A 48,438-nucleotide genomic window follows, 5' to 3' on the forward strand; every position below is an offset into this window, starting at 1 on the left:
ACCCGTAGAAGATTCACAATATGGAACCCTGGCGGAAGCCCACATAGGAGTTAATCTCCAATACTTTGTTCTCCAAGTCTAAATTATTAGCAGCAATACCACAAATGCGATATCAAGAATTAGCGTGACAATTGAGTTCAGCAGCACTATTTTCACACCAAACTGACCGAACAGGGAGAGGTGCATCGGAAGTGAGTGTTTGACTGACCTTGTTGAGAAGCTGATGACGTTACCAAGAATTAGACCTGTAACCACCCATTTCCACTCCAAACCCGAATCCATAAAACCAGCAGCAGTCACTACAGCAGACCTGACATTGAAAAACTCGACTATTGCAATAGTTATAGCTTCAGCCTTAAAGGGCAGAAATTTCAATGCTTCGCTCATAAAATCGAATACGCCAAGCAAGGAGAGAAGAGAGACGATGAAATACGTTATTCCCATAATTGCTGCAATTCTGAGAACATTTTGAGAAACTGATACAGGTTTAAGTTCCTGATAGCTCGGTGCACTGTGATTCCATCTCCTTGATAAAAAGAAGCCAATAAGCGACTTGATGATTGCCACAGCAAATCTTATTCCTGTGTAAACCAGTCCAGCAAATCCCAGAACCGGTATGACGAACGGGATAAAGAAGGCGTAGAGGTGGCTGAAAACACTCGGAAAGGAATTGAGAAAGGATACAGCAATAACCTCTCTGTCGTCAATCTTTTTCTCCCTCCAGACCTGGGATAGCATCGAGTAGCTGGCTGTAGGGCTGATGAAGCAGGTTGCAAAGCTTATTACAGCAAACTCGCTCACACCGAATTTTCGCAATGCAGGCTGGAGAGAAAAGGCAAATTTCTCAAGATAGCCCTTCTTTATAGAGTAGCTGACTGCATAAATGGCAACAATGACGACAGGAAGAGTTTTGATTAGGAAAATAGCAGTGAGAGTTGCTGCGTGAGTGATTAAGCTGATTCCATAAGCTTCATTCATAGGTAATCAAAGAGGGTCGGTTGCTTCTTTTTGCATAACTCGCCTATCTTCTGGAAATCTTTCTCATACTCCTCCCTCAATTGAGGCCTGTAGAGAACCGCTGCTGGGTGGTAGATTGCGATGATTCTGACCTTCTTTCCCCACCTTTCAACCTCGTAAACCTTCCCCTTAACTCTGGAAATGGTTGTGAATTCAAGACTGAACAAGTTGAAAATGAACTGTGCGGCAAATCTTCCAAGGCAGACGATTACGTTCGGCCTGATCACATCAAGCTGCCTTACAAGGTAATCTCCACATTTCTCGACCTCTTCTGGAGTGGGGTCACGGTTATTAGGGGGGCGACATTTCAGAACGTTGGTTATGTAAACATCCCCTCTCCTCAGACCGATTGACGCCAACATCTCCGTAAGAAGCTTTCCAGCAGCCCCTACAAATGGCTCTCCCTGCAAATCCTCATCCCTTCCCGGTGCTTCACCGACAAAAACAACTTCTGCCTTTTCATTCCCCACCCCGGGAACGTAGTTTGTTTTGGTTTTATGGAGGTCGCATTTTTTGCAGCTCATAATCTCTTTGATTATGTCCTGCAGAGATTCCATCAGGAAACCTTTCGGAGTTAAATTAAAATAGTTTGCTGATGTGTTGCGTTGTCCAGCTTTACTGAGGACAGTTGATAGAGTATGGTTGATTCAGCACTACTCCAGCAAATAAAATTTATTTCCTGAAGACGAAAACCGAACGTGAACCCCTTCAAGGTTATGATCGGCTTTGCCGTGGTGATGCTCGGCCTTACATTGCTGGCTTTAAGCAGTGCGGAGAACGTGGAGTATGGAGGAGTTGTGATCATAGGGCCTATTCCAATAGTCTTCGGATCATCTCCGGACATTGCGGTTTTCATGGTTTTCATAGCTTTGATTTTAATTCTCCTACCTTTGCTGATGAGGTGGTAGCATGCTCGCTCTGCTTTCAATTATTATAATCCTCCTCGGAATTTATTTGGTTATCTCAGGACTGAGAGAAGAATGGCCAGAATTTGAGGAAGAATTTGAAGAAAGGAGAGAAGTAACAGAAGAACACGAAAGAAACGAGAGAAAGCCAAAGAGAGAAGTAAAAGGGGGAGGGGTAATTCTCATAGGACCGATTCCCATCGTCTTTGGTGACAGTAAGTACGCCTTTCTCTCCTTAGTTCTTGCCATAATTCTTATGCTTCTCTCCATTGCTTTAATTCTCCTATTGTAGCGATAAGCATGGCCGAGCATATCGGAAATTATTTATTTTGACAAATCAAATAGTAATGGTGATTTTATGGCAGGAGGATATATGGGCAAAATTTTGAAAGTGAATTTGAGCGATGGCAGCATAAAAGAGCTTCCGATTGACGAGGAAATTGCAAAAAAGTACATCGGTGGGAAGGGATACGCGGTAAGAATCCTCTACGATTATCTCACTGAGTATGAGAAACTTGGAATTGCACCTACAGACATAGACCCGCTTGGAGAGGAGAACGTTCTGATTTTTGCAACAGGGCCGGCAACAGGAGTTGCAGGCTTCCCAGAACCGGGAAGATACCACGTAATGACTCTCAGAAGCCCGCTGACAGGCGGAATCGGTTCTTCCAACAGCGGAGGCAAATTTGGCCCGTATCTGAAGTTTGCGGGTTACGACATGGTCATCATTGAGGGCAAGAGTGAGGAACCGGTGTATCTTGAAATCGTTGATGGCTCGGCAGAGATTAAATGTGCCAAGGACCTGTGGGGCAAAAACACCTTCGACACAACCAGAGTTCTCACAGAGAGAGTGGGTGGGAACTGCAGTGTCGCCTGCATTGGCCCTGCAGGAGAGAATCTTGTGCATATCGCGTGCATAATCAACGAAGAGCACAGAGCAGCAGGAAGGACTGGTGTGGGAGCGGTAATGGGTTCAAAGAAACTTAAGGCGATCGTCGCAAAGGGATCAAGCAGGCCCGAAATAGCGAGACCTGAAGAGTTCAAGGCAGTCTCCAAAGAAATGCTCGACAAGATCAAGCAAAACCCCGTAACAGGTGAGGGGTTGCCCAAGTACGGAACCGCTGTTCTGGTTAACGTGATAAACAACGCAGGTGCTTTGCCCTACAAGAACTGGCAGGAAGCATACAACGAGAAAGCTGACGAAATAAGCGGAGAGACAATGGAAGCTAAGTACTTGAGGAAGAGAGTTGCATGCTGGGGCTGCAGCATAGGGTGTGGAAGGGCAACAGAGGTTAAAACCGGTCCGTTCAAGGTTCTAAACACTGAGGGGCCGGAATACGAGTCGATCTGGGCACTCGGCAACGACACGGCAGTTATCAACCTTGAGGCAATCATAAAGGCCAATCACTTCTGCGATGAACTCGGCATAGACACGATCTCCATGGGATCAACGATAGCGTGTGCGATGGAGCTTTACGAGAAGGGTTACATAAAGGATGAAGACCTGCAGGGCCTCGACTTATCATTTGGCAGCGATGCCGCGATGGTTGAGGCTGTGTGGAGAACCGCATACAAGACCGGCATTGGGAAATACTTGGCTCTCGGAAGCAAGAGGTTGGCTGAGGTATTCGGTGCACCTGAGCTTTCGATGAGCGTTAAGGGACTTGAGATGCCCGCCTACGACCCCAGAGGGATCAAGGGTATAGGCCTGAACTACGCAACCGCAAACAGAGGAGGTTGCCACGTTTCTGGCTACACAGTCTCGCCCGAAATCGTTGGATTGCCTGAGAAGATTGATCCACTCACATATGAGGGGAAGGCAGCATGGGTTAAGGCATTCCAGGACTTCACATGCGTCGTTAACTCAGCCGTAAACTGCCTCTTCACAACCTTCGCCCTGGGAGCAGAGGATTACGCTGTGATGCTCTCACATGTTACTGGCTGGGATCTGAATGCTGACGAAATAATGAAGATTGGAGAGAGAATCTACAACCTTGAGAGGGTTATAATCAACAAGTACGGCTTTGACGGCAAGGACGACATGCTTCCAAAGCGCCTGCTTACCGAGCCGCTCAAGGAGGGGCCAGCAAAGGGACAGGTTGTTGAACTGGACAGGATGAAGGAGGAGTACTACCAGCTCAGAGGCTGGGAAAACGGAGTTCCAACAAAAGAAAAGCTAAAAGAGCTGGATATTCCCTAATTTTTTACTGTATTTCCTCTATTATTTTGTTCATTTCCTCAGCTTTGCTTTTGAGAATTTCAAGAGCCTTTCTCATAACTTCTCTGACTGGTAAGGCTCCAGTTCCCTCAACTGTGAACAGAAAGTTGTTCGTTTCTTTAACGTTAATGGCGTTCATCTCACAGACTTCAACGCACTCTTCACACATCGAGCAAGCCATCAAGTCTCTAACCTTAACTCTGTCCCCATCTTTCTCGAAAACATTCCTCGGACAAACTTTAATGCAGTCTCCACATCCGTTGCAGTTCTCGTTTATTTCAATTTCTGGAATAATCTTGTAAACACAGACTGAAACCGGCTGGAACTTCGCGTGCTCCCTTCCCGTTCCGAGCCTTGCCACAGCTTCCAGCATTAGCTGCTGCCCCTCGAAAAGCTCCAGAACCGGGATGTTGTCTATTGCAAAGACCACCTCAGGGTCGTCGCTGATGAAGTCTCCTGAGTAAACTACCTTTGGTCCCTCCACGTTCAGTCTGAGGGAAATCTGACAGTTGGGACAACCCTCTCCACCACAAGCGCATTCGTGCTGCATGTTGAACCTGTCTAAGTAGGTCTTTATTGGAACCATGGCCAGCCTGTGAGCAATCACCTCGTCATAGAAATAGCTGGAATTCAGGTAGATGTCGACGTAGTCTACAGCCATAGCAGGAACTTCAGCTTTCATTGCCCTCCTGAATGAATTGGCTAAAGCTGGTGATGCGTTTTTCAAAATAAATTTGATTTTGAATTCTGATTCTTCCAGTATTTCAATTTCCGGCATCATCAGACTCTCCTACCCCTCTTCCCTCCTGGAGGTCTTGTTCCATCGTGCGGAATCGGTGTAACGTCCTCAATTCTTCCTATCTTGAGTCCAGCTCTTGCAAGAGCTCTGATCGCTGCCTGTGCTCCGGGGCCAGGGGTTGTGTGCTTGTTTCCTCCAGGTGCTCTAACCTTTATGTGAACGCCCTCAATTCCCTTTTCCTTTGCAATAGCTGCAGCCCTCAATGCTGCTTGCATCGCGGTGTAGGGGTTGCCTTCATCTCTATCAGCTTTGACTATCATTCCACCGCTTACCCTTGTAATAATTTCGGCTCCGGTTATGTCTGTAATCGTGATTATCGTGTTGTTGTATGAGGAGTATATGTGGGCAATTCCCCACCTTCCACCCTTCTTCTTCTCGGCCATCAGACCACCTCAGTTTTTGCTAACGGGGAATTCTTATAGAAGGATATCTTGCTCTCTAGCTCTTTGGTTATGATAAAGCTTGGAGAAGTAACTCTCCTCCCGTCAACCGCAATATGACCGTGAGTTATGAACTGTCTTGCCTGCTTTATCGTCTTTGCCAGCCCCTGCCTGTAGACCATCGTCTGAAGCCTTCTTTCAAGAAAGTCCTCAACGCTCAGGTTTAGAATGTCATCGAGAGTTGCGTTTTCGGGGAGTATCCCCATCTTGTTTAGCTTCTTAATAACCGTCTGTGCCTTGGCTTTTGCAATTTCACCTTCCTTGCCAGGAAGACCGATTTCAGCGAGAAGGTCTCTCGCTACTCTCCTGTATTTTCTCAGAATGTTCTGGAATCTCCAGAGCTCCTTCTTGTTCCTGAGGCCGTACTTTATCACGAGCTCCATCTCCTTCTCAAGTCTGGCCTTATCCCACGGATGAGTTGGAGTTGTGTACTTCTTTCTGTGGCGCTTTGGGTCACCCATCTAAAATCACCTCTTCCTCCTCACAACACCAACTGTCCTTCCCGTCCTGCCAGTTGACCTAGTTCTCTGACCTCTGACTTTCTTTCCTCTTGCGTGCCTGACGCCGCGGTAGGCTTTCATCTTAATCAGTCTCTCGATGTCCAGCATTCTTGCGAAGTCAACGTCCTTCGACAGCAGATGGAGGTTCTGGCCTGAATATGGATCCTTTCTCCTGTTTAGAAGCCATGATGGAAGGGATTCGATTTCCTCCTCAATGAACTTCTTGACTTTCTCTATCGTCTCATCATCAAGCTCTCCAAGTTTGGCTCTCCCATCCACTCCCAGCTCGTTGACTATGCATCTCGCAGCCCTGAGTCCAATTCCCTTTATCCCCGTAAGAGCGAACATGAGACTCTTGTTCCCATCCAGGTCTGTATCGGCAATTCTCACGATATGCTTGAACGTCATAATACCACCGTCTAAGAGGAAGCAAGCTTGGAAGGATATTTAAAGATTATGTGCCCATAAGGAACTGAAAAATCCTTTCAGTTCTGGCATTAAAATTCAGTGTTTATGCTTTTCTCGTGACGAGGAAGTCCGTGAGTTCCAGCAATATCTCTTTTGCTTTGCTTTCCGGCAAAACGTCGAGTCTTTTTTTAGCCTCCTCAGCCATTTCTCTGGCCTTTTTTGCAGCATAGTCAATAGCTCCGCATTCTTTGAGTTTCTCTATGTCATCTCTGATTTCCGAAGCGTCAGCCTTGCCCTTTCCAAACGTTTTAAGATTTATACCCTTCTCAAAGGCCTTTATGACAATCAGAGTCTTCTTGCCTTTAAGAATGTCGCTCCCCCAGTCTTTGCCAGTCTCCTCTGTCAGATCCAGAAGGTCATCCTGAATCTGAAATCCCACACCGCTGAGAAGTCCGTAGTCCCACAGCGCCTTAACAACTTTCTCATCCTCTCCAAAAAGGATTGCCGGCATGGCTGCAGAAGCCGCAATAAGAACTCCCGTTTTCAGTTCGACCATCTTTAGATACTCCTCTTCAGAAACCGTCTCTCTCTCTTCAAAGCTCATGTCGTAGTACTGCCCCTCGCAGATTTTTATGCAAACCTCTGAAAGCATTTCTGTAGCCTTTCTGATTCCCTCGCTCTCGACATCGCAGGCAGTAAGAAGCTTGAAAGCCTCTGCGAAAAGCGTATCGCCGGCGAGAATTGCTGTTGCCTCCCCATAAACCCTGTGGACAGTAGGAACGCCTCTCCTCATCTCATCCCTGTCCATTATGTCGTCGTGCACAAGTGTGAAGTTGTGAATCGTCTCAATGCTCAGTGCTGCAGGGATAATCTTTCTGTAATCCTTTCCAAGAGCTTCTGCAGTTAAAAGGCTGATCACCGGCCTCAACCTCTTTCCTCCAGCTTTTATCAGGTGCCTTGCAGCCTTGTAAAGGCCAAGTGGTTCTTTTTCAGGCAAAAGCTCCTCGATAGCCTTGTTGATTATTTCAGCCCTTTTTGCTATCTCTTCCTTCAGCATGGCAATCAACCTCTGAATTCCACCCACTCTTTCAGCATTCCTGTTACAAACACTTCAAGACCTTTCAGCTCTCTCAAGTTCCTGCATCCTGTTAAAAACATTGCCGTTTTTAGCCCCCTTCTGAAGTACTCGATTTCTTCCCTGACTTTCTCCACTCCCTCAACAGCGGCTCTTAGGAACGGCAGTGCAGCGCTGCCCACTTCCGCCCCAATCGCTATGCTCTTCGCAATATCAAGCCCACTCCTCAGCCCACCTGTTGCGATTAAGGGCAGTATCCCTCTGCAATCAACAATACTGAAGGCTGTCGGCAAACCCCAGTCCCAGAAGTCAACTCCAACTGACTTGGAAATTTCGTCAGAGACCCTGTATACCTCAACACCACTGAACGTCGTCCCACCTTTCCCTCCAACGTCTATTGCCGAAACACCTGCCTCTTTGAGCATTACTGCAATCTCCCTGCTGATTCCTGCTCCGGTTTCCTTGGCTATAACCGGAACCTTCACGGATTTGCAGACTTCTTCCAGCATCTCCAATCCTTTTTCAGCGTTCAAATCGCCTTCTGGCTGAATAGCCTCCTGAAGGTAGTTGAGATGAATCGCAACAGCATCCGCATCAATCATCTCCACGGCCTTATCAACGATTTCAGCACCCTTCTCTATAACCTGCGGGATGCCAATGTTGGCGTAGATGAAAGCCTTTGGAGCTTTCTCCCTAACAACTGTAAAGCTGTCTGCAAGCTTTTCATCTTCAATAGCCGCCCTCTGGCTCCCCACACCCATACCTATTCCTACCTCTTCAACAGCCTCAGCCAAACACGCGTTTATCTCCTTAGTTTTAGGATGCCCTCCGGTCATAGAGGCGATGAGAAGTGGAAATGACAGCTTCTTCCCTAAGAACTCAACTTCAGTATCGATTTTCCGGTAATCTACTTCGGGAAGAGCTTTGTGAATGAGCATAACGTCTTCAAGTCCCGTGTAGCCCGACTCCACTTCCTCTTCGAGGCAGATTCTAATGTGGTCGATTTTTCTCTTCGAAGTGCTCAGATTATCACCTCCGTTCCAACCTTCTCTCCCTGAAGGAACTTCTTCAAGTTTTCGTAACTTCCTCTGAAAACATAGGCACTGCATTTGTGCCCCATTTCGTAAAGCCTTTGAAGTTTTCTCAACATACCACCAGTCACATCCTCCTTTCCCTTATTTTCCCCGATTTCAGCAAGCATCTTCTCAAGCAAGGTCCTATCAAGCTTTTCTACCACATTGCCGTTTAGATCATAAACACCGTCAACATCGGTCGCGAAGCCAATCCTTCCTGCCTTAAAAGCTTCTGCAAGATGGACAACAATGTCATCTCCGGAAAGAACTTCAATTCTCTCATTCATAACAACATCGCCATGAAGAACGGGAAGGAAGCCGTTTCTTAGGGCCTTTTCCACAATCTTTGCAGTATAAGCAAGGAAGGGGTGGATGGGGTATGCTGGTACGTCAAACTCTGTTAGTGCTGAGCAGAATCTCTCACTTAGCCTCAAACAGCCCAGATGCACCTTTGAGGCTCCAAGAGAGCTTAAGCCAAACTTTCTAACGTGTGGATGGCCAAACGAACCAGCTCCGTGCACCAAAATCAAATTTTTCCAGTTTTCAGATATTGCCCTGCAAACCTCCTTTAGCTCAGCTTCCTTCAGCTTTTCATACGCCCCTTCGCTCTTGTCGGTTATCACCGAACCCCCTATTTTGAGAATTGTCAGTTCATTCCTCAACTCTAACCCCCTCCTTCTCCGGCTCAACAACGAAGCTTCCCTCCGGTTTTTCACCTTTGTAGAGCCCAAAAATGCACCCTCCACCACCTGCACCGGTTATCTTTGCCTTAAGCCCTTTTCTTTCAAGTTCTGCAATAGTTTCATCTATTTCAGGATTGCTCACCCCTATTGCCCTTAACAGCGACTGATTTATCGCAATGAGTTCCTCAAGCCTGTCTTCGCTTTTGATTTCAGCAGCTTCAAGCGAAACGGCATCTATTGAGTCAAAAATCTTCTCCATGACTTCTGGATGCCTCTCTCTCAGCTCAGCAACTTTTTTCACCATTTCTGCCGTTGACCTGCTGCCAAAGTTGATTACGAAGAACTTAAAAGGCATCGACACTTTTTTCCGCTCCGGAAAAAGCCATGAACCGCCAAAGGTGGATATGAATGGGTCTATTCCGCTCGCTCTGCCCTGAACATCAATCTCAACCTGCTTTGCCATCTGGAAAATGTCCTCTTTGTCCATCCCACCTTTAAACTCTGCGTTAAGAGCTGCTAGTGTTGCAACTATAACAGCTCCAGAGCTTCCAAGACCTGAGCCGATTGGAATTTCACTTTCTATTTCAATTTCAGCACCCGGTATGTTCTTTACTTCCAAAAATCTCCTCACAGCCTGAACAACGTATGGATGCCTGTCAAAATCCAGGTTGCTCTCTCCCAGCACGGACTTAATTTTGAAACTGCTGGATTTTCTCACCTTAACCCTGCATCTGAGGTTGATTGCAGACACCACCGCGTGCCTGCCGTAAACCACTGAATGCTCACCGAACAGAATTATCTTTCCGGGTGCTGATGCAATCATTGTGTTGAATACGGGAAAAACTTAAAGAATTTTGTGCAAACGTTATCTCATGAAGATTGTTTTTCATCCGAAATTCTATACTGTCTACACCTCAGACCCGGCAGCAGAGGCCGGAAGAATGGAGGCAATAATGGAAGAGCTAAGAGATTACGAGGTTGTTGAACCTGAACCGGCGAGAATGGAGGACATACTCCTGATTCACACGAGAGAGCATTACATGTATGTTAAGAGCGAGCCTGAGATTTACGAAGTTGCAATTCTTGCTGCTGGAGGGGCAATTCTTGCTTCCGAAATAGCCTTTAACGAGCCTGCCTTTGCGGCAATACGCCCTCCGGGTCATCATGCAAGTCCGGACAGCAGCTGGGGATTCTGCTACTTTAACAACATAGCCATTGCCGTCAAAAAGCTGCTGGTTGAGGGGAAGATTAAAAGAGCAGTAATCGTGGACTTCGATTTGCATTACGGGGATGGAACGGCTAACGCCTTTGCAGGAGTTGAGGAGGTCAAGTATCACCACATGAAGGGTGCAGACATAGCGGGCATAGAGCAGTTTCTCAAAGAAAACGATTACGACATAATTGCGGTTTCAGCAGGCTTCGACCGGCATAAGGACGACTGGGGAGGGATACTCGAAACTGAAGACTACAGGGAAATTGGAAGAATTATTAAGGAGTACGCCGAGGAAAAGTGCGAGGGGAGGAGATTTGCAGTTCTTGAGGGTGGCTACAATCACTCCGTGCTTGGTAAAAACGTTCGTGCATTTGTCAAAGGCCTAGAATAAAGCGTAGCCTCTCTGAACTCCTCCTCATCATCGCATTCATCCCAGATTCCCTTTAAGAACAGTTCCTCGTATCTTTTTCTTTCCACTCCGAAGTAGTCTCTCTCGCTGGTTCCTCTGAAGTAAAGCCTGTTTACGGGATTCGTCGGGTCTTTGAGCACATCCGGAGCGCAGAAGGGAGCACCGTAGTAATACTGCAGAAAGCTCTCGTTGCTTGGTTTTTTCTCGAACCTGGTAACGTCAAGCAGAACTATTCTGCCGTCACAGTACATGGCCTCATAATCCTCCCACGGAGTATAGGAGTATCCTTCTTTCCATAACTTGTAGAGGATTCTTGTGGTCAGGTAAATCGACTCTTCAATTATTTTCCTGCTTTTCTCATCGTTTTTCATAATGTCTCCGTCCCTCAACTCGGAGAGGGGAATGCCGTCAAGCCACTCCTGCAACATGAATTCATCAGTGTAGGCTATTGGTACTGCAATGTCGTCTTTGAACTTCTCAAATAGACCTTTTAAAGGGTCCAGTATATCTTTAAAGCTTCTTACCGGAGAGTTCGGTGAGAGTACATTGAGAACGAAGGTCTTTTCAGCAGCATCGATTCTGAAAACATAGTATCTGACCCATGCTGAAAGCATCGAAACGCTGAACTCATCTGCCATCTCTTTTAGACCAAATTCTTCAATAGCCTGCGAGATCTTCTCCTCAATCCTTCTTCTTCGCTCCTCTGGAGTGGAGCCGAAAAGAGACTTTTTAAGAAGCGCTACCGAAATCCCCCAGCAGACAACGTGGTCAGAAGTGACGCTTTCGTCAATCTTCAAACGGAAACTCATAGCTCTCCATGTTTATCTGCGCTACCCTTCTTACTATCCCCTTGGTTCCGCAATCCTGACAGATAACGATGTAAACCTCAGCATCAAACTCGGCATTTCTCCTTCTGAACTTTCCCTTTCTCTCCTCAAGAATTTCAACTCTGTGAAGCTTTCCGTCATCGCATATAGGGCACTCTATCTCCATGTAGGCCATAAAGCAAGTCCTCTACACAACTTAAAATGTTTTTGAAATCTTAGCTAGTTTACGGTCGTTTGGAAGCAGTAATGTGAGGATGAAGGCCACAGTAATTGGGACTGTTAGATAGGTGAAGTAAAGCTCAGCGCTGCTGATGAAGTACATCGCCCCTAGTGTTAGGGCCACAGAGATGGCTCTGCTCGTCAATCCAACAAAGCCTGTAGCGCTGCCGTGAACTTCTTTGTCGCAGAACTTTCCTATCCAGTCCATTATTATCGCATATGCAGGGAGCATAAGCAAGCCGCTAATGCCAAGGAATGCGAATAGCAGAGTGGCGTTCAGGGCAAAGGCCAAGATGACGAAGAAGGCACCAATCAAAGGAGTTATAGACCTCATGTACACAGTCCTCAAGTTCATCCTGGCTACTCTGTCAGGAATAATTGCCACACCAATCAGTCCGAGAACTATGGCGAGAGCTACGGCATCTCCTGCAACCTTTTCAAGGCCGGCACTCCTCAAAGCGGGCTGCAACCAGGTTGCCAGGTTGTCGAAGGTCGCAACACCGAAACCGAGAATCGCTCCGACAATCCACAGATCCTTTCTTCTCAAAACTGCCCCGAATTGCCTTACAGCAAAGCTTTCTGCCTTGGTGAACTTCACGGCCCTCACCGCTACCAGCACGAGCACTATTCCAGCAGTTGCCACTGCTGCTGCCGGCAAGACAAGCATCGTTAATCCACCAGCATTGTAGAGTTTCATGCCAGCAGCGAGAGCAAACACTGTGCCAAGGTACATGGAGAGGCTGAGTATTGAGATGACCAGCGTCCTCCTCTCCTCGTAAAGCTGTGATGCGTAGGGAACGAAGGCGTTGAGCAGAAATGGCTGTCCCAAGGCACCTGAAAGCTGGCAAACAAGGAGCCAGTAGTAATTAAAGCTCAGAAGTCTTCCTGTTGCGGCAAAGAAGGTCATCACGCTGCCAAACAAAAACCACTTCTTGAAGTCTCTGTCGAGAAGCAGACCGCTCGGTATGGTCAGGATTAAGAAAAAGATTGGGTAAGTTACTGCCAGCAGTCCGAGTAGCTCCACGGAGACGTTTATTTCCTCCGAAACAAGTGTAAGGACTGGGGAGAACGTGACCCAGACGGCCTGCGAGGCAAAAACTATGAGTATAAAGCCTGCTGTAAGCAGCGCTCTCATCTGAACCACTCTATGACCACGTTCTTTATCAGCTCTACAGCAACATCTTCAGGAACGGATTCGAGCAGCATGGGTATAACGCTGGAGTCCAACCTGCCCTCCTCTATCCCTTTTATAATTTCCGCAAAGTCTCCCCTCTCAGCCATTGCATAGATTTGCTTCGTGTCCACTTCTGGCTCCATCTCCACCGCTTTTGCGGCATCCTCCACAAACTCTTCCGCAACTTCATCGTGAATTGGACTGAGAGTGAGGTGTATGTTGTCGGGAATGCCGTAATTTTTCAGGCCCTTCTGGAGGTGAAGCTGCCAGCCAAGCTTTTTCATGTTGTTCACAAAGCCCATCAGGTCAATTTCCGGATTTGACATTGCCAGAACGCTGCTCTCAACCTTACCAACACTCTCAAAACCAAGCTCCTTCAGCCCTTTGTATATCTTGTTCCTCGCTGAGAGGATTTTTGAGGCAAGGTTCTTGTACCCCTCCACGCTCAAGTATTTAATCACGGCAAAAGCAGCGGCAAGCGGTCCTTCTGGGCGGGATGAAAGCACTGCCTGATTCACAAACACGTAACCAGGTGAGGAAACATCCACGAACATCGAACACTTCTTGAGTTCAGCATTTCTGAAAAGAACTACTGAAGCTCCTTTCGGTGCGTAGCCATATTTATGGGCATCTAGAGAAGTGGATGTGACACCTTCAACTCTGAAATCGAATTTTGGCACGTTCTCGCCGAGCATCTCGAAGAAGGGCAGAATGAAGCCGCCAAGACATGCATCAACGTGAAGCGGGATGTTTTTCTCTACTGCAATTTCTGCTATCTCCTCTACGGGGTCTATCGTGCCGAAGGGCCAGTTTGGGGCAGAGAGGGCGATTAGGGCTGTTCTATTACTGACAGCTTCAGCAAAAGCATCAGTGTCGCCCTTAGCCTCTTTTACTGGCAACCTCACAACCTTCAGGCCGAGGTAATCGGCTGCTTTCAAAAAAGCCGGGTGGATCGAAATAGGGGCGAGTATTTCAGGAACTTCTGCTTTTCCCTCTCTCTTCCTGTAAAAGTCTCTGGCTGCCTTTACAGCGAGCATTATGCTCTCCGTCCCTCCGAAGGTGAAGGAGCCCAGAGCATCAGCACCATGCATCAAGCTTTTTGCAAATCCAACTACTTCCTTCTCGAAGAACACCGCACTCCTGAAAACCGTGAAGTCGAGCAGGTTTTTCTCGGCAAAGCGGACCAATGCCTTTTCCGCAACCTTCCTTATGTTCTCATCTCCCGTCTCGTAAACGTAGGCGAACAGCCTGCCACTTTTGGGGTCGAGGTCTTCTGATTCTACTCTCTCAAGAACAGAAAGCACCTCATCAATCGTCATCTTTTAAATTGATTTTAATTAAAAAATAAAGGTTTCGGTTTGCTGTAGCTGGTTGAGTAACCAGCCTCATTTTTTCGAGACAAACTCTACTCTCTATCCCACCAGTGTACCTCGGAAGCATAGATATTGAGTAAAACAGGATTTCAGGAAGATTTTGAGCAGAACTCAAAAGGCGCCGGGGCTGGGATTTGAACCCAGGAGCCCTTACGGGCACCAGCTCTCAAGGCTGGCGCAGTACCTCTCTGCAACCCCGGCTCTCTATAAACTTCCCAGAACGTGTTTAAGAATCTTGTGATTACGTAAAAGTAAAAAAAGAGTTTTAACTCTTGCCCTTCTTCATTTTCAGTTTCTTCAACCTTATGATGTTCTCCCTATCCATCTCTTCGAGCTTGAACGAGATGAACTTTGCCAGTTCCTCCATTGTTGGAATGACGCGGTATTCGAGGGCGTTAACTCTTCTCTTGGTTCTCTCAATCTCTTCAATGAGCTTTCTAAGTGTTGTCTCAATTTCAGCAACCTCAAGTACTGCATCAACAAGCTCCTCGTAAGCCTCAACAGCCTCATCAACTCTTGTGGAAGTGCTCAAAATGCCGTATCCCCTCTCAGTGGGCTTCTTCCTAACTGGTTCTCTCTTGATGACCGGAACGACAACGCCCATGATGTTCTTCCTCTTCATACTGAACTCTGGGGGCATCTGACAGCAAGACAGTGCAATTGACCTCACAGCCACAATCCCGTCAACAGCTATTGCCAGAGCAAGTTTGCTCTGAGCCTTCTCATACTTCTGTACCATACCACCTATGACTTCTTTCGCCTCCTCAAGGAGCTGTCTGAATTCCATGATGAGACCATCTCTCTTCATTTTCAGCAGTGCATGACCTCTGGTAGCCATCTTTATTCTTCTCCTGAGCTTTATGAGTTCCATTCGTGTCGGTTGAACCTCTGCCATCCCCTGTCACCTCTAAAAATTATTTTCAGGAGGCCTCCTCAGCGGCCTCCTCGGTCTTTGTTTCTCCCTTTCTATACTTGGGGTGATACTTCTCGATGAACTTCCTCTCAACCTTGGTCAGCTCTCTCTCAGGAAGCATTGAAAGCAATTCCCATCCAAGGTCGAGCGTGTACTCGATATCTCTGTCCTCGTATCTTCCCTGCTGGACAAATCTCCTCTCAAATTCGTCTGCAAACTTCAGGAAGAGTCTATCCCTCTCAGACAATGCCTCTTCACCGACGATTGCCACAAGACCTCTGAGGTCAACACCTTCAGCGTAGGCAGCATACATCTGGTCGTTCCACTGCGGGTGGTCATCTCTGGTATAGCCCTCACCGATTCCCTCCTTCATCAGCCTGCTGAGGGATGGCAGAACGTTGATTGGCGGATAGATACCTTTGGCATGCAGCTCTCTGCTGAGAACTATCTGTCCCTCTGTGATGTAGCCTGTGAGGTCGGGAATTGGATGAGTGATATCGTCACCGGGCATTGTAAGGATTGGCATCTGAGTAATCGTTCCCTTCCTTCCCCTAATTCTCCCGGCTCTCTCATATATTGTGGCGAGGTCAGTGTACATGTAACCCGGATAACCTCTTCTTCCCGGAACCTCTTCTCTTGCCGCAGAGATTTCTCTTAAAGCCTCACAGTAGTTTGTCATGTCTGTCAGGATGACCAAGATGTGCAGGTCGTATTCGTAGGCAAGGAACTCTGCCGCTGTCAACGCCATTCTGGGTGTCAGCAATCTCTCGATAGCCGGGTCGTTGGCAAGGTTGAGGAACACAACTGCTCTTTCCAGTGCACCGGTCCTCTCGAACTCCTTCATGAACTGGTAGGCCTCTTCGTATGTGATACCCATAGCTGCGAATATAACCGCGAACTCCTCTCCCTCACCCCTGACCTTTGCCTGTCTTGCAATCTGCAGGGCGATGTCGTTGTGTGGTAAACCTGAACCGCTGAAGATGGGTAGCTTCTGTCCTCTGACGAGTGTGTTCATTCCATCTATGGCTGAGATGCCGGTCTGGATGAACTCTCTCGGATACTGTCTTGCATAGGGGTTGATAGCTGCACCAACAATTGGCCTTCTTTCTTCAGGTACTATCTTCGGCCCACCATCAATTGGCTCACCCGAACCGCTTAGAATCCTACCGAGCATGTCTTGTGCGCAGTTCAGCTTGACGATGTCTCCCGTGAATCTAACGGTGCTTGAAGTGTCAACTCCTCTGGTACCTTCGAAAACCTGAACGATGACAACATCCTTGGATGTATCCAGAACCTGCCCTCTCCTCGTTGACCCATCGGGAAGCGTTATGGTGACAAGCTCTCCGTACGCTACCGGCTCAGTCTTCTCAACAAAAACAAGCGGACCTGCAACCTGAGTTATGGTCTTATACTCCTTCATTTTCATCACTCTCCGAGCAGATTCTTTCTAATCTTCTCCAGCGCAGCCTCCAAAGCTGGCTTGTAGTTCTCCTCGAACTTTGCTCTGGCAAACTCTTCCATTCCCTCGACTCCTGCAATCTCATCAATCGTCTTTCCTGCTTCAAGTGCCTGGTAGAACCAGTCGTTGATCTGCTTTATGGCCTTCAGCATGTCATACTGCTTTTCAACACTGCAGTATGTATCGACTGGGTGGTAAGCGTACTGGATGAGGTAAACCTCTCTGATAATTCTGGCAACCTCAAGCAGGACTCTCTGAGATTCGGGCAATGCATCACTACCGACGAGCTGCACGATTTCCTGCAGGCTTGCTTCTTCCTGCAGCACCTCCATTGCCCATCTCCTGAGCTCATTCCACTCCTCGTTGACGTTCTCGGCAAACCAGTCTTTCAAAGTGTCAACATAGAGGCTGTAGCTCTGCAGCCAGTTTATAGCCGGGAAGTGTCTCCTTGCAGCAAGCTTGGCATCCAGAGCCCAGAACACCTTCACAATTCTGAGGGTGTTCTGCGTTACTGGCTCACTGAAGTCACCACCCGGCGGTGAAACTGCACCGACGACTGTAACACTCCCAACATTTCCGGCCAGCGTCTTCACCCTGCCAGCTCTCTCGTAGAACTCTGCAAGTCTCGATGCCAGATAAGCGGGATATCCCTCTTCACCGGGCATCTCCTCAAGTCTTCCGGATATCTCTCTCATTGCCTCTGCCCATCTGCTTGTCGAGTCTGCCTGAATTGCCACATCATAACCCATGTCTCTGAAGTACTCTGCGATTGTGATTCCGGTATAAACCGAAGCCTCTCTCGCAGCAACAGGCATGTTGGACGTGTTGGCAACAAGGACGGTTCTCTCCATCAATGGCTTCCCGGTTCTCGGATCCTCAAGCTCCGGGAACTCCTCAAGGACCTCTGTCATCTCGTTGCCACGCTCACCGCAACCGATGTAAACCACAATCTGCGCATCACTCCACTTCGCCAGCTGATGCTGAGTCACAGTCTTTCCACTTCCGAAGGGGCCGGGAATTGCAGCAGTACCTCCTTTCGCAACCGGGAAGAACGTGTCAAGAATTCTCTGACCGGTTATGAGCGGCACAACTGGTGGAAGCTTCTCAACGTATGGTCTCGGAATTCTCACAGGCCACTTGTGGTAGAGTTTCAGTTCGGTGCCATCATCGAGCACTGCAATGGTGTCCTCCACAGTAAAGCTGCCCTCGTAAATCTCGGTAATCACACCCTCCTTCACGTTTGGTGGAATGAGGATTTTCTGCTCCACAACCTCGGTTTCCTGAACTGTTCCGATGATTTCACCAGGTTTCACCTTCTCTCCCTTCTTCACCAGGGGCTTGAACTCCCACTTTGCCTTTCTGTCCAAGCCCGGAGCCTCAATACCTCTGCCGATGAAGTCACCACTAACCTCCTTGAGCACGGGCAGAGGCCTCTGCACACCGTCGTAGATGTTTCTAATCAGGCCCGGTCCAAGTTCAACGCTGAGCGGCATTCCGGTGTTCTCTACTTTGTCACCCGGCTTTACGCCCTCTGTATCCTCGTAAACCTGAATGAGAACCTTCTGTCCTACTAAACCTACGACCTCTCCCATCAGCCCCTCTTCACCGACCTTACAGAGGTCGTACATTCTGGCCTTAAGGCCCTCTGCAACGACGAGGGGTCCGGAAATTCTATAAATTTCTCCTACATATCCAGCTTCTTTCACTTCCATAGGTCAACACCTATCGCCTTTCTTATTTTCTCCCTAAGCTCCTCCACACCTCCGGTTCCTCCTACCGAAACAAAGGTGGGTTCAACTTTCTCATCAATCTCCCTCCTCAAAACCGGAGGGAGCTTTTTCAGATACTCCTGCCTAATAATCACGACACCAACATCATCTCTTCTTAAAACATCCTCAACAGCCTTAACGATTTCGTCATCACTTGTTACTTCGTATATGTCTGAGATTCCTGCAAGCATGAAACCGATTGTGAAATCCGGGTCTCCCACTACCGCCAACTTCTTCATAATATCACCATTTGCCTCTCAATCTCCTCATTCGGCAAGCCGTAGTATTTACCCCAGCCAAGGACTCTCAGGTTGTCCACCTCGACCTTCTTCAGCACCGCATACTGCAGCACTGGCAGGATGCTGAGCGGGTAGTTGCTTGCTCTCTTTGAAATTGTGTTTATCCAAACCTTGTCGAACTCTATCTCTGCAGTAGCAACGCTCTTTCCTTTAATCTGTACATCATCCCAGAACCAGTAGCCTTCAAGAGACTTAATCATTTCATCTATCGGCATCGCTGCAAGTTTCCTGATTTCCTCCTCGGTAAGCTCGTAACCGCCAGGAATCGTGCAGCTTATTATTTCCTCAACAGTCGCATCTTCTGCCTTCAGTCTCAGCAACGTCTTGACGTTTCTTATGTCAATCTCCATTTTTATGAAGTCGAGGAAAAGCTTCATTGCAAAATCGGTTGGATTAAGTTTGAGCAATTCTCTGTAATACACCTTGTAAAGTTCGTCTTCGATTTTGCTTATGTCCTCACTGCCCACCTTTGAAAGGGGCTCATAATATGGAGTCCCCTCGAAGGACTTGACAATCTCCTCTATATCCCTAACGATTAGGCTCTTCCAGAATTCAAGGTCTCTTTCTCCCGCAGGAACCAGCACATCCTCTATTACTTCAGGCTGCACGTTCGCCATCTTGCCCCTGATGATGTTTATTATGTTCCAGACATCCCACTTCTCCAAATACCTCGTTATCAAGAACTTTGACGCTCCGAATGAGACCTCAATTAGCTTTCTGTAAGTCCTTGCAAGGTTGGCATAGAGGGCATGGTCGAGTAGTCTCGGCCCTGTGAACTTGTACCCAAGCTCATCAATTTCTTTCTTATATTCTGTTTCTCCAATATACCTCACAATCTCATCGAACTCCATGTTCAGCAGTTTTCTGAAGTCCTCTGCCTTCATTAGCCTGCTCTTCATCACCTTCGTTCTCGCAACAATGTAGGCCCAAGCCGCTCGATTTCCCCTGTATATCATTTGTCACCACCTCTTGTTTACTTGAAAAGCAATTTCGAGACTTCACTCAGCTTCTGTTCATAAACCTGGTTCACAAGTTCATCGAATGTAAGATTCAGTCTGATATCTCCAGCAGGGTCTTCAAGAATTATTCCGCCTATGCACTCTATGTTACCGCCGTAGGTAACCTCAAGATTGAGCTCCTTTATCAGATCCTTCACGATTTCTTCGTCCTCCTTTCTTGAGTAAACGACCATGCCAGGTGAAGCGTTCTTTTCCAGAAGCGTTTTGAGAATCTTCTTCCTCGTTTCCTCATCCATGTCTCTTATCTTCTGTTTCAGGAGATTGGAAACCTCTTCAAGGATTTCTTTCTGCACGTTCAACAGTTCTCTTTTCATTTCAAGTTTAACGCTTGAAAGTTCCTGTCTTCTGATTGCTTCTGCCTCCTTTTCTGCTTCCTCCCTTGCCTTCTTGAGAATCTCTTCTGCCTGAGCTTTCGCCTCAGCAATGATTTTCTCCACTTCCTTCTCGGTCCCCTCCCTGATTCTCTTGACCTCCTCTTCACCCTTCTGCTGAATCTCCTGCAATACTTTATCCAGTGGCATTTACTTCACCTTAGAACGCGAACATCAGTATGAACGCTATGACCAGTCCGAAGATGACTATGGTCTCCGGTATAACTGTGAACAGAATACCGAGACCAAAGAAGCCTCTGTCTTCAGCTGTAGCTCCTACGGCAGCTGCACCGATACCGCTTTCACCAAGTCCAGCACCAATACCTGCCAGTCCAACTGCCAGTCCAGCACCAACTGCAATCAAACCCTTAGCCAACGCATCTTCCACCATTTATTCTCACCTCCAAGGTATAAGCTGGCCAAACTTAAGCCCGCCTATTAATATTAAAATGAGGATGGTCACTCCAAGAACCATCCTCGCGGTTGACACCAACCAGTAATACTTCACGAACCTCTCTATGTTTTTCTCTGTCAGCACCCTCCTTTCCAGGAACCTTCTGACCAGCTCCTCGCCCGGCATGTTAGAACGCGAACATCAGTATGAACGCTATGACCAGTCCGAAGATGACTATGGTCTCCGGTATAACTGTGAACAGAATACCGAGACCAAAGAAGCCTCTGTCTTCAGCTGTAGCTCCTACGGCAGCTGCACCGATACCGCTTTCACCAAGTCCAGCACCAATACCTGCCAGTCCAACTGCCAGTCCAGCACCAACTGCAATCAAACCCTTAGCCAACGCATCTTCCACCATTTATTCTCACCTCCTCAAACACACCTCACTCCTCAATAAACCTCTTTATCCTGCCGAAAGGCTCGTAGAGCCTTCCACCACCCTCAAAGAACTTCGTGAAGAACTCTACGTAGTGCAAACGTAATGACTGTAAACCTGGATCGAGAATGCCGAGGATCAGATTGCCCACATGTCCTATGATAAGGATTATTGCTCCCAGTATAGGTATGCTGATTCCGACTGGGTCGATTATTTTCATTCCTATGAAGTTGATGACGAAGGCGATGTAGACTGATGACAGACCAATGGCCAGAAGTCTTGCGTAGCTCATGATCTGGCCAAACCATGTGAGAAGCTCTACTGCAAGTATGACACCCATAGCACCCATCTTCGGAACTTCGCCCATTACGAACAGTATGAACCAGATGACCAGCAATGGAAGAGCAGCGATGTAGTACATGTTAAGTCCTGCCTGCCATCCTTCCATCAGACCTGGCAACGGAAGTGGAGGCACGTTGCCTGGGTCAGGCCCTACTCCGAGTTGGTAGAACACACCCACGTTGTAAGCGAATCCGAAGATGATCATGGCGAGGCCGAGAACACCTAGGATCCAAGACAGCTTCTCAAGAACAGCCTCCTTGAAACCGTGTTCGACATAGACGTTGTAGAAGCCGAGAGCAAACCCGAACAGGATTTTCGCAATACCGATGAGAATCGTAGCGAACAGAAGAATCTTGACGCCCATCTCCTCAACTCTGTCAAATATCGGGTGGCCGTGGTGGAACTCGTAGAGGTGCTCAAGCTGTGAACCTATGAAGTGGATCTGATACGGTTCATACTCACCAGGAACGATGAATGGACCAAAGCACTCTCCGTAGATGAAGCCAAAGACTATCGACATTACTCCTGCATAGACACCGATGTTAAGCATCCTCTGCCAGCCTTCGGTCTTAAACACCCTCTTGAGGTATAAAGATAAGACTGTGACGAGCAAACCGTAGCCGATGTCTCCAAGCATCATACCGAAGAAGATCGGGAAGAAGATTGCTATGAAAACAGTTGGGTCGATTTCCTTGTACCTTGGAATTCCGAAGGTCGTGGTGAGCAGTTCGAAGTTTCTCACACCAACAGGGTTGCTTAGCTTCGTTGGTGGCTCGCCCTCCTCATCGAGAACCTCAACGGCAACACCATTGGAATCCATCTTCGCCTTGAACTCGTTAAATGACTTTGCAGGAATGTACCCAACGAGAACGAAGGAATACTTCGAAACGAGAGTTCTCAAAGGCAGTTCGTACTTGTCCATCTGGGAGCTGAGGTACTCCTCAATAGCAAGCAGAGTTTCGGCTTCTTTTACCTTGACTTCCTCTATCTCCTTCTCAACCTGCTCCTTTCTTGCCTTCAGCGACTCAATTTCCTTCTGTATCTCCGAAATTTTCGCTTCGAAGTCCTCAACGTCGGGAACCTGTATCTCTCTGTAACCGCATTCCTGCAAAATTCTCAGGAATTCGTCCCCATACTCAGCTTTAACGAAAACTGCCACAACAAGCTCTTTCTCGTATTCGGTGGAGAAAACCTCAAAATCGCTGGTCACCTGTGCAAACTTCTCTGTCGGGTCCTCTTTAACGAACCCGACAAAAACACTAAGCGTCTTGTAACCTTTGAGAAGTTTCGCGGGTATTCCGAGCCTCTTCAGAGGCTCTATCTGGTTTAGCTGCTCCTCCAAGGATGCAATCTTCTCATCAACGCTTCGCAGATACTCAATTCTCTCCCCTATGAGCTGCTGATACTCATCCAGCTTCTCTTTAAGCTGTGCTTCTATCTCAGACTCTCTGAACTTTCTCCTCGGCACAATTTTTGTTGGGTCAAGCTTCAGATGGGAGATGAAGCTCCTCATCTGAACGAGTGCCCTTGAAACAACAGAAGCCTCCGGATGCGGCTCGCCGATTCTGAAGTATTCAGACTCTTCAGGTTCTTCGATGTGGACGAGGTTGAGTCTGTGGAGAAGGTCCGCTGTTTCCGCCAGTTTCTCCTTGGGACCTACTACAGAAATTTTAACCATTCTTTCTGGCTTAAGCATGTCCCATCATCCCTACGAACTCATTATATAGCATCTCCACAGCCTTCATAATGTTATCCTTGCCCTTCTTTGCATAATCCTCGATTTTCTTGGTTTCACTTTTCCGGATTTCCTCCTTTTCAGCTTCAATCTGCTGTCTTGCAGAATTGAGGATATCCTCTTTAACTTTTGCCGCTTCGGCCTCAGCACTCTCAATAATTTCTCGCGCTTTCATCTTAGCTTCAAGAATTTTGTTCTTCCTTTCCTCCTCTGCAGCCCTGATAGCCTCTTCAACTTTAATCTCTGCCTGCTTAATTTTTTCAAGAATTTCTGTCCTATCCATGGTAACCACCTTGATCAAACTCTTTACTTTAAAGACATTCGAAAGCCTAAGCAAATCGTATTTAAGCTTTGTTATTTTTACACAGGTAGAATTTGTAATTAAAAAAGAAGACTAATTATTTGCATGCTTTTATTGACCGAAAACGGAATATAATCGAAGAGATAAAAAACGGTATGAAGGTTCTCGTGGTCGATGCAGGAGGCAGGGGAAATGCTATAGCTCACGCTTTCTCAAGAAGTGAGCAGGTTAAAGAAGTTTATGTAGCACCCGGAAACGGGGGTAGCGAATTTTTCGAAAAGTGCAAAATTGCAAAACTCAATGGTAAGAACATTCCATCAATCAGGGCGATAGACGAAATAGTGGAGTTTGCAAAGAAATCCGAGGTCGATCTCGCCTACATAGGCCCTGAAGAGCCGCTGAGCCTCGGTTTGGCTGACAGGCTTGAAGAAGAGGGGATTCCGGCGGTTGGTCCGAAAAAGGAGGAGACGATTTTAGAGGCAAGCAAATGCTGGGCGAAAGATTTTTTGAAGAAAATTGGAGTCCCAATTCCTGAATACGCCAACTTCGATGATCCGGAGGAGGCGAAAGAGTACATAAAAGAGAAATTTGACAACGGGATTGTCGTTAAGGCTGACGGACTTGCAGCAGGTAAGGGCGTTTACGTCTGCGATTCTGTTGATGAGGCTTTGAAGGCCGTGGACGAGATCATGATTCAGAAAAAGTTTGGAGATGCGGGGAACAGGATAGTGGTCGAGGAGAGGCTGAGGGGCATTGAGGTTGCCTTCACCGCAATAACTGATGGAAAAACCGTTAAACCATTCGGCCACGCAAAGGACTACAAGAGAGCTTTTGACAGCGACGACATAGAGGGGTTGAGGGACTTCTACATCGGCCTGACGAAGAAGTTCTACACAAAAGCTCAGATAGAGCAGCTTTTCAAGGAGGGGAAGCTTATCAACCCCAACACCGGCGGAATGGGGGCTGTGAGTCCGCATCCAGGCGTCAACGAGGAGATAGAAGAGAAAATAATGGAAATGGTTGTGGAGCCAATAATAAAGAAGTTTAAGGAGATTGAGGGGAAAGTGTTCAAGGGCGTGCTTTATCCGGTAATCATGCTCGTCGAAGAAGGTGGGGAGTTGATTCCAAAGGTTCTCGAGATAAACGTGAGGGACTGCGATCCGGGGGCTGAGGCAAAGCTTCCGAGACTGGCAAGCGACATTGCAGAGATATCGATGGCGGTTGTTGAAGGAAAACTTGATGATGTGGATGTGGAGTTCAGCAATGACTGCTGCGTTGCGGTTTGTGCTGTAAGCGGTGCTCTGAAGGGTAGAGAGGGGTTAAAACCGGGATATCCTGCCGACCACTACACAAGCCAGCCAATAAGTGGCTTGGAGGAAGCGATGAAGGAGGCAATCATATATGCCAACGGCATTGCCAAAACTAACGGATACGTCACAACGGGCGGTAGAGTTCTGACGGTGGTCGGGAAAGGAGAAACTATTGAAGAAGCGAGAAACAAGGCTTACTCGGCCATTGAAAAAATCAGCTTTCCGGGAATGAGGTACAGAAAAACCATAGGGCTCGATGTTCCTGAGTAACCATCTACACCACCTTTTTTAAATCCTCAATGCTACCGAGATAAACAACCTCTTCCTCAACTGCGTAAACTTCAATCTTTCTAGCCTTTTGAAGAATTGGGGACAGAAAGTTTCCCTGCAAAACGTCACTCCCCCCCATCAGAGGTGAGAATGCCGGCAGTACGATTTTGCTGCTGTCCGCAACGAGATAGCAGGGGAAAGTGTAAAGCGCCCCTCTCACCCTTATCTTTACCGCTGGATGCTCGTGGCCCATAATAATTTTCTCCCCCTCAAATTCCTTATGGCCGTGAATGACGACGTAATCCCCAACTTTCACCTTCTCCTTTAACTCAATCCCATAATCAGCAAGAATCGCCGCTAAATAGTTGTCATGGTTTCCCCTAACAACCTCAAGCTCAACATCAACGGATTCTATAAACTCCCTAACGTCTTCCCACTCATAGGGCAGGTTTCTGCTGAACTCGTGTTTCAAATCACCCGCAACTACAATTCTGTCTATATCATATTTTTCAATAATACTTTTTACCCTATCTTTTATTTCCTTTAGCTGCATTCTTGGCACAGCATAACCCTTCTCCTGAAGAACGTTTTCAAATCCAAGATGCAGGTCAGCTATTACAGCCGTATTTCCCACTATCGCCGCCCTCTCTGGAGTGAACAAGACATCTTTCATTGGTAACGATAAAAGCGTAAAAGTTTAAAATCTATCTGGACACGTAAGCCAACATCTTGCAGAGAGGAGTTTAGATGACGCACGTACTCATCAATGGCCCACCGGGAACGGGCAAATGCAAGTATCTTGAAGACATTTCACGCGAATTTGATAACGTAGTTTGGATTACAACTCTTTCCAGCGCATATTTTGTGAGAAAAAGGCTTAAAAGAGAGGATGTCTGGATTATAGACACCTACACATGGGGAAAGAAAGAATCAAATGAGAGTAGAGATATAATTGTGTCCAATCCTCTAAACCTCAACGAGGTGAGTCTGGCCATAAACAAAGTCCTTGACGACATGGAAGGCAACTATCTGCTGGTGATGAACTCGATTTCGGGATTGCTCATCTACCACACATATCAGAGAATACTTCACTTCCTGAGAGCCTTGCTTGTAAGAATAGAGAAAGAAAAGTCAAGCAGTCTTTTCACGCTGGTTAAGGATGCGCACGAAAAAACTGTTGAGGTTTCGATATCGATGTATTTCCCCAACATTGTAGAGACAAGAGAAGACGGCAAGGTTAGAATTATAAAATCTTCAATTCCCCTCGATAAAAATGAGTTTAACTCTGAAGAGGCAAAAGAGATAATTAAGAGAATGCTTAAAGAAAGTTCATGAAAGACGTTTTTTACACAAACGTAAGGGCTGAGGTTACCGATCCCGCTAAGTGGTATCAGCCCCACTTGAGCGTTGTGAAAAAGCTTGGCAAGCTGATAGATGAGTGCGGAGTTCTCGACATAGTTTCCAAGGGAGATATTGTAGCTGTTAAGACTCACTTCGGGGACAGGGGGACGACGAGAACGATCAGGAGTGTATTCATAAGGGCGGTTGTGGAGAAAGTAATAGAGGCTGGTGGAAGACCATTCGTTACTGAAACGACAGGTTTAGGGATGCTGAGGCCAAGATGCACCGCTGTGGGAAGAATAAACATAGCCGAGGAGAACGGCTACACACACCAAACCCTTAAAGCTCCTATAATCATTGCAGACGGCCTGCTCGGTTTCGATTATGTTGAGGTGCCGATAAATGGCAGGCATCTCAAATCTGTGAAGGTCGCAAAGGCCATTGCAGAGAGTGATGCAGTCATTTGCTGCACACACTTCAAGCTGCACATGCAGGCTGGTTTCGGGGGGAGCATAAAGAACGTTGGAGTTGGCTGCGTTGCAAAACCTTCCAAGTTTGACATCCACATGTCCGACTACCCCCAGATTGACCGGGAAAAGTGCACCAAGTGCGATGAGTGCGTCAAAGTCTGTCCAAGCAACGCCATCGAGAACTACCAGATTAACAGGGAAAAGTGTGTCAAGTGCCTCGGTTGCTCGGAAGCGTGCAAGGAGGATGCGGTCAAAACCTTCTGGGTGTTTGGCAGAGATGTTTCGGAAAGAGTTGTGGAGTGTGCAAAGGGAGTTTTCGAGGTGCAGAAGAACTTTGCCTACCTGAACTTCCTGCTGGACATAACTCCTCACTGCGACTGCCATCCTTACAGCGATATACCACTGGTGCCGGATTTGGGGATAATGGCCTCCAAGGACGTTCTTGCGATTGACAGGGCGAGTGTTGATTTGTACAAGCGGGCTGAAAATCTCAGTGGGGCACTGCTTAAGGACAAGAAATTCTGGGACTGGACAGATGCTGAGGGGATGCTCGATTACGCTGAAGAACTCGGCCTGGGGACTCAAAACTACAGGCTTGTTGATGTTAGTTAAAGACTGCAATAACGTCCAGCCTTTCCACCTTAGCCAGAATTCCTATTTTTTCCGCCAAGCTTGGAGTGGTTCTGCCGTTGTCTCCGCTAACAAGCTCTTTGATGTAAAGACCGGCATCAGCCTCAAACTCCACGACCGCAGCCCTACCAGTGTGGTGAATCAGCCTTGCATCGAAAAGCTTGCGTATCCTCACCTTGTCCGACCTTCTGTGAGACACTCTGGTTGGAGTTCTCTGCCTTATCTCTCCCTTTAAACTTTCAAGAGCTTCAACAAGCTTCTCCTTTTCAACCTCCTCCTCAAAGACTATCTTTGCTCTGTATTTCTTTCTGTGCCTTTCCATTTTTACCTCTTTCACCTTTTCCGAATCCACATACTCAAGCTCGCGAACGGCAACCCATCTCTGTGCATTTATTGCCCTCTCAAGCTCTGTCAGATCAACAAACCTCCTCCTCGGTTCGATTATTTCAAGAACAAACGGTCTGCCTGTGCCGAGCATCCTCGCATCTACGTCCTCCCTTCCCGCTCCGTGAAGCTTCGCATCCCTCGCTTGGAAAAGCTTTATTGCCGGTGCGGCGATTAAATCTTCAACCGATGAAACGTACTTCCTTCCGGTAAAATCGCACACTTCACACCCTTTCCCCTTGCAGTAACCGCAAAGCCACCTCGTCTGCGAGATGTGTCTCACTCTCTTGAGATATCTCCCGTAGATGTAAACGGGCTTTATCTGGAGGTTAAATTTGAAAGTTTCGAGGTCAAAAAGGACATTTATGTGCGGGTTAAGATCTCTCTCCTTTCCAGTCTTCTTCTCAATGGCCATGGCTAACCTTGCATTGAACCTCTGCTTTATTTCGTACTCAACTCCCTTAAGTGCGAGATACTCTTGCAACGCCTTCAAACTCCCCCAAACCCTGCTCCCAACGTTGAAGGTCTCGAACTCATAAACGGACATGGCCTTTACGATCTCCTCTGCAAACTCCTCAACTTTGTCCAAAGCATTGCAGCACGCTTCGCAGTTTTCAGCAATTATGCCTTCATCGATGATGCTGTAGCATTCCCTGCAGAGTTTCACAGAAAAAGTTGGAAAAGGGCTTTAAAACTGCTGTGGAATTGGTGGTATGAAAGAGGTTATACTCAAACTCTACGACAAGGCCAACGAGAAAAACTGGAAGCCTTGGGATTTGCAGTCAGAAATGAGGAAAATCTACGAGAATGTTATAGCGGTGGGAGATGACCTCTCCTTTACGGTAAAGCTTGAAAATGACGTTAAGGCGGTAAACCTCGAATCATTTGGTGCGAACAGGGTTAAGCTTCACCCGTTCAAAACCGCATGGCGATTCGAAAAAGGTTTCATTGCCTATGAGGGGAAATTTTTGAGGATAAGCAGAGAAATTGATAAAAAATTACTTTCTAAAATCCTCGACGTTATCCTGCCTGAGGACTGAGCAGGTTCTGCAGCTTCTGCTGTGTCTCGGCGAATCTTTCTCTCAGCTTTTCTTCCTGCCTTTGCAATGTTTTTATCCTTATCTCGTATGTCTCCTTCTTCTCTGTGAGTTCCTTTATCACGTCCTCTTTCTTCTCCTTAACCAGCACGTTGCCCACAGCCTTGTAAACAGGCGAGTCATCATCAACCTTCTGAAGCTCTTCTAAGGCCTGCTCAGTATCCCTGAGCAAAGCCTCAACCTGCGCCCTCTGAGTGATTACAGCCTGCAACTGCTGCTGCAACTGCTGAAGCTGTGCGACCAGATTCTGAACTTGCGGGGGAAGTTCACCCATTTTCCAACACCTCTTCAACCTCTACACACATTTTAATCAGCCTTAACCACGAATTTATTGCAGCTCTCAAATCCGAGACGTCTTCAGCCTCGATTTCTAATCTCAGCTTTTCGCCAGATTGATAAAGCTTTGCCCGACTTATTGAAGTTTCGATTTCTGGTTGAACTGAATTGGCGATATCCGGACTGCAACCTTCAATGACGATCTCGGCCCTGTTCATCACCATCGCTAATTGCAGCTGCTTATAAATCAATCCCAGAACTTCCTCGTTCTCACGTAGTTTCTCTCGGCCTCGATTAAAGCCTTGAAGAAGTCATCTTCTGCTGGATAAAACCTCGACAGAATTCTTGCCGCAGTGTCTGCCCCGATACCGTATGTTGAAAGGGCGTAAACTGCCCTTTTTCCATACCCCATAACAAGGTTTGCCAGTTTGAAAAGCTCATTTTTCCTAAAATCCTTAACGTCCCTCCTTGAGTTGAATACCGCAATCATCCTCGAACCGCATCTGATGCAGGTGAACCTATCAAAGCTCCCCACTCTCTCAGTGTAACTGGCCTTGCAGTTGAGGCAGTAAACTCTCACCACTTCCTTCTCAAGCCTCTCTCTGAAGGCCTTGAGGATTGCTTCACTTGACTTCACAGCAAGTATGTCCATGGCCCTCTGCCTTGCAGCAAGACTGATTGGGCTCAGCTCATTGTACACAGAAAGCTCAATTTCTCCGCTTTGAATTTTGTCTATGATTTCTGCAGTTCTCTCAACATCCATCTTCTCAACAAAAATCTCTCTAAGAGCTTCTCTATAAATGGGCGTGTCTTTCAGCTTCACCACCAGGTTTCTCACGTTTATCCTGCTCAGCTCATCGTCTTTCGACAAAAATCCAAACTTTCTGGCAGCATTTACAACCTTCCACTGCATAAGCTTCGTGTCAAAAACCGCCCTCTCAGCCAGAGTCCCAACAGCCTCTGGATTAATGCTCTTAATTATGCTTTCAACCTCCTGAGGTCTTGCCGGATTTAGCTTGATTCTGTAGGGGTCTATTTCAACAGCAACACTGCTACCTCTTCTCGCAGTGAGGAGTAAGGCGAGGATTCTGCCGAGAGTCTCGTTCACCTTGTGTCCAAAGCATGCATTTACCACCACAACGTTTTCCGACCCCTCAATGGTCACGTGAGTGTCTGAAGGGATCGCAAAACCCTTCTCAATCTGATCCTTTAGAGTTTTGACCACCACTCCCACTTCTCCATCCACACCAAGAGCGCTAACAGCAGCTCTCTCCCCTTTCGCCCTTATAATCCCGGCCAACCAGCTTCTCAGCATTCCTACCTCCTGTGCAACCTCAAACGGCACGGGAATTTCCTCTCCAGCCCAAGAGGGTATTTCACCTTCAGCAGAAACAGGCTCAACTCTCACCACATCATCAACACTCAGCACCCTCCACAGCTCCCCTTTCATCGCAAAAATCTCTCCACTGAAAGTTGAGAGGAAGCTTTCATCCAGAGAGCCAATCGTTCTTCCTGTAGAGACATCAACAACCCTGTATCTTTTCTCATCAGGAATCATGGAAATGTTCTCGTAGAAGTACCTTCTCGTGTTTCTTCTCGCTCCAATCTCTCCATCGTCATAGAATATTTTTCCGATGTTTGCGAGAAAACTGCAAACCTCCTCAAATTCCTCAAAGCTCAGACTTCGGTATGGAAAGGCTCTCCTGATTATTCTGTAAGCCCTCTCAGCATCAATCCTGCCGTATTCGAGGGCGAGAGCACATATCTGGTTTGCCAGAACATCCAAGCTTTTGAAGTGAATCTCGGCATCCTCCAGCAATCCCTCTTTAGCTCTTCTAACGATGACTATGGATTCAAGAATGTCGTCAAAGCTTTCTGCAACGATATATCCTCTGGAAATTCTCCCCAACCCATGTCCGCTCCTTCCAACCCTCTGCACGAGCCTTACGGCCTGTCTGGGGCTGTTGTACTGAATAACGAGGTTGACGTGGCCGATGTCTATTCCAAGCTCCATTGAGGACGTGCAGATTAAGGCATCGAGTTCACCTCTCGCAAACCTCTCCTCGGCCTCAACTCTCGCCTCCCTCGAAAGGCTTCCGTGATGAACTTCCACATCAATCAGCTTTTTGAGCTTCACACCAAGTGCTTCTGCCGTCTGGCGCGTGTTTACGAAAATCAATGCGGAGCCATGTTTTTTCACAGCTTCTGCAATGAACCTAAGCTCTCCTGCAATCTCCTCATCAACATTCAGCTCCACAGCAAGCTCACTGTCCGGTTCAGGCTTCACGACAGATATTTCGTACTCCTTCTCAGCCCTCCACTCCAGAATCTCTGCATTTATCCCAACAAACCTCGAAACAACCTCAGGCTTGCTGACGGTTGCAGAAAGACCAATCGTCTGAAATTTCGTAATCTCTCTCAGCCTCTCAAGAGCCACACTGAGCTGCACACCTCTCTCGCTGTCTATGAGCTCGTGGATTTCGTCGATGACAACGTACCTTACATTCTTTAAAGCCTTCCTGAGATTTTTACCCAAAAAGAGGATCTGGAAGGTTTCTGGAGTCGTTATTAAGAGATGTGGTGGCTTTCTTGACTGCCTCGCCCTCTGTGATTCGGGAGTGTCGCCATGTCTGACGTCAACTCTAATGCCCAGAAACTCCGCAATCCCCCTTATTCTCCTCAGCATGTCCCTGTTCAAAGCTCTCAATGGTGTAATGTAGACAGCCACGATTCCGTTATCGCTGTCCATTTTGAGCATTTTCTCAAATATTGGGATTATCGCAGCCTCCGTCTTCCCGCTGCCAGTAGGAGCGATTATGAGAACGTCCTTGCCACTCAGAATCTTTTTACAGGCCTCTAACTGCAATTCCGTCAGTTCCTCAATTCCTGCTGTTCTCAAAGCCTCTCTGAGTCTGCTGTCAAGCATCGTAAAAGCTATGTAGGCTGGAAGGGGATTAAAGTTTTTCCCCTTAGAATTTTTCAACTGCAAAAACCTTAAAAAATTCTTCAAATAATTGGCTTTAATGGTAAAAATTGATGATGTTGACATAAAAATTCTGAGGGAATTGCAGGAAGATGCAAGGAAGAGCCTGAAGGAAATTTCGGAGAAGGTAGGAGTGGCTGAAGGAACTGTTTACAACAGAATAAACAAAATGAGGAAAATTGGCCTGATAAAGAAATTTATTCCCGTCATTGATTACTCACTGCTCGGATACGACCTCATAGCAATAATAGGAATTACCGCAGAGGGTGGATATCTCACAGAAATTGAAAAGGAGATCGCAAATGAGAAGAACGTCACTGCTGTGTATGACGTCACAGGAGACTACGACATTATAGTGGTGGCGAAGTTTAAGGATAGGGACAGTCTCAACGCCTTCGTAAAAAGAGTGGCAGGGATGAAAAGAGTTCTGAAGACTTACACGATGCTGGTGCTGAACGTCGTCAAGGAGTCGCACCTCATAGACCTCTAAGTTGTGTACTCAGCGTTCAGCTTTACGTAGTCATATGTGAGGTCGCACCCTATTGCAAATCCCTTCCCCGCTCCTTTTTCAAGCTTTATTTTTATGATGAGATCATCTGAGTTTTGCATGAGCTTTCTCGCCTGCTCTTCAGTCCCAAGAGGTCTTCCCGCATCGACGAGGAAGATTTCATCTTTACCATCGGAGAAGCTGAGCGTTATTCTTTCGTCAACATCAGCCCCGCTGTAGCCAGCAGCGGCAATTATCCTTCCCCAGTTGGGGTCACAGCCGAATATTGCCGTCTTGACAAGCAGAGAGCTTGCAACTGCTCTGGCAATCAAGTTTGCATCGTCATCACTCTTCCCGCCCTCAACACGAACCTCGAAGACCTTGGTAGCACCCTCCCCATCCCTCGCAATCTGCTTTGCTATGCTGTAAAAGACCGAATGCAGCTCCTGCTCGAAGATGTCTCTCTCAACTCTCTCCTTGCCAGTTGAAACAAGCAGAACCGTGTCGTTGGTTGAAGTGTCACCATCAACAGTCAGCCTGTTGAAAGTGCTGTCAACAGCCTTCTTGAGCATTTCGTAAAGCTCACCACTGTCGAATTTTGCGGAGGTGAATGCAAAGCAGAGCATCGTCGCCATATTAGGAGCAATCATCCCCGCGCCCTTGGCCACCGCAGCTATTCTTGCCTTCTCGGAGTGAGCTTTTTTCACGAACTTGTCTGTGGTGACAATTGCCTCTCCAAATCTATGAGCATTCTCAGGAGAATTTCCCAGAGAAGAATAAACCTCAGGCGCCTTCTTCCTTATCCAGTCCATGTTCAGCTTTCTCCCTATAACCCCAGTTGACGCCACAGCCACCCTCCTCTCATCACATCCCAAAAGGCTTGCAGCAATCCTGCATATCTCCCTGGCATCCTTCAGCCCCTGCTCACCGGTGTAGGCATTGGCATTACCGCTGTTGACTACGATACCATCCACAATTCCTTCTCTAATATTCTCTTCACAAACGACAACTGGAGCAGCTCTGATTTTGTTTTTCGTGAATACACCTGCCACGCTCCCCTTTACCTTTACAAGACCCAGTCCGTATTTTCTCTCTTTTATTCCGTTGCAAAAGACTCCGTCGATATCTGTTATTTCCATGCTGCAACTCTGTTCGAGTAAATTAAAATTTTCAGAAAATTTTTAATTTTCACGTTCCGAATTGGACTGATGATTGACGGCCTTCCAACACTGGATGACATATCTTACAAAGGAAAGCACGTTCTGCTAAGGGTTGACATCAACGCCCCAATCGTGAACTCAACAATTCTGGACACGAGCAGATTTGAGAGCCACATTCCGACGATTGAAGCTCTTGAAGACTCCAAGCTCGTGCTGATTGCTCACCAGAGCAGGCCCGGGAAAAAGGATTTTACTACTCTTGAAAGCCATGCATCAACTCTTTCAAAGCTACTCGGAAAAAGAGTAGAATACGTAGACGAGATTTTCAGCAGAGGTGTTCTCAGGAAAATAAAGGAGATGGAAGACGGAGACATACTTCTGCTGGAGAACGTGAGGTTTTACTCGGAGGAGCAGTTAAACAGGAGCGCTGAGGAGCACGCTGAATGCCATTTAGTTAAGAAGCTAAGCAACGCCTTTGACATCTTCGTCAACGATGCCTTCTCCGCATCCCACCGAAGCCACGCATCCCTTGTAGGCTTCATTCCCGTTTTGCCATCCGTTGTGGGAAGGCTGGTGGAGAATGAAGTAACAGCTTTAAGCAAACCTCTAAAGGGTGAGGGGAGAAAGATTTTCGTTCTTGGAGGAGCCAAAATCAAGGACTCCGTTAAGGTGCTAAAAAACGTGCTTGAAAACGGGATAGCAGAGAAGGTCGTTCTGACGGGTGTTGTCGCCAACTACTTCTTAATGCTCAAAGGATTCGACATAGGGGAAGTGAACAGAAAGGTCGTGGAGGACAACAAGGAAGACGTAAATGACGACGAAATGAGGGTGATTCTTGAGAAGTACTCTGACAAAATTATCCTCCCAATTGACTTCGGGATAGAAAAAGATGGTGTTAGGGCGGATATCTCCTTGGAGAAGTTTGATGGCAAATACAGAATTATGGATATCGGGCTTGAGACCGTCAACAAGCTTTCGGAAATCATCCCGCAGTACGACTACGTGGTTTTGAACGGTCCTGCGGGAGTTTTTGAGGATGAGCGCTTCTCTCTTGGAACATACGAGATCCTTAGGGCTGCTACAAAAGCAGGCTACTCGGTAGTTGGTGGGGGGCATATAGCTTCCGCAGCCCGCCTCTTCGGCCTCTCGAACAAATTCAGCCACATATCGACTGCAGGAGGGGCATGTATCAGGTTCCTGAGCGGTGAAAAGCTTGTGGCTCTGGAAGTCATCAAAGAATACTGGAAGAAAAAGTGGAGTAAATCTTAATTTTTTAAAATTCTATACGATAAAATTTTTATGGTCTCCATTTTCTTAAAGGATTAATCGGATTTATATTTAATTCAGAAAACGTTAAATATTGTCCACAATTTTCAAATGAAGAGGTGTGATAAAATGAATTCCAGGGAAGAATATGAAAAAAAGCTTATCAGTCCTGAAGAGGCTGCAGGGCTTGTAGAGAATGGAATGCACATCGAATTGGGTGGGGCTGCGAACACGGCACTCATTATAGACAAATACCTCGCAAAAAGAAAGGATGAGCTTGAATACGTAAAAGTAGGGACCTTCATAGATCTTGCTCACTACGAGTTCCTCAAGGCAGATCCAAATGGAGAGGTGTTCGAGTGGTCGAGCGGATTTCTCTACAGACCTGTAAGAAAAACGAGCAAGGTACTTGGGCCATGCGTTTTCAGGCCAAACCTGTATCATGACGTTCCGAGAATTGTCAGGGAATTCTCAAAAGACTACGACCCAATAGATATTGCCTACATTGTCACAACACCCATGGACAAGCACGGTTACTTCAATTTTGGACTTACCTGCTCGCACATGAAAGCGCTCGCAGAGGTTGCCAAGAAGGTTGTGGTGGTTGTCAAGGAAAACATGCCCTGGATTAATGGAGGTTACGACGAGTGCATCCACATCTCGGAGGTTGACTACATCGTTGAAGACAATGAGATGCCTGTCCCCTTCATACCATTCACACCACCACCGACCAAAGAGGATGAAATGATCGCCGAAAACATACTCAACGCCGAGACAAAAGATGGCAGAAAGCTCATTCAGGATAGTTCTACAATTCAGGTGGGAATTGGTGGTCTTCCAGATACGGTTGTTAAGCTGTTAAAGGAGAGCGGATACAAGAACCTTGGTGTACATACCGAGATGATAGGCGACGGTACGCTCGAACTAATTGAGGAAGGTATAGTCACCAACGATCAGAAAAAGCTCGACAGGGGAAAAAGTGTTTTTACATTCTCTCTCGGATCGCTGAAGCTCTACGAATACCTCGACAGGAATCCAGAGGTTGCAACGTATCCTGTTGACTACACAAACGACCCGTTCATAATAGCCCAGCAACCGAAAATGTTCTCCCTCAACCAGGCTGCGGAGGCCGACCTAATGGGACAGGTAAATTCAGAGCAGATGGGACTTATCTCACCAACCGGCAAGCTTTACCAAGTGAGCGGTACCGGTGGGCAGCTTGACTTTGTGATGGGGTGCCTTTTCAGCAGAGACAGACAGGGGTTCAGTGTTCTTGCCATGTACTCCACTCACAATGGCACGTCAAGAATAAAGCCCATCCTCCCACCGGGTGCAGCGGTTACCGTGCCGAGAAGCATGGTACAGGTTATAGCAACTGAGTGGGGAGTTGCGTATCTCAAGGGACTGACAGTCAAGGAGAGAGCAATCGCAATGATACATCTTGCCCATCCTGATCATAGAGACTGGCTGGAGAAGGAGGCAGAAAAGCTCGGCCTTTTGCCACCAAACTACACAATTCCCGCTGGAACACCGGATTATGTACTTTACAAGAGGGATTAAACTTTTAAATTTTTGTATTAAGACAAATTATGCAACTGAAAAAGGCTGCACTCCTATCATCCGGTGTTGCATCATTCCTCACACCCTTCATGGGCTCGTCAACAAATATAGCTCTTCCAGCAGTAGGAAGGGAATTCCAGATAGACGCCATAACTCTCGGTTGGATTGCCACATCCTATCTTCTTGCAGCAGGCATGTTTTCAGTTCCTTTCGGCAGAATCGCAGACATAGCCGGAAGGAAGAGGGTTTTCGTTTTTGGACTGCTTGTTTTCAGTCTTGGCTCTATCTTGTCATCCCTTGCCCCCTCACCTGAATCTCTCATAGCGTTCAGGGTTCTACAGGGCACTGGTGGGGCGATGATTTTCGCCACTTCAGTGGCAATTCTCACTTCGGTATTTCCTCCTCAGGAGAGGGGAAAGGCAATCGGCATTAATACAGGTGCAGTTTACACTGGACTGAGTGTAGGGCCAATAGGCGGAGGGCTTTTGACGCAAAACCTCGGTTGGAGGAGCCTTTTTCTATCAAGCGGCATTATCGGTCTCTTCGCCCTAATCGTTGCAATAATGTATCTCAAAGAGGAGTGGGCTGATGCAAAGGGCGAAAAATTCGACTATGTTGGCTCAACGATTTATGCAGCCATGCTGCTATTCCTGATTTACGGTTTTTCTGAGTTCTCAGTACCATTCCTGCTTCTCGGCATAATTCTGGCTGCAATTTTCGTTGTGTATGAGAACAGACAGGAGCACCCGGTCTTTGCAGTAAAACTTCTTCTGAGCAACCTGACCTTTTCCCTTTCAAGCCTCGCCGCTCTGCTGAACTATGCAACAACTTTCGCAGTCGGATTTTTGATGAGCCTCTACCTTCAATACATAAAGGGCTTCGATGCTCAGACAGCCGGCTTCATTCTCGTCTCGCAGCCGGTAGTGATGGCTCTCTTCGCTCCAATTGCGGGATGGATTTCGGACAGAATAGAGCCGAGGGTCGTTGCCTCTGCCGGAATGGCCGTGACAACATTATCTCTCATCTTTTTCGCAACTATTGACAGCAATACTGCTCTCAGCAACATAATAGCTTACCTCATGCTCCTCGGTTTCGGCATAGCTCTTTTCAGCTCTCCAAATACCAATGCAATCATGAGTTCGGTGGAGAGGAGATTTTACGGAATAGCCTCTGCTACGGTCGCAACAATGCGTCTTGTAGGTCAAACGTTGAGCATGGCACTCGTTATGCTCGTCTTCTCCTTAATTATAGGAAGAGTAAAGATAACACCGGAATATTACGGTGGATTTATCGAATGCTCAAAGATAGCTTTCACAATCTTTGCTGCACTCTGCTTTGTTGGAATTTTTGCATCCTTGGGTAGAGGAAAAATAAGAGGTTAATCAAGCTGCTTCAGCGTATGAATCATGCGGTGGATTGTTGTTATGAAACCCAGTATAGCCACGATCCATAGCGTTGCCAGATATACATTCACAGCACTTCCGCTTGCATAGCCGTACAGCAGACCGACCATAATGATGGCAAGCCTCGTGTCCCTCCCTCCGATTCCAACTTTACATTCTGCTCCCTCAGCCTCGGCCATTGCTCTGGTTATGCTGACCCCAAATGAGCCCACCACAGCCATAAAGCCCGCAAGCCACAGTTCTGCGGGATACAAGTAAACCATTCCGATAACGATTGCGGCATCAACAAACCTGTCGAAGACTCTGTCGAGGTAAGCTCCCTTTCTGGTAACCCTGCCCGTCAATCTTGCCAGATCGCCATCTGTGCAGTCGAGAATTTGTGATATGAAGAGAGTAAGCACACCCCAGTAGATCTCTCCAGATGCAATGACCGCTGCTGCTCCCAATCCGACGATTGTGGCAATGATGGTGATTAAATTCGGCGAAACGCCAGTTTTTGAGAGGATTCTTGCAAGAGGCTTAGAAAACCTTCTGTAAACCAATTCTGTCAGCAGATACTCCCATTTGATTTAAATCACCCCCATGTAGGTAATTTTAAATAACTCTCCTTTTAACATTTTTCATGGAGGCAGTAATACTCGCTGCAGGTTTCGGTTCTCGATTGGGTCATCACACTCGCGAGATACCCAAGGCTCTCCTGAAAGTTGGAAAAAGACCGCTGATTTACTACACAATCCAAACGCTGATGAAGAACGGCATAAAAGACGTAATAGTCGTTACCGGGCACAAGGGATATGTTTTGAGAGATTATCTTTCGCAGTTCGACCTCAATTTCAGATTTGTTCACAACAGCCTGTACAAGAAAACCAACAACATCTACAGCCTTTACCTCGCAATGGACCACGTCAGCGGTGGATTTTACATTCTGAATTCCGACGTGCTCTTCCATCCAGGCATCTTCCAGAAACTACACTCATCCACAAAAGAGAACCTAATTCTGTCCGTTGACGACTTTAAAGAGCTTGGAGAGGAGGAAATGAAGGTCAAAATCGAGAATGGTGTGGTAAAGAGAATAAGCAAACAGCTTGATCCTTCAAAAGCAGATGGTGAGTACATAGGCATTGCAAAAGTTGAGGAGAACACCGTTGATGACCTCTACAACCACATTTCAAAAGTTATGGAGAGAAAAGGAAGAAGAGTGTTCTACGAGGAGGCGTTTCAGTCAATGATGGACGATAACATCGCTGTTTATTACGAATCCACCGATGGATTGCCTTGGATCGAAATAGACACACCTGCAGACCTGATGAAGGCAAGATACGAAATTTATCCCAGAATTCAGTTTTGAGGAAAAGAAATATAGACCCATTTTTTACTTGAAGTATGGCAATCGGTTTTTCATTTACTGAGGAGCAGGAGGACATCAGAAGGGCTGCAAGAGAGTTTGCGGAGAAGGAGTTTACACCAGAGCTGGCGAGGGAGTGTGATCGAGAGGAAAAATTCCCCTACGAACTCTGGAAGAAGTGTGCAAAGCTTGGTTTCCATGCAGTTGATATTCCCGAAGAGTATGGCGGAGGCGGATATGGCCCAATTGAGAAGATGATCGTGATGGAGGAATTCTCGGCTGTGAATCCGGGTTTAGGGCTTGCGTGTTTGCTACCAACTTTTGGCTTCGAGATTCTCGTTCTGCACGGCAACGAGGAGCAGAGAGAAAAGTGGCTCACGAAGCTTGCGAGAGGAGACGTGATAATGGGCATGGCCAACACAGAACCAGATGCAGGGAGCGATGCCGCGAACATCAAGACGAGAGCGGTGAAGGAGGGGGACGAGTGGGTAATCAACGGGACGAAGCAGTTCATCAGCAACGGGTCTATAGCCGACTTTTTGCTTGTAACCGCAAGAACGAGGGAGATGGATCCAAAAGCGAAGCACAGGGGCATAAGCTACTTCATCGTTGAAACGGACAGGGAAGGGTACAAGGCCAACAAGATAAAGGGCAAGATGGGGATCAGGGCAACTGATACGGCCGAGATTAGCTTCAGCAACGTAAGAGTTCCGGCGGAGAACCTTATTGGTGAGGAAGGTAAAGGCTTCTACTATATGATGGAGTTCTTCGACATAAGTAGAGTATGGGTTGGTGCGCAGGCTGTGGGAATCGCGAAGGGTGCCTTAAAGCTCGTTATTGACTATGTAAAGCAGAGGAAGACGTTCAATCTACCTCTCGCCACTTACCAGTACATACAGTTCAAGATTGCTGAGCTCGCTACGAAGATTGAGGCTGCGAGAACGCTCGTCTACAGGGCCGCTGCCGTGCAGGTGGAGCAGGGCAAGCCAGACAACACACTCTCGTCGATGGCAAAGTGGTATGCTGGAGAGGTTGCTGTGGAGACGACAAACTGGGCCCTCCAGTTCCATGGCGGTTATGGATACATCGACGAATACGCCATAAACCAGTTCTACAGGGATGCAAAAATAACGGAAATCTACGAGGGTGCGAAGGAGATAGAGAAGCTGATTATTGCGAGGAATCTGCTCGGTTTTAGATGATTTTAAATTTTTTAGTCTTTAAGGGAAATTAAACCCTTTCACTTTTTAAGCCCCTTCCTGAGTCGCTCAAGGTTCTCCCAAACCCTGTCAAGGTCTGCAATAAGCTCTGTAACTCTGTCTATGTTTGAAATTACTCTCCCATAAACATCATCTCCGAGCTTTTCTCTCAGCTCGCAAAATGCCCTTGCCGCTGCAAGAGGGTTTCTTATTCTGTCCACCAAATAGGAGACGAGCTTTATGTTCTCGCCAATCTCTTCAATGAGCTTTCTCCTATCCGTTACGTCTCTCGCAACTCCGTGTATAGCGACGGCTTCATTGCCCTCAATTACGGGATGCGAAACGACTTCGAGCCATAACACATTGCCATTCTTGGCCTTTACAGGAATCTCGTAGGGCTCTGTGGGTGTTTTGGTTTCGACAATTTTCCTTATCTTCTCTCTAACGAGGTCATGATACGGTTCAGGAACAACATCCCAGACGCTGACATCTTCACCTTCCTTATAACCAAGAAGTTCCAGAGCTCTCCTGTTCACTTTAATGAAACGACCTTCGAGGTCGTGGACGTAGAGGATGTCGTTGGTGCTGTTCCAGAGGTACTCGTAGCTTTCCAGAGATCTCCTCAGCTTATCTTCCATCCGCTTCCTCTCTGTTATGTCCCTTACAAACTCAACGACCATTTTAACCTTGCCATCTTCAATAACGGGATAGCTAAACAGTTCCACCCATTCTATTGGAGTTCCTATGGGAGTTTGATGCTCTCCTCTCTTCATCTCACCGGTTTTCATGGCCTCAATTGTGGGACAGTTTTCGCATGGCTCTTTGCGGTTATGGTAAGCTTCGTAGCACTTCTTTCCCACCACATTTCCATACCACTTCTCCATGGCATGGTTGACCATTATGACGTTCATCTCAGTGTCAAGAACGCTTATGCCGTCCTGTATTGCGTCGAAGACTGCTTTAAGAAATTCTTCATTTCTCTTAATCTCCTCAGTTCTTTTTGCAACAACTCTACCTAAGTAGGCATTGAGACCGAGAGCAGCTATCAACACTGCGAATAGGGCTGCCAAAGCGTAGTAAACCCAACCGGGTACGACTTCAACCTTTGGCCCGAGCCACCTGTCCAGCGATTGGTGGTATATCGAATTACGGTCGGACTTCAGGGCTGCAAGGTGTTCGTCAATCTTTTCTAGCACAGCTTCATCTTTTCCAGCAAATCTCAGCTCAACAGGTCCAAAAATAAGTTCACTCTCCCTGAGGCCATAATCTTCGGCGTAGAGGGAAGCATAGATTCTCGAAACAACTCCAGCATCCGCTCTACCAGCAACTATTTCCTCCATCACATCTTTGTAGTCACCCTCAATTTCAAGAATCTGACACTTGATGTTGAATCCATCAACGAGCTCTTTCAGTTCCTCCGTATATACATCCCTTTTTACCCCTGCAACCTTCAAACCATCAAGCTTCAGAATGGAGTTTAGTTCCTCTTTTCCAACAATAACGCCCCAGTTCGTAAATATTACCTCTTTGTTGAAGCTGAACTTCTCAGCCCTTTCCTCCGTGTAGGCAACGTCGACTACGAGGTCTAACTCACCCCTTTCGAGCCTTTCAAGCAAGTTCGGAAAGCTGTCGTAAACATACTCGACTTTCCAACCCTCCCTATCAGCTATGTATTCGAGAATATCGATGAAAAATCCCCTTGCCTCTCCATCCTCCACAAATACCATTGGGGGGTTATCATAGACACCAACTTTCAGAGCTAAGGCTGAATTGGGAATCAGAAGCAGTACAAATGTGATTATGAGAATGTGTTTTTTCATTATAATTAATAAGGGCAAGTCACTTATAAAAGCATTTTTGAAGGAAATTCTTAATAACCCCAGCAGCCTTTCGTAGAACATGTATTTCGACTCTCACCTTCATTCTGAAGGGCTCGGATTCAGCGAGCTTAAGACGTTATCCCAAAATCAGATAAAAGAGGTCTGCAGCCTTGCATTCTTCCCCGTAAAGCCCAAATACCCACAAACCATGGTTGATGTTTTCAGAAAGCTCATGGAGTTCGAGCCGATGAGATGTGAAGCAGCAGGAATCAGGATGTACCCTGCTGTCGGCATTCATCCTCGCTGCATTCCTCCTGACTATGAATTCGTGCTGAAGTATCTCGAAGAAGGGGAATGGGTTGCATTTGGTGAGATAGGGCTTGAACTCGTTACCGATGAGGAGGTTGAGGTTCTCAAATCCCAGCTTGGGCTGGCGAAGAAGCTTGATGTGCCTTGCATAATCCACACTCCGAGAGGGGAGAAGGTTAAGGCTACCAGAAAAACAATTGAGATTCTCAACAGCCTCGACTTTCCCCCCCAGTTAGCCGTAATCGATCACGTCAATTTCGAAACCATCGACATGGTTCTTGAGACAGAATACTGGATTGGTCTCACCATCCAGCCCGGAAAGCTCTCTCCAGATGATGCTGCAAGAATTGTTGCCGAATACGGAAGCGAAAGGTTTATGCTGAACAGTGACGCCGGTTACAGGGACGTGGAGATTGCAACAGTTGCATCGGCAGCGGAGAAAATTGCTGAAAATGTGGGAAAAGATGAGGCAGAGAGAGTTGCAAGAAAGAACGCAAGAAAGTTCCTGAGGTTGTAGCATGAAGAGGCCCACGCTCGATGAATACTTCATGGAAATCGCTTCTGTTGTTGCCAAACGCTCCACCTGCCTGAGACAGCATGTTGGGGCAGTTATAGTCAAGGACAAGAGAATTCTCGCTACCGGCTACAACGGAGCGCCATCAGGCCTGCCGCATTGCGATGAGGTTGGATGTTTGAGAGACAAAATGGATGTGCCGAGTGGTGAGAGGCAGGAACTCTGCAGAGGGGTTCATGCGGAGCAGAACGCGATAATACAGGCGGCAAAGTTCGGAATAAGCGTCGACGGCGGAACACTTTACTCCACACACTGTCCCTGCATCACCTGTGCCAAAATCATAATAAACGCCGGCATCAAAAGGGTGGTTTACGGCAAGGAGTATGCCGATAAAAGGGGTCTTGAGCTTCTGAGGGAAGCTGGGGTAGAGATGGAGTTCTTTCCGTGCTGCGTTGAGTAGGGAAAATTTGGAAATAGATAGCAATTTTTAACTTTCCTTAAAATAGCAATAATTAAATAGGATGTTACACATCACAAGTTATGAAATCTGTAATTCTTGAAAAAGATGAGAAAGTTGCAGAAATTACATTAAACCGGCCTGAAGTTCACAACGCCCTTAACATGGATATGGTTAAGGAGCTCTCTGCAGCGCTTGATGACTGCTGGAAAGATGATGACATCAAGGTTATAGTGCTGAAGGGTGCTGGAAAAAGCTTCTCATCAGGGGCAGACCTTAAACAGTTCATGAGATTTGCTGCTGGAGAGGGGAACTCGGCTGAATATGGTCTGGAGCTTCATTTTGGCGTTGTTAAGAAAATGAGAGAAATTCCAAAGCCTATAATTGCAGAGGTGAAGGGCTACTCCATAGGAGGTGGAGTTGGGTTGGTAGCGGCGAGTGATTACGCGATAGCAGCAGAGAGTGCTGTTTTCTCCTGCGGTTACGTTCTCATAGGCCTAAGCCCGGATACAGGAACCAGCTTCCTGATACCGAGAGGAGCAAGTATGAAAAGGGCTTTCGAGCTGATGTCAACTGGAAGGCGTTTTTCAGCGAGGGAAGCTTTGCAATACGGCATAGTGACTGAGGTCGTCCCCGACGAAAAGCTGAGAGAAAGAGTGAAAGAAGTTGTGGAAATTTACCTCAATAGACCCAGGGAGGCGATTGCGAATTTGAAGAGGTTGCTGAACATAACACACTCGAATAAAATCGACGAACAGTTGGCTTTAGAACTCAACTTTGTCTCGATGGCAACACTCACAAAGGACTTCATCGAGGGAGTTACAGCGATGCTCGAAAAAAGGGAGGCGAGGTTTGATTGATTAGATTAAACTTTCATGTCGCATACTTTTTAACGTAGCTCACCAGTCCCCTTCGTTGAGGATTTTAATTTTTACTCCACACACTGTCCCTGCATCACCTGTGCCAAAATCATAATAAACGCCGGCATCAAAAGGGTGGTTTACGGCAAGGAGTATGCCGATAAAAGGGGTCTTGAGCTTCTGAGGGAAGCTGGGGTAGAGATGGAGTTCTTTCCGTGCTGCGTTGAGTAGGGAACAAGGTTTATCTGAGTGAGTTAGCAAATCGCTGCCGACGCACTGCTACGATTGTAGCCAATCCAATGACATAAGCAGCGTAGCAGTACGGACAGTAGTAGTGCTTTAGGACTATGAACGCGCATATAGTTAAGACCAGTATGCCCACCGCACCCACAAACACCCAGAGCTTCACGATGAACTCTGAAAGCTTTTCGTTAACGATTGCGATTGAGAACCATATAATAGCAACTATGCATACCACCCAGCCCGGAAAAGAAAGCCAGCTTGGAAGAGGCAGTATCCGAAGCTTGCAGGCTCCTGAAAGCAGAAGGAACAGCACATCTGCCATCCCGAGGAGTGACAAAAAGATGACAAGTTTTTTCATTTCCTTTCACCTCTGCTTTTTCAGGTTTGAGGAGTGTTAGTTTGGCTGATTCACTCACCCAAATACCTTCCCTTCCCTGCTTCCAGACTTCCCTTTACTTCCTTCCATCCCTCGCCTGTTATAAATGCAAAGGTGTGGTCGGAAAACTCATTTCCCGTCCAGCCAATCTGGAACCATTCGTTCCTGCCCTCCAGCGAAATGTATATGCTTGCGTTGATCTCTGGATAGGAGTCGAAAAACAACACACTGCTATAATTATAGCATTTTACATACCTGTAGTGCTTTAGATACTCCTCGGAGCAGTTTACCTCCTTCAAATCCCACTTGGGCTGAAGAGCATACTCTCCACTGAGCGGATCAAGGGTGTTGATTTCCCTTTCAAGTTCAAGTTTCAGTTCAAATGTATAACTAGCTGCCTTTTTTACCGTGGTTGGCGATACTGCTGGCGTTTTTCCTTCTTCAACGGGAACTGGCATCGGTGCCATCTTCCATGTTTTAATTTTCTCGCCACTCAGCTTCAGCATTACTCCATAGGGTGTTTCGACAACTTCTGCCATCCAGCCTTCCGGGATCGTCATATTTCTCAGGTCGATGGGTTTACCATCAATCGCGGGCAATGGAACGATTATAGTGACGTTTTCAAGCTCAGCAATTCCTGATGGTCTAATCTCTCCATCAACAAGCTCTCCAACAGCTAGAGAAACGGAATAATATATGACGTGTGAGAAGCTCTCTTCCTCAGGTGCAAGGCATCCCGAAATGAGGAGAATTATAAGCAACAAAGATATTATAAAGTAGTTTTTCATTGATAGCAAATGTTAATGGAGGAATATAAGCTTTTTGTTCTTTCATGGTTCAACAACCATTGAGCCAGAATTTTTTGAAGAGATTGAAAAGAGGTATTAAAGGATTCATCGAGAAAAAGCAATTTAGACTTTTATGTCACCATACTTTTTAACGTAGCTCACCAATCCCCCTTCGTTGAGGATTTTGAGCATAACTTCAGGGATTCCTTTCACCCTCAACTCCTCTCCCTTGGTTCTGTTTACGATTATTCCCTTTTCCAGGTCAACCTCTAGCTCATCGCCACTGTCGATCGAGTCGGTGTCGGCGATCAAAACCGGCAGTCCAACGTTTATCGCATTCCTGTAGAAAATCCTCGCAAAGGATTTGGCAATTACAGCCGAAACACCTGCGATTTTTAAAGCGAGTGGAGCATGTTCTCTGCTGCTTCCCATCCCGAAGTTTTTTCCAGCAACGATGAAGTCCCCTGGCTTGAACTTTTTCATGAAATCTGGATCAGCATCCTCCATTACGTGCTTTGCAAGCTCAGGCATGTTGCTTCTGAGGTGATAGTACCTTCCCGGCGTTATGTGGTCAGTTGAAATGTCATCTCCAAATTTCCACGCCCTGCCAACCATTTTCATTCGTTATCACCTCTCTTGCAGACGAAAACGGGAACTGTTGATCGCCTTATAACGCTTTCAGAAGTGCTCCCGAGTATCATGGCTTTCACCCCTCCCACACCCCTTGAACCTATGAAAATTGTCGTGGCATCTATTTCGTCCCTTTTTGCCAGTATTGCCTTGTGTGGAGTTCCGGATTCCACGTGGATGTGCGCCTCAATACCCTCTGCTTTGATTGATTCCTCCATCAATCTTAAATCGTCAGTTTTACTTCCCTCCTCAGCGACATGAATTATGTGTAGCTCCCCTCCAGCTTTCTTAACAACGAACTTAGCATATTCGAGAACCCTGTCCGCCCACTTCGAGAAATCGTATGCAACAAGAACCCTATCAAAAAGACTGTTGACAACCATATCTTCCTTGAACACATAAACAGGAACACTGGAGTCGTGCAAAACCCCTTCTGAAACACTGCCAAGAAGTATTTTCTTAAAAGAGCTTGCCCCTCTCGAACCCATCGCTATGAAATCGTAGTTTTCTGCAGCTTTAGTGATTTCAACAACCGGATCTCCGACAGGAAATGGCCTGATTATTTCAGACCTGATCCCACTGTCCTCGATTTTCTGCGTAACTTTGGGCAACACTTCTTCTGCCTTTTCAGTCATCTCGTCAATGTAGTAGTCTATATCTATTCCACCGCTAACCGTGCTCAGCTTTGTTATGTTGACTACAAAAAAGACTCCTATTTCCTCGACGCCGACTTTTCTGAAATCATCAAGGTATTCGAGGACTTTAAAACTGTTTTCAGAGAGGTCTGTGGGAAACAACATCTTTCGAAGCATAGTTATTTTAGAAGCGTTAAGTTTAAAATTTTTTCATTCATTTATTGATTGAATGCTTTCAGTGCTTGTTGATTCTGCTCTGAGAATCGCCGAAAAATACGGGATAAAGAGGGTTGCCCTCATCTCCAAAGAGGAATTCGAGCAGGGTTTGGAAGGATTTGAGATTATACAAGCACCAAAAAAGTTCGCCACAATTCTTGACAGCATGATATACTACTTCGAGGAAAGTGAAGAGAAAATCATCGCAGAAAAATTTGCCCAGATTTACAGGGCGAGAGAGTACATTTCTGCCCAAATGTACCTGAAGGGCTTTGAGGTTGGAAAGGCTGTTGTGGTTTTTGACACCGACACTCTGAAGGGCATCACTGTTTTTGATCCTGAAAAAAGTTCTTTTTTGAGTGCAGTAGGAGAGTGTGTTGAGAGAGTGCATCCAGAAGCTTTCAGAGCTGTGCTCACCGTTGCTTTGAATATCGCTCAGAAGGGTAGGGAAGGAAGAAAGATAGGAACTGCATTTGTGATAGGTGACGTTGAGGAGGTTATGAACAGGTCGAGTCAGCTTGTGATTAACCCCTACCACGGCCACAAGGAGACTGACCGGGACATCAAAAATCCTGAAAACTGGGAGAGTGTAATGGAATTCGCCCAGATAGACGGTGTTTTTGTGCTTGACGAGATGGGTCTGATTATTGCATGCGGGAGATACATCGAGGCATCAGCAAAGGACCTGGTGTCTAAAATCAAACGGGGTCTTGGGGGTAGGCATATTGCATGTGCCTCAATAACAAAGGAAACAAAAGCAATAGCTGTTGTCGTTTCAGAAAGCGGGGGAGACATCACTGTTTACAAGGATGGTATTGAAGTGATGCATATTCCCTCGTTGCTCTTCTGAACATTTTCGGTGGAGGTAACAATAGGCAATTGCTTTTTCTCAATTCTCAGTTTAATTAAAAGAAATGGAAGATAAGTGATCTTTGATCTATTCAAACTCCTTTTCCGCCTAGCCTTTTTTCACAAGCTCTTCAAGCTTTCCCTCTTTGAGTGTCTTTGCAGGTTCGAAAATCTTCTTTCCGAACTGCT

General features: G+C 46.8%; 55 protein-coding genes, 1 tRNA gene and 1 pseudogene. 19 read left to right on the forward strand and 38 right to left on the reverse strand.

All coding sequences use genetic code 11. The features are described from left to right. Window positions 1–78: 78 nt before the first annotated feature. Together H0Z19_RS05680 and udg are read right to left on the reverse strand one after the other, a co-directional pair. Entirely contained in the window at window positions 79–978 is a 900-nt protein-coding gene (locus tag H0Z19_RS05680; RefSeq protein ID WP_290724668.1) for a nucleoside recognition domain-containing protein, read from the reverse strand. Further along, complete coding sequence (gene udg, locus H0Z19_RS05685) at window positions 975–1,574, reverse strand: type-4 uracil-DNA glycosylase (RefSeq protein WP_290724671.1); 600 nt, start codon at window positions 1,572–1,574, stop codon at window positions 975–977. The genes H0Z19_RS05680 and udg overlap by 4 nt, the downstream gene beginning before the upstream one ends. A 141-nt stretch (window positions 1,575–1,715) precedes the next feature. Here udg and H0Z19_RS05690 point away from each other — a divergent pair, with 141 nt between their 5' ends. The 3 genes from H0Z19_RS05690 (at window position 1,716) to H0Z19_RS05700 (ending at window position 4,122) form a co-directional block, all read left to right on the forward strand. Next, a complete protein-coding gene (locus H0Z19_RS05690) occupies window positions 1,716–1,925 on the forward strand; it encodes a TIGR00304 family protein (RefSeq protein ID WP_290724674.1) in 210 nt (69 codons plus the stop codon). A gap of 1 nt (window position 1,926) precedes the next feature. After that, window positions 1,927–2,214 (forward strand): TIGR00304 family protein, encoded by a 288-nt coding sequence (locus tag H0Z19_RS05695; RefSeq protein WP_290724675.1) that lies wholly within the window; start codon window positions 1,927–1,929, stop codon window positions 2,212–2,214. A gap of 66 nt (window positions 2,215–2,280) precedes the next feature. Continuing rightward, entirely contained in the window at window positions 2,281–4,122 is a 1,842-nt protein-coding gene (locus H0Z19_RS05700) for an aldehyde ferredoxin oxidoreductase family protein (RefSeq protein WP_290724677.1), read from the forward strand. Between the two features lie 4 nt (window positions 4,123–4,126). Here the strand turns inward: H0Z19_RS05700 and H0Z19_RS05705 are convergent, their stop codons facing one another. The 8 genes from H0Z19_RS05705 to mvk all read right to left on the reverse strand — a co-directional run bounded on the left by H0Z19_RS05705 (window position 4,127) and on the right by mvk (window position 9,941). Next, entirely contained in the window at window positions 4,127–4,921 is a 795-nt protein-coding gene (locus H0Z19_RS05705; protein WP_290724679.1) for a DNA-directed RNA polymerase subunit D, read from the reverse strand. Continuing rightward, window positions 4,921–5,322 (reverse strand): 30S ribosomal protein S11, encoded by a 402-nt coding sequence (locus tag H0Z19_RS05710; protein ID WP_290724681.1) that lies wholly within the window; start codon window positions 5,320–5,322, stop codon window positions 4,921–4,923. The genes H0Z19_RS05705 and H0Z19_RS05710 overlap by 1 nt, the downstream gene beginning before the upstream one ends. Next, entirely contained in the window at window positions 5,322–5,840 is a 519-nt protein-coding gene (gene rpsD / locus H0Z19_RS05715) for a 30S ribosomal protein S4 (protein ID WP_290724682.1), read from the reverse strand. The genes H0Z19_RS05710 and rpsD overlap by 1 nt, the downstream gene beginning before the upstream one ends. 6 nt (window positions 5,841–5,846) lie before the next feature. Continuing rightward, window positions 5,847–6,287: a 30S ribosomal protein S13 gene (locus tag H0Z19_RS05720; RefSeq protein ID WP_290724684.1), complete on the reverse strand. Its 441-nt coding sequence runs from the start codon at window positions 6,285–6,287 to the stop codon at window positions 5,847–5,849. A gap of 103 nt (window positions 6,288–6,390) precedes the next feature. Next, on the reverse strand, window positions 6,391–7,344 hold the full coding sequence (locus tag H0Z19_RS05725; RefSeq protein WP_290724688.1) for a polyprenyl synthetase family protein: 954 nt from the start codon (window positions 7,342–7,344) through the stop codon (window positions 6,391–6,393). Window positions 7,345–7,349: 5 nt separating this feature from the next. Further along, window positions 7,350–8,387, reverse strand: a complete 1,038-nt coding sequence (gene fni / locus H0Z19_RS05730) for a type 2 isopentenyl-diphosphate Delta-isomerase (protein ID WP_290724798.1) — start codon at window positions 8,385–8,387, stop codon at window positions 7,350–7,352. Then, on the reverse strand, window positions 8,384–9,097 hold the full coding sequence (locus H0Z19_RS05735; RefSeq protein ID WP_290724691.1) for an isopentenyl phosphate kinase: 714 nt from the start codon (window positions 9,095–9,097) through the stop codon (window positions 8,384–8,386). The genes fni and H0Z19_RS05735 overlap by 4 nt, the downstream gene beginning before the upstream one ends. Continuing rightward, complete coding sequence (gene mvk / locus H0Z19_RS05740; RefSeq protein WP_290724695.1) at window positions 9,087–9,941, reverse strand: mevalonate kinase; 855 nt, start codon at window positions 9,939–9,941, stop codon at window positions 9,087–9,089. Before mvk ends, H0Z19_RS05735 begins: the two co-directional genes overlap by 11 nt. A gap of 49 nt (window positions 9,942–9,990) precedes the next feature. Between mvk and H0Z19_RS05745 the strand changes: the two genes are divergently transcribed. Continuing rightward, window positions 9,991–10,722, forward strand: coding sequence for a histone deacetylase family protein (locus tag H0Z19_RS05745; protein WP_290724698.1), 732 nt, complete (start codon window positions 9,991–9,993; stop codon window positions 10,720–10,722). Here H0Z19_RS05745 and H0Z19_RS05750 read toward each other — a convergent pair. The 16 genes from H0Z19_RS05750 to ahaH form a co-directional block, all read right to left on the reverse strand. Beyond that, entirely contained in the window at window positions 10,671–11,549 is an 879-nt protein-coding gene (locus H0Z19_RS05750) for a hypothetical protein (protein ID WP_290724701.1), read from the reverse strand. The two genes, H0Z19_RS05745 and H0Z19_RS05750, sit on opposite strands and share 52 nt — an antisense overlap. After that, window positions 11,527–11,742, reverse strand: a complete 216-nt coding sequence (locus H0Z19_RS05755; protein ID WP_290724704.1) for a hypothetical protein — start codon at window positions 11,740–11,742, stop codon at window positions 11,527–11,529. The genes H0Z19_RS05750 and H0Z19_RS05755 overlap by 23 nt, the downstream gene beginning before the upstream one ends. A gap of 21 nt (window positions 11,743–11,763) precedes the next feature. After that, on the reverse strand, window positions 11,764–12,921 hold the full coding sequence (locus H0Z19_RS05760) for an MFS transporter (RefSeq protein WP_290724706.1): 1,158 nt from the start codon (window positions 12,919–12,921) through the stop codon (window positions 11,764–11,766). After that, window positions 12,918–14,279: an aspartate aminotransferase family protein gene (locus H0Z19_RS05765; RefSeq protein WP_290724708.1), complete on the reverse strand. Its 1,362-nt coding sequence runs from the start codon at window positions 14,277–14,279 to the stop codon at window positions 12,918–12,920. The genes H0Z19_RS05760 and H0Z19_RS05765 overlap by 4 nt, the downstream gene beginning before the upstream one ends. A gap of 173 nt (window positions 14,280–14,452) precedes the next feature. Next, window positions 14,453–14,534, reverse strand: a tRNA-Ser gene (locus H0Z19_RS05770). 64 nt (window positions 14,535–14,598) lie between these two features. After that, entirely contained in the window at window positions 14,599–15,228 is a 630-nt protein-coding gene (locus H0Z19_RS05775) for a V-type ATP synthase subunit D (protein ID WP_290724710.1), read from the reverse strand. 25 nt (window positions 15,229–15,253) lie between these two features. Further along, window positions 15,254–16,666, reverse strand: coding sequence for an ATP synthase subunit B (locus tag H0Z19_RS05780; protein WP_290724712.1), 1,413 nt, complete (start codon window positions 16,664–16,666; stop codon window positions 15,254–15,256). A 5-nt stretch (window positions 16,667–16,671) separates the two neighbouring features. After that, window positions 16,672–18,417: an ATP synthase subunit A gene (locus H0Z19_RS05785; RefSeq protein WP_290724715.1), complete on the reverse strand. Its 1,746-nt coding sequence runs from the start codon at window positions 18,415–18,417 to the stop codon at window positions 16,672–16,674. Beyond that, entirely contained in the window at window positions 18,408–18,713 is a 306-nt protein-coding gene (locus H0Z19_RS05790; protein WP_290724717.1) for a V-type ATP synthase subunit F, read from the reverse strand. Before H0Z19_RS05790 ends, H0Z19_RS05785 begins: the two co-directional genes overlap by 10 nt. Then, window positions 18,710–19,729: an ATP synthase A1 subunit C gene (ahaC, locus tag H0Z19_RS05795; protein WP_290724719.1), complete on the reverse strand. Its 1,020-nt coding sequence runs from the start codon at window positions 19,727–19,729 to the stop codon at window positions 18,710–18,712. The genes H0Z19_RS05790 and ahaC overlap by 4 nt, the downstream gene beginning before the upstream one ends. A gap of 17 nt (window positions 19,730–19,746) precedes the next feature. Then, window positions 19,747–20,313, reverse strand: coding sequence for a V-type ATP synthase subunit E (locus H0Z19_RS05800; RefSeq protein WP_290724721.1), 567 nt, complete (start codon window positions 20,311–20,313; stop codon window positions 19,747–19,749). 10 nt (window positions 20,314–20,323) lie between these two features. After that, window positions 20,324–20,554 carry an ATPase gene (locus H0Z19_RS05805; protein ID WP_048064341.1) on the reverse strand — a complete coding sequence of 77 codons (231 nt, stop codon included), beginning with the start codon at window positions 20,552–20,554 and terminating at the stop codon, window positions 20,324–20,326. Window positions 20,555–20,560: 6 nt separating this feature from the next. Next, entirely contained in the window at window positions 20,561–20,743 is a 183-nt protein-coding gene (locus H0Z19_RS05810) for a hypothetical protein (protein ID WP_290724723.1), read from the reverse strand. Between the two features lies 1 nt (window position 20,744). Then, entirely contained in the window at window positions 20,745–20,975 is a 231-nt protein-coding gene (locus tag H0Z19_RS05815) for an ATPase (protein ID WP_048064341.1), read from the reverse strand. A gap of 25 nt (window positions 20,976–21,000) precedes the next feature. Further along, complete coding sequence (locus tag H0Z19_RS05820) at window positions 21,001–23,031, reverse strand: V-type ATP synthase subunit I (RefSeq protein ID WP_290724724.1); 2,031 nt, start codon at window positions 23,029–23,031, stop codon at window positions 21,001–21,003. Next, complete coding sequence (ahaH, locus tag H0Z19_RS05825; RefSeq protein WP_290724727.1) at window positions 23,024–23,353, reverse strand: ATP synthase archaeal subunit H; 330 nt, start codon at window positions 23,351–23,353, stop codon at window positions 23,024–23,026. Before ahaH ends, H0Z19_RS05820 begins: the two co-directional genes overlap by 8 nt. Window positions 23,354–23,526: 173 nt before the next feature. Between ahaH and purD the strand changes: the two genes are divergently transcribed. Next, window positions 23,527–24,951 carry a phosphoribosylamine--glycine ligase gene (gene purD / locus H0Z19_RS05830; protein WP_290724730.1) on the forward strand — a complete coding sequence of 475 codons (1,425 nt, stop codon included), beginning with the start codon at window positions 23,527–23,529 and terminating at the stop codon, window positions 24,949–24,951. A gap of 4 nt (window positions 24,952–24,955) precedes the next feature. Here purD and H0Z19_RS05835 read toward each other — a convergent pair whose 3' ends face one another. Next, window positions 24,956–25,624: a metallophosphoesterase gene (locus H0Z19_RS05835; protein ID WP_290724733.1), complete on the reverse strand. Its 669-nt coding sequence runs from the start codon at window positions 25,622–25,624 to the stop codon at window positions 24,956–24,958. Between the two features lie 74 nt (window positions 25,625–25,698). Here H0Z19_RS05835 and H0Z19_RS05840 point away from each other — a divergent pair, with 74 nt between their 5' ends. Both H0Z19_RS05840 and H0Z19_RS05845 read left to right on the forward strand, forming a co-directional pair. Beyond that, window positions 25,699–26,286 carry a hypothetical protein gene (locus tag H0Z19_RS05840; RefSeq protein WP_290724736.1) on the forward strand — a complete coding sequence of 196 codons (588 nt, stop codon included), beginning with the start codon at window positions 25,699–25,701 and terminating at the stop codon, window positions 26,284–26,286. Beyond that, a complete protein-coding gene (locus H0Z19_RS05845) occupies window positions 26,283–27,374 on the forward strand; it encodes a DUF362 domain-containing protein (protein WP_290724739.1) in 1,092 nt (363 codons plus the stop codon). The genes H0Z19_RS05840 and H0Z19_RS05845 overlap by 4 nt, the downstream gene beginning before the upstream one ends. Here the strand turns inward: H0Z19_RS05845 and H0Z19_RS05850 are convergent. Beyond that, window positions 27,367–28,443 (reverse strand): tRNA pseudouridine(54/55) synthase Pus10, encoded by a 1,077-nt coding sequence (locus tag H0Z19_RS05850; RefSeq protein WP_290724741.1) that lies wholly within the window; start codon window positions 28,441–28,443, stop codon window positions 27,367–27,369. The genes H0Z19_RS05845 and H0Z19_RS05850 overlap by 8 nt on opposite strands. A gap of 46 nt (window positions 28,444–28,489) precedes the next feature. Between H0Z19_RS05850 and H0Z19_RS05855 the strand changes: the two genes are divergently transcribed. Next, window positions 28,490–28,816 carry a hypothetical protein gene (locus tag H0Z19_RS05855; protein WP_290724744.1) on the forward strand — a complete coding sequence of 109 codons (327 nt, stop codon included), beginning with the start codon at window positions 28,490–28,492 and terminating at the stop codon, window positions 28,814–28,816. Here H0Z19_RS05855 and H0Z19_RS05860 read toward each other — a convergent pair. From H0Z19_RS05860 to H0Z19_RS05870, 3 genes are read right to left on the reverse strand one after another with little or no spacing between them, the layout of a single operon-like run. Then, the gene (locus H0Z19_RS05860) at window positions 28,797–29,147 is read right to left on the reverse strand and encodes a prefoldin subunit beta (RefSeq protein WP_290724747.1); all 351 of its coding nucleotides are present in this window, start codon (window positions 29,145–29,147) and stop codon (window positions 28,797–28,799) included. The genes H0Z19_RS05855 and H0Z19_RS05860 overlap by 20 nt on opposite strands. Then, on the reverse strand, window positions 29,140–29,367 hold the full coding sequence (locus H0Z19_RS05865) for a KEOPS complex subunit Pcc1 (RefSeq protein ID WP_290724749.1): 228 nt from the start codon (window positions 29,365–29,367) through the stop codon (window positions 29,140–29,142). Before H0Z19_RS05865 ends, H0Z19_RS05860 begins: the two co-directional genes overlap by 8 nt. Before the next feature lie 29 nt (window positions 29,368–29,396). After that, window positions 29,397–32,075, reverse strand: a complete 2,679-nt coding sequence (locus H0Z19_RS05870; protein ID WP_290724752.1) for a DEAD/DEAH box helicase — start codon at window positions 32,073–32,075, stop codon at window positions 29,397–29,399. Window positions 32,076–32,172: 97 nt separating this feature from the next. Between H0Z19_RS05870 and H0Z19_RS05875 the strand changes: the two genes are divergently transcribed. Further along, complete coding sequence (locus tag H0Z19_RS05875) at window positions 32,173–32,622, forward strand: Lrp/AsnC family transcriptional regulator (RefSeq protein ID WP_290724754.1); 450 nt, start codon at window positions 32,173–32,175, stop codon at window positions 32,620–32,622. On the opposite strand, the gene argJ is transcribed toward H0Z19_RS05875, so the two are convergent. Further along, window positions 32,619–33,758: a bifunctional ornithine acetyltransferase/N-acetylglutamate synthase gene (argJ, locus tag H0Z19_RS05880; protein WP_290724757.1), complete on the reverse strand. Its 1,140-nt coding sequence runs from the start codon at window positions 33,756–33,758 to the stop codon at window positions 32,619–32,621. The genes H0Z19_RS05875 and argJ overlap by 4 nt on opposite strands. 69 nt (window positions 33,759–33,827) lie before the next feature. Between argJ and pgk the strand changes: the two genes are divergently transcribed. The 3 genes from pgk to H0Z19_RS05895 all read left to right on the forward strand — a co-directional run bounded on the left by pgk (window position 33,828) and on the right by H0Z19_RS05895 (window position 37,987). Beyond that, window positions 33,828–35,048, forward strand: a complete 1,221-nt coding sequence (gene pgk / locus H0Z19_RS05885; protein WP_290724760.1) for a phosphoglycerate kinase — start codon at window positions 33,828–33,830, stop codon at window positions 35,046–35,048. 126 nt (window positions 35,049–35,174) lie between these two features. Next, a complete protein-coding gene (locus H0Z19_RS05890) occupies window positions 35,175–36,605 on the forward strand; it encodes an acetyl-CoA hydrolase/transferase family protein (protein ID WP_290724762.1) in 1,431 nt (476 codons plus the stop codon). Between the two features lie 29 nt (window positions 36,606–36,634). Beyond that, entirely contained in the window at window positions 36,635–37,987 is a 1,353-nt protein-coding gene (locus tag H0Z19_RS05895; RefSeq protein WP_290724765.1) for an MFS transporter, read from the forward strand. Here H0Z19_RS05895 and H0Z19_RS05900 read toward each other — a convergent pair. Further along, window positions 37,984–38,550, reverse strand: coding sequence for a CDP-alcohol phosphatidyltransferase family protein (locus H0Z19_RS05900; protein WP_290724767.1), 567 nt, complete (start codon window positions 38,548–38,550; stop codon window positions 37,984–37,986). The two genes, H0Z19_RS05895 and H0Z19_RS05900, sit on opposite strands and share 4 nt — an antisense overlap. An 80-nt stretch (window positions 38,551–38,630) precedes the next feature. Between H0Z19_RS05900 and H0Z19_RS05905 the strand changes: the two genes are divergently transcribed. Continuing rightward, a complete protein-coding gene (locus H0Z19_RS05905) occupies window positions 38,631–39,356 on the forward strand; it encodes an NTP transferase domain-containing protein (RefSeq protein WP_290724769.1) in 726 nt (241 codons plus the stop codon). 35 nt (window positions 39,357–39,391) lie between these two features. Then, window positions 39,392–40,555 carry an acyl-CoA dehydrogenase family protein gene (locus H0Z19_RS05910; protein ID WP_290724772.1) on the forward strand — a complete coding sequence of 388 codons (1,164 nt, stop codon included), beginning with the start codon at window positions 39,392–39,394 and terminating at the stop codon, window positions 40,553–40,555. Window positions 40,556–40,593: 38 nt separating this feature from the next. Here H0Z19_RS05910 and H0Z19_RS05915 read toward each other — a convergent pair whose 3' ends face one another. Then, complete coding sequence (locus tag H0Z19_RS05915) at window positions 40,594–42,372, reverse strand: PAS domain S-box protein (protein ID WP_290724775.1); 1,779 nt, start codon at window positions 42,370–42,372, stop codon at window positions 40,594–40,596. Window positions 42,373–42,451: 79 nt separating this feature from the next. On the opposite strand from H0Z19_RS05915, the gene H0Z19_RS05920 reads away from it, so the two are divergent. From H0Z19_RS05920 to H0Z19_RS05935, 4 genes and pseudogenes are all read left to right on the forward strand, one after another. Continuing rightward, a complete protein-coding gene (locus tag H0Z19_RS05920; protein ID WP_290724778.1) occupies window positions 42,452–43,198 on the forward strand; it encodes a TatD family hydrolase in 747 nt (248 codons plus the stop codon). Between the two features lies 1 nt (window position 43,199). After that, window positions 43,200–43,655, forward strand: coding sequence for a cytidine/deoxycytidylate deaminase family protein (locus H0Z19_RS05925; RefSeq protein WP_290724781.1), 456 nt, complete (start codon window positions 43,200–43,202; stop codon window positions 43,653–43,655). An 80-nt stretch (window positions 43,656–43,735) separates the two neighbouring features. Then, window positions 43,736–44,512, forward strand: coding sequence for an enoyl-CoA hydratase/isomerase family protein (locus H0Z19_RS05930; RefSeq protein WP_290724783.1), 777 nt, complete (start codon window positions 43,736–43,738; stop codon window positions 44,510–44,512). 69 nt (window positions 44,513–44,581) lie between these two features. Further along, window positions 44,582–44,743: pseudogene (locus tag H0Z19_RS05935) on the forward strand (deaminase); the annotation flags it as partial. Between the two features lie 10 nt (window positions 44,744–44,753). Here the strand turns inward: H0Z19_RS05935 and H0Z19_RS05940 are convergent. The 4 genes from H0Z19_RS05940 to H0Z19_RS05955 all read right to left on the reverse strand — a co-directional run bounded on the left by H0Z19_RS05940 (window position 44,754) and on the right by H0Z19_RS05955 (window position 47,361). After that, window positions 44,754–45,113, reverse strand: coding sequence for a hypothetical protein (locus H0Z19_RS05940; RefSeq protein WP_290724785.1), 360 nt, complete (start codon window positions 45,111–45,113; stop codon window positions 44,754–44,756). Window positions 45,114–45,163: 50 nt separating this feature from the next. Beyond that, entirely contained in the window at window positions 45,164–45,919 is a 756-nt protein-coding gene (locus H0Z19_RS05945) for a hypothetical protein (RefSeq protein WP_290724788.1), read from the reverse strand. A gap of 123 nt (window positions 45,920–46,042) precedes the next feature. Further along, on the reverse strand, window positions 46,043–46,540 hold the full coding sequence (locus tag H0Z19_RS05950; protein WP_290724790.1) for a 3-isopropylmalate dehydratase small subunit: 498 nt from the start codon (window positions 46,538–46,540) through the stop codon (window positions 46,043–46,045). Then, complete coding sequence (locus tag H0Z19_RS05955) at window positions 46,537–47,361, reverse strand: universal stress protein (protein WP_290724793.1); 825 nt, start codon at window positions 47,359–47,361, stop codon at window positions 46,537–46,539. Before H0Z19_RS05955 ends, H0Z19_RS05950 begins: the two co-directional genes overlap by 4 nt. Before the next feature lie 52 nt (window positions 47,362–47,413). Between H0Z19_RS05955 and H0Z19_RS05960 the strand changes: the two genes are divergently transcribed. Continuing rightward, window positions 47,414–48,250: a diadenylate cyclase gene (locus H0Z19_RS05960; protein ID WP_290724796.1), complete on the forward strand. Its 837-nt coding sequence runs from the start codon at window positions 47,414–47,416 to the stop codon at window positions 48,248–48,250. The last annotated feature ends 188 nt before the right edge of the window (window positions 48,251–48,438 follow it).

The organism is Archaeoglobus sp. (genome assembly GCF_017656475.1).
Taxonomy (GTDB): Archaea; Halobacteriota; Archaeoglobi; order Archaeoglobales; family Archaeoglobaceae; genus Archaeoglobus.

What these genes read in the sequence shown, in the direction of transcription:
- H0Z19_RS05775 (WP_290724710.1), bottom strand. Translation starts at nt 15,228, where the DNA reads ATGGCAGAGGTTCAACCGACACGAATGGAACTCATAAAGCTCAGGAGA.
- H0Z19_RS05845 (WP_290724739.1), top strand. Translation starts at nt 26,283, where the DNA reads ATGAAAGACGTTTTTTACACAAACGTAAGGGCTGAGGTTACCGATCCC.
- H0Z19_RS05805 (WP_048064341.1), bottom strand. Translation starts at nt 20,554, where the DNA reads ATGGTGGAAGATGCGTTGGCTAAGGGTTTGATTGCAGTTGGTGCTGGA.
- H0Z19_RS05930 (WP_290724783.1), top strand. Translation starts at nt 43,736, where the DNA reads ATGAAATCTGTAATTCTTGAAAAAGATGAGAAAGTTGCAGAAATTACA.
- H0Z19_RS05790 (WP_290724717.1), bottom strand. Translation starts at nt 18,713, where the DNA reads ATGAAGAAGTTGGCGGTAGTGGGAGACCCGGATTTCACAATCGGTTTC.
- udg (WP_290724671.1), bottom strand. Translation starts at nt 1,574, where the DNA reads ATGGAATCTCTGCAGGACATAATCAAAGAGATTATGAGCTGCAAAAAA.
- H0Z19_RS05695 (WP_290724675.1), top strand. Translation starts at nt 1,927, where the DNA reads ATGCTCGCTCTGCTTTCAATTATTATAATCCTCCTCGGAATTTATTTG.
- H0Z19_RS05955 (WP_290724793.1), bottom strand. Translation starts at nt 47,361, where the DNA reads ATGCTTCGAAAGATGTTGTTTCCCACAGACCTCTCTGAAAACAGTTTT.
- rpsD (WP_290724682.1), bottom strand. Translation starts at nt 5,840, where the DNA reads ATGGGTGACCCAAAGCGCCACAGAAAGAAGTACACAACTCCAACTCAT.
- H0Z19_RS05760 (WP_290724706.1), bottom strand. Translation starts at nt 12,921, where the DNA reads ATGAGAGCGCTGCTTACAGCAGGCTTTATACTCATAGTTTTTGCCTCG.
- pgk (WP_290724760.1), top strand. Translation starts at nt 33,828, where the DNA reads ATGATTGACGGCCTTCCAACACTGGATGACATATCTTACAAAGGAAAG.
- H0Z19_RS05725 (WP_290724688.1), bottom strand. Translation starts at nt 7,344, where the DNA reads ATGCTGAAGGAAGAGATAGCAAAAAGGGCTGAAATAATCAACAAGGCT.
- H0Z19_RS05800 (WP_290724721.1), bottom strand. Translation starts at nt 20,313, where the DNA reads ATGCCACTGGATAAAGTATTGCAGGAGATTCAGCAGAAGGGTGAAGAG.
- H0Z19_RS05905 (WP_290724769.1), top strand. Translation starts at nt 38,631, where the DNA reads ATGGAGGCAGTAATACTCGCTGCAGGTTTCGGTTCTCGATTGGGTCAT.
- H0Z19_RS05755 (WP_290724704.1), bottom strand. Translation starts at nt 11,742, where the DNA reads ATGGCCTACATGGAGATAGAGTGCCCTATATGCGATGACGGAAAGCTT.
- H0Z19_RS05950 (WP_290724790.1), bottom strand. Translation starts at nt 46,540, where the DNA reads ATGAAAATGGTTGGCAGGGCGTGGAAATTTGGAGATGACATTTCAACT.
- H0Z19_RS05860 (WP_290724747.1), bottom strand. Translation starts at nt 29,147, where the DNA reads ATGGGTGAACTTCCCCCGCAAGTTCAGAATCTGGTCGCACAGCTTCAG.
- H0Z19_RS05840 (WP_290724736.1), top strand. Translation starts at nt 25,699, where the DNA reads ATGACGCACGTACTCATCAATGGCCCACCGGGAACGGGCAAATGCAAG.
- H0Z19_RS05710 (WP_290724681.1), bottom strand. Translation starts at nt 5,322, where the DNA reads ATGGCCGAGAAGAAGAAGGGTGGAAGGTGGGGAATTGCCCACATATAC.
- H0Z19_RS05815 (WP_048064341.1), bottom strand. Translation starts at nt 20,975, where the DNA reads ATGGTGGAAGATGCGTTGGCTAAGGGTTTGATTGCAGTTGGTGCTGGA.
- H0Z19_RS05910 (WP_290724772.1), top strand. Translation starts at nt 39,392, where the DNA reads ATGGCAATCGGTTTTTCATTTACTGAGGAGCAGGAGGACATCAGAAGG.
- H0Z19_RS05925 (WP_290724781.1), top strand. Translation starts at nt 43,200, where the DNA reads ATGAAGAGGCCCACGCTCGATGAATACTTCATGGAAATCGCTTCTGTT.
- H0Z19_RS05745 (WP_290724698.1), top strand. Translation starts at nt 9,991, where the DNA reads ATGAAGATTGTTTTTCATCCGAAATTCTATACTGTCTACACCTCAGAC.
- H0Z19_RS05960 (WP_290724796.1), top strand. Translation starts at nt 47,414, where the DNA reads ATGCTTTCAGTGCTTGTTGATTCTGCTCTGAGAATCGCCGAAAAATAC.
- argJ (WP_290724757.1), bottom strand. Translation starts at nt 33,758, where the DNA reads ATGGAAATAACAGATATCGACGGAGTCTTTTGCAACGGAATAAAAGAG.
- H0Z19_RS05810 (WP_290724723.1), bottom strand. Translation starts at nt 20,743, where the DNA reads ATGCCGGGCGAGGAGCTGGTCAGAAGGTTCCTGGAAAGGAGGGTGCTG.
- H0Z19_RS05765 (WP_290724708.1), bottom strand. Translation starts at nt 14,279, where the DNA reads ATGACGATTGATGAGGTGCTTTCTGTTCTTGAGAGAGTAGAATCAGAA.
- H0Z19_RS05855 (WP_290724744.1), top strand. Translation starts at nt 28,490, where the DNA reads ATGAAAGAGGTTATACTCAAACTCTACGACAAGGCCAACGAGAAAAAC.
- H0Z19_RS05865 (WP_290724749.1), bottom strand. Translation starts at nt 29,367, where the DNA reads ATGAACAGGGCCGAGATCGTCATTGAAGGTTGCAGTCCGGATATCGCC.
- H0Z19_RS05945 (WP_290724788.1), bottom strand. Translation starts at nt 45,919, where the DNA reads ATGAAAAACTACTTTATAATATCTTTGTTGCTTATAATTCTCCTCATT.
- H0Z19_RS05890 (WP_290724762.1), top strand. Translation starts at nt 35,175, where the DNA reads ATGAATTCCAGGGAAGAATATGAAAAAAAGCTTATCAGTCCTGAAGAG.
- ahaC (WP_290724719.1), bottom strand. Translation starts at nt 19,729, where the DNA reads ATGATATACAGGGGAAATCGAGCGGCTTGGGCCTACATTGTTGCGAGA.
- H0Z19_RS05750 (WP_290724701.1), bottom strand. Translation starts at nt 11,549, where the DNA reads ATGAGTTTCCGTTTGAAGATTGACGAAAGCGTCACTTCTGACCACGTT.
- mvk (WP_290724695.1), bottom strand. Translation starts at nt 9,941, where the DNA reads ATGATTGCATCAGCACCCGGAAAGATAATTCTGTTCGGTGAGCATTCA.
- purD (WP_290724730.1), top strand. Translation starts at nt 23,527, where the DNA reads ATGAAGGTTCTCGTGGTCGATGCAGGAGGCAGGGGAAATGCTATAGCT.
- H0Z19_RS05875 (WP_290724754.1), top strand. Translation starts at nt 32,173, where the DNA reads ATGGTAAAAATTGATGATGTTGACATAAAAATTCTGAGGGAATTGCAG.
- H0Z19_RS05835 (WP_290724733.1), bottom strand. Translation starts at nt 25,624, where the DNA reads ATGAAAGATGTCTTGTTCACTCCAGAGAGGGCGGCGATAGTGGGAAAT.
- H0Z19_RS05920 (WP_290724778.1), top strand. Translation starts at nt 42,452, where the DNA reads ATGTATTTCGACTCTCACCTTCATTCTGAAGGGCTCGGATTCAGCGAG.
- H0Z19_RS05915 (WP_290724775.1), bottom strand. Translation starts at nt 42,372, where the DNA reads ATGAAAAAACACATTCTCATAATCACATTTGTACTGCTTCTGATTCCC.
- H0Z19_RS05820 (WP_290724724.1), bottom strand. Translation starts at nt 23,031, where the DNA reads ATGCTTAAGCCAGAAAGAATGGTTAAAATTTCTGTAGTAGGTCCCAAG.
- H0Z19_RS05870 (WP_290724752.1), bottom strand. Translation starts at nt 32,075, where the DNA reads ATGCTTGACAGCAGACTCAGAGAGGCTTTGAGAACAGCAGGAATTGAG.
- H0Z19_RS05705 (WP_290724679.1), bottom strand. Translation starts at nt 4,921, where the DNA reads ATGATGCCGGAAATTGAAATACTGGAAGAATCAGAATTCAAAATCAAA.
- ahaH (WP_290724727.1), bottom strand. Translation starts at nt 23,353, where the DNA reads ATGGATAGGACAGAAATTCTTGAAAAAATTAAGCAGGCAGAGATTAAA.
- H0Z19_RS05780 (WP_290724712.1), bottom strand. Translation starts at nt 16,666, where the DNA reads ATGAAGGAGTATAAGACCATAACTCAGGTTGCAGGTCCGCTTGTTTTT.
- H0Z19_RS05680 (WP_290724668.1), bottom strand. Translation starts at nt 978, where the DNA reads ATGAATGAAGCTTATGGAATCAGCTTAATCACTCACGCAGCAACTCTC.
- H0Z19_RS05940 (WP_290724785.1), bottom strand. Translation starts at nt 45,113, where the DNA reads ATGAAAAAACTTGTCATCTTTTTGTCACTCCTCGGGATGGCAGATGTG.
- H0Z19_RS05700 (WP_290724677.1), top strand. Translation starts at nt 2,281, where the DNA reads ATGGCAGGAGGATATATGGGCAAAATTTTGAAAGTGAATTTGAGCGAT.
- H0Z19_RS05785 (WP_290724715.1), bottom strand. Translation starts at nt 18,417, where the DNA reads ATGGAAGTGAAAGAAGCTGGATATGTAGGAGAAATTTATAGAATTTCC.
- H0Z19_RS05895 (WP_290724765.1), top strand. Translation starts at nt 36,635, where the DNA reads ATGCAACTGAAAAAGGCTGCACTCCTATCATCCGGTGTTGCATCATTC.
- H0Z19_RS05720 (WP_290724684.1), bottom strand. Translation starts at nt 6,287, where the DNA reads ATGACGTTCAAGCATATCGTGAGAATTGCCGATACAGACCTGGATGGG.